The organism is Nostoc cycadae WK-1 (assembly GCF_002897135.1).
Classification (GTDB): Bacteria; Cyanobacteriota; Cyanobacteriia; order Cyanobacteriales; family Nostocaceae; genus Nostoc_B.
This window is the reverse complement of record NZ_DF978433.1, coordinates 1-57,671: the sequence shown is the minus strand read 5'-3', so window position 1 is coordinate 57,671 and position 57,671 is coordinate 1. Positions and strand designations below refer to the sequence as shown.

Below are 57,671 nucleotides of genomic sequence, written 5' to 3'. Positions count from 1 at the left end.
TCGCTAATCCCCATCTCCTCGCAGTGGGTTGCACAACGATTGAGCGCATCCATCAATTCTTGGTCAGAACTAGGCACAATATTCGCAGACTTGCACCAAGACTTGAAATACCTTAGCCAACTTGTGAATTCAGCGTTTAGCACGTCTCTTTCATATCGTTCTCGGATATGGAAGACTTCATCCCAAGTAATTACCTCTTCGGTGTTTGGGCTAAACTCGATTTGCCATTGCGGTAGTTGACCAGTTGGTGTAAGTGTACCAGCAAAAGGCTGACTGTTTTCGAGAGAGAGTCTGATTCCTGTACAGTTATAAGGGTCAAACGATTTGCGACGAGTGCCGTCATTCCTCAAGAGAATATCCTTCGCGAGTTTGTAGCGAGAGTTACATTTATTTCCCATTGGAACAAGGTTACGCAAATTTGAAGCAGCAAATGGGTATTTGCTTTCTGCCAGGTAATGATCCAATGCTTCACGGGGTGCTTCTGGTGCATCAAAGTACTCACACCCACAGAAAGGACATGTATGAGAGGGAGCCGCATCATAAATTACCTTGTAGTGCTTATCGCGGATTTCCAGTTTTGTGAGAAGTTCAAACCCAAATTCAAAAAGGTTTTTTACTGGCTCATGAATGGCTTTTGGCAAGTCAGTAATAGTTTCACAGTTCAATTGGCAAGACAAGAGAAGATCAATCTGATTTTGGTCATGGAATGCTTGAAGAATTCGGTTCTGTTCTTCGGTGGTAAGCTTTTCTAGAGATGTCTTGTAATTATTCAACCTATCTTCCAGCCCTCGGCGTTTTTCCAACCTTTTTCGGTATCGCGCTGGAATAATTTCAGGCCATGCTGGCAGGGTGGTTGCTGCTTTTAGGCTTGTATGAATTGAACACAGAATCTCGCGTAAACATTCGTGAAACCAATTTTCTGCTGTTGCCGAAACAGGATACCCAAACAGCATCCTACACCTCATCCCTATTTCTTAGCTGCAACAGTCGATCAACCAGAAATGCTTTCTCGACAGAATCACCCAGATGCTGCATCCCTGCCCTAATCTCTTCGGGATTTTCACTCTCCATCAGCCTTTTAATCTCATCATGAGGAACTTGTGACATAGGCGGGCGAACGTTAAAGCATTCCTCAATGATTGTGTCGAATGTAGTGCCAAATGTCTCAATATTGGGATTTTGGACTTGAATCTTCCCTTCTTCGTCTTTGCTAAAAATAAAAACTTTGTCTCTATGCATATCTGAGGGGACGAAAGGTGAGTGTGTTGTTAGTAAGCACTCTTGTTCAGTAGCTTTAGCAGATTCTCTGCGATCGCCATGTTTAGTAGGGAGATCCAATATGCGTGAAATGAACTTCACCCGCCATAGCGGATTGAAATGCGACTCAGGCTCATCAAGCAGGAAAAGTACGTTAGGAAATGACAACATACAAAACGTTCCCAGAATCTGCCCAAGCTGATGCTCGCCATCAGAAAGCGATACGTAGTCTACTTCTTTGCCAGTTCTTTGAGCAGTAAACATCACTCGTTCAAATCGGAAAACCTTATCTTCATCCTGAGGCTCTGGAAGACGTGAAGCAAACCTTCTCGATTTGGTGTCTTTCCGAAACCGCTCGCGGGTTTTCTTGGGAAGTACCAAGTCGTTTAACATTGCGAACTTGTGGAATGACGAGTACAAATCAAGCGTGTTGTCCCAAAACGAGCGAAACGCTTTTCTTGTCTGGTCATTTATCCAATAGTCAAAGGTATACGTCTCTGTTTTATCGTCATAGGTGTAGCAGGTAGCGCAACGTTTGAGCTGATCGAGATAATCTTCCAGTTCCTTGGTAAGTTGTATTCCTTTTCGCGCACTTTGTGAGCCTCTCCTACTTGGAATCTTTGGGGCTGCACTGTGTGCAAGTTGGACTATGCAACGAAATGAATGCAGGTTTTGCAGTTTTGCATCCTGTAGCAGAAAATCCCACTGGGAAGCATCACCCAACAGGAGATTTGCCACAAAAACTTCAAGGTGCGTTCCATAGTCAATCAGCATTAGCCGAGTATCGGGAACCCGTTTTGGCTCGTGTAATGCACTTTCGGTCACATCCTTCGCATACCCGCTGCGACTTAATAGGAACGGCAAACTGAGCGTTTCATTATCGCCTGAGGTATAGCCAACAATCTTTTGAGGCAAAAGTGTACAGGTTTCAGGAGCTTTGAGGTCACATTCTATCCAGTCGTATTCATCTTCATCTCTCCGCTCGATTACAAGGCTTGGACGATTTTTACCACTGGCTTTCCGTGAAATGCGGACACGGACAGGTAGCTGCTCATCCTCTGGGTGAATGAGATACTCAAGCTCGAATTGCAAGTCGGGATTTCCTTCAACACGTTCTTCATTAGGAATGCATCTGTGAAACACAGACTGAAAAATTTCTGTTAACACTTGCAAGAATTGAGATTTGCCTGCGCCATTCGGCCCAATAAAACATAAAGGATCAAACCCAGAATAGCCACTAAATGGACTTCTTAACTGTAAGTTCAGTCCATCAAGTAGCCCCCCGCAAGTTTTAGCAGAAATGATGTGAACCCTTAAAAGCTTCATTTACCTGCCCGAAAAAAACAAATTGCTTGCTCCTCTTGATCGAAGACCTGAGTAAGAATCGGCTTGGCTTCACTGAGGAGTGTAAACAGGATATCCTTTAGTGAGTCATAATCACCAGTGAGGTTTTCACGCAGTTCATCGAATGAAAATTTGTCGTTGGGTAATTGCCGAATTGCTTCCTTCACAGATTCTTTGGTCATTTTGGTCATGGCTGGTTTTCTAGATGTTATGGCCCTCTTAGCTTTGGCGGGTTGTGCTGAACGAACCGCATTAATCTGCTCCAATAGCGACGATGCTGGTTGATCGTTGGGGTCTTGAGGCACCAGTTCGCCACGAAAAGCTTTAGCTAATAGTAAAGTTTTCAGTCGCTCGACTTGAGCGCAAGCATTTTGATACCTCGCTTCTAAGCGATCTGCATAAGCAAACAAGACTTCGCAGCGGCGAGTGATTTCCTTTTGTTCTTCTAATGGAGGAATTACTATGGGTAGGGCTGATAGAAGGGTTTTATTAATAGAAGCAAGATTTGTCGTCTGCTTACCCGATGAAAGAAAGTAATTATACCCTCGTAAATTCCCGTACCAAGAGAAAAACTTTGGCTCAAAAGATTTGTTATGAAGTCGAACTCTAAATATATGATTCTGAAACGTACATCGCTCAATTTCACCATTCCACACCCATCCTCTACCAAGCTTATCAATGTCACCGCCTTCAGTAAAAAGAATATCCCCTTTTTTCAGTAATAGCTCTTCGACACGCCGCTTAGGCACTCTTATTGACTTTATATGGCTTAAATCAAGAAAGCCTCTTTGCACATTAGCAACTCTCAGATATGGCAAATCTTCATCTGCTGGGTCTTGCTTTTTCGAGTCTTTCGTAATTCCACCAACAATTTCTGCAATATCTCCTAATCGAGCAACACTCCAGCTTGCCGGAAACTGATAATCACCAAAACAATCTGCACCCGCAAAGTTGAATCTAGTGAATTCAACATTTATCTGCTCCCTCAAGTCAGAGGCTTTATTTCTAGCTCGCCACTCTTGTGTCAGCTGCCCAGACGTTGCTGCTGCGAGCACAGCTTGACGGAAGCGTTTGAGGATACCAGGAATACAAGCCAGCCTCTCTTGGCAGGCACGAGCCCGTGTAAGCAGAGCATTGAGTTTATATACGATACGTTTTTGTTCGTTGAGTGGAGCGACAGGAACTAGAAAAGTTGCTACACGCTTGGGTTGAGCCCTTGTGAGAGAGCCACCTACCCCACTCACTCCGTTACAAATCTGTTCACGAAATGAGGGGCTTGAAAAGAAATACCGCAGGTAGTCACTGGCAATTTTGGATGAGCGAAGGACAATCCACTCAGATGAAGCAATTTGTCTAAGCCCTGAATTTTTTCCAACCTGCCAAACACGATTGATTCGAGGATTGATTTTGCAGATTAAGACATCGTTAGGTCTTACTAGCTGCTTTGTTGATCCAATATTTGACCCTGTTGCTATTTCTGGTTTTCCTGACAAAAAGCTAGGCACACTCCACAACTCAAAAGTTTCTTCTGGAAAGTTTTCTGGATTAATCGTTTGAGACTCAAACTCATTGATCGCTCCAAAAGATATTTCAGCCCAGCCAGATGGGAGTTGAGAATTCACACTTCCACCTCTTCACCCAACTCCTCCAAAATTCCCCGCAGTTCTTCCAATGCTGCTTCCAGTTCTACCATTGCATCTTGTGCGAGCGTCGCTGGTTCTAGCTGTTCCTCAGTACTATCTTCTGTTTCATTTCTAAGCCAAGAAATGTCCAGGCTATCGCCGCGCTCAGCAATCCAGTCACGGGTAAATCTTCTGAAACGCCCTTGCTCGCCAGTATCTAAGCGTTTAGCAAGACTTGCTGGGCTACCAAAGGGGTCATCGCCAAAGGCGATTTCAAACTCGGCAAAGTGTTGACGGGTTAGCTGGGTGCGCTTGCCAAACTGCGAAATATTAGCACGCAGATCGTATACCCACACTTCTTGGGTATTACCTTGTTCCTTCTTACCACGAGTGAAAAATAACACATTAGTCTTGACACCTTGGGCGTAGAAAATACCAGTAGGTAGGCGCATAATAGTGTGTAAATTGCACTTTTCCATTAAGTCAGTGCGGATTTGCTTACCCACATTACTGTCAAACAATACATTGTCCGGGAAAACGGCAGCAGCACGACCACTGGGCTTGATACCATCGTAAATGTGTTGCAGGAAGCAAAATTGTTTGTTACTGGTAGGAAAAGTGAAGTTCTTACGGGTTGGTAAGCCACCGCCTTTTTTTGTGCCGAAGGGTGGGTTGGTGAGGATCAGTGTTGCTTTCGGCAATGCTTCTCCCTCTGGCGAAAGCGTATCGCCGTAGCGGATACCTGCCCCTTGTGGGACAAACTCTAGCCCATGCAGCATGAGATTCATTAACGCCAGACGGTGCGTGTCCTGCACATGCTCCATACCGTAGAAGGTATTGCTACGGTACTTACGTTGCTGTTTCTCTGTCCAGGTATCCGGGTCACTGTTTTCGCGTATGTAGCGATTGGCGGCGATTAAAAAACCGCCTGTTCCTGCTGCGGGGTCTTGAATAATGTCCTCCAACGTAGGGCGCATAACATGCACCATACTATCGATCAGCGGACGGGGTGTAAAGTACTGACCAGCACCAGATTTCTTTTCATTGGCGTTCTTTTCCAGCAGCCCTTCATACACGTCGCCCAGTCCTTCTTGCCGGGCACTGTACCAGTCAAGCTTTTCAATCTCAGTAACTAGTGTAGAAAGTGTATTGGGTTTTTTGATAGAGGAATTGGCGTTGGCAAAAATTTCTTTAACAAGTGTGGAACCGCGACTACCAAGATGAATCAACAGCAGTTTGTAAAAATCCAAACGCTCATTTGCTGCTTTGCCTTCGAGGTCGTCCCAGCGGTACCCCTCTGGAAGTAGGTTTTCGGTGCGGGTCTCCTTCGCCATCTTCAGAAACAGTAGGTACGTCAGTTCAATCACGTATTGGTGATACGTCACGCCATCATCTTTGAGGACGTTACAGAGATTCCAGAGCTTGGCAACTAGGTCGTAGGTCGTGGTACTCATAAGCGAAAATTTATCTTACCCCTAAGGGGTATCTGCTGCGTCAACTATTTTTCCAGCAGTTTTTATGATGGCTTTCGATGACACTTAATCTTAGTTACAAATCACTATCTTGCCGTCATTTCACTGAATCTGTAAACAGAGTGAATCTATAATAATTGTTTCTCGTAGTAGCGATCGCTCATTAATTAGTACAGACAGTGCGTTGCTAGGGTATCATCTGACACAAAAAATGCGTCAAAGCCAAACTCTGCCGCATTTCCGTAATGTAATGTTGTAATTATGCTTGAGTTATACACGGGTCAAAGCTTTATGGTTTCGCCTGGACTACAGCAATCATTTTACCGTTAGGCTGATACAAGCAATAATCAGTAACACCATTCCAGGGTTCTGCGTCGTAGCCATCCACCGGAATCTCAAACCCTACCTGATTCGGGTCTTGTAAGTTTCACCCTGCTTTTTTTAGGCTGGGTCAATAAAATCTCTTCTGGTGTTGGCTTCGCTTAACGAAATTACAGTATCCTTTTTAACTGGTTTTTACAGAAAGGTTATTGTAATTATCTTATTCTGATTGGTTGCGATCGCCAATCTAGTAGAGTTACACAGAAACACTAAAGAATTAGTTTGTACTACATTTATATAAAAATTACTGAGCTTTGATTTTTATTGATTTATCTTTCAAACCCTCTTCAATCATAGTTTTGGTTTGTATTGCCAATTGTTTGCCAGACTCATCTCCCATAAGTGACCAACAAATCCATTTGGCAGATGGCTTTTCAGGGTTGTACCATCCCGGATCGTTTTGATCTAGCTTAAATTTCTCAAAAAACTCTACCAGTGTATTAATATTTTCCATAGTCAGAGGTTGTTGCTCTGCTAGTGCTTCAGCTAAAGCTATATTTCTACCTCCACCAAACTTGTTATGCAGAGCAAGTCCCCGTTTTGCTGCCGCGCTCACTGCTTGTGAAGGAATGACTTGTTCTTCATACTCTTCGCCTTCGCTGTTAGTTAGTAAAAGAGTCAGCGCGAGAAGCTCAACTTGAGCTTGAAGAATTGAACTGAGTAATTTTCCCATTTTCTAAATTCTGGACTACCAGATCAAGACAGTATAAAATTTTGCCATTCAATTTTAGGCTGTTTCTCTCTGATTGGCACTGGTAGCCCGCGAAAAGTAGAGGCAAGTTTGTTTAATGGGATCGCTTAATTCAGGAAAACCTTGTTATCTTGTACGTTTGGATGATCTTGGCAAAACTGTTCTGGCTTGCGACAAGCTTATGCTTCCAATTTGGAATTTCGGAAATATTATGCTTCCAGTATGATAATTTGGGTTGCGATCGCTCAAGTTTGAAATATTGCCACTATAAATAAAAAAATGCTTTCGCCTCAAAGGACGAAAGCGAAAATAGAACATTTTTTAGATTGCCTTTCCCTATGGGTTAAAGCATTACTGACGGCAATATTATGCTACCAGGGGCGGCAAAGTTATGAGTAAAGTTACATGAACCTCAGAGTCTCTTTCTAATTGTCAGCTAACAGGAATTTAAACTTTCACAAGATGCTCATAACTTAGAGGAGTGAAAGTTTACTTTGTAGCTTCCGTGATGGGAACCCATTCAGTGTGAAAACTACCTGGTTTATCGAGGCGTAGATAGGTATGTGCGCCGAAGTAATCGCGTTGTGCTTGAGTGAGGTTTTGGGGCAAGCGATCGCGGCGATAGCTGTCAAAATAATCTAAAGATGCGCTAAATGCTGGTACTGGAATACCTAGTTTCGCAGCAGTTATGATGACTTCCCGCCAAGCTGTTTGTCGGTCGAGAATTGTTTGCTTAAATTCAGGAGCCAATAGCAAGTTAGGCAATGCGGGATTTTCGGTAAATGCCTTCTTAATTTTATTCAAGAAGCCAGCACGAATAATACAACCACCTTTCCAAATCCGGGCTAATTCACCCAAATCCAAATTCCAGTTATATGTTTTGGAAGCTGTAGATAGTAGAGCCATCCCTTGAGCATAAGAACAAATCTTGGAGCAATACAAGGCATCCCGGACTTTGTTAATAAACTCTTTGGTAGTACCGTCATATTTGCCGCTGGGGCCTGTGAGTTGCTTAGATGCAGCTATCCGTTCATCTTTAATTGAAGAAATAATCCGAGCATTTACGGCTGCTGTAATGGTGGGAATCGAAACTCCTAATTCCAAAGCAGTTTGTACAGTCCAACGACCAGTTCCCTTTTGACCTGCTGCGTCTACAATCAAATCTACCAAAGGTAGACTGGTTTCTGGGTCAATGTAAGGGAAGATATTAGCTGTAATCTCAATCAAAAATGAGTTGAGTTCGTCAGTGGTGTTCCATTCAGCAAACACTTCGTGAAGCTGATTGTGGTCAAGTCCACCAGCATTTTTCAACAAATCGTAGGCTTCGGCAATTAGCTGCATATCGCCGTACTCAATGCCGTTGTGTACCATCTTCACATAGTGACCGGAACCACCAGGGCCAACGTAGGTAACACAAGGGCCGTCATCAACTTGGGCAGCAATTTTATTGAAAATTGGTGAGAGATACTCGTAAGAACTTTGGGTTCCACCAGGCATCAGAGAAGGGCCGTTTAATGCACCTTCTTCACCACCACTCACACCCATACCGAGAAACCGCAGACCGAGGGGTTCTAATTCTTCGGTACGTCTTTGGGTATCTTCAAACCAAGAGTTGCCACCATCAATGATAATATCGCCTTCCTGTAGCAAAGGTTTTAGCTGCTGAATCACCGCATCTACGGGTTTACCAGCTTGTACCATTACTAGAATCTTGCGGGGACGTTCTAATGCTGCAACGAATTCTTCTAAAGTAAAGGCTGCTTTAACGTTCCGCCCTGGCGCACGCTGGGCCATGAAAGCATCGGTTTTTTCGCGGGAGCGGTTGTATACTGCAATTGGAAAACCATTACGTTCTACATTAAGAGCGATATTCTCGCCCATAACGGCTAATCCAATCACACCAAAACTTTGTAGTGTCATAACTAGTTTGGCTAACTCTTGCAGATTCTTTCATCTTTTAGGGTAATCCGAGAGTTTCTCTTATCCCCTAAAGAAGACATTAAGAGTTACTGTCATTAGTAAAAGCTCAGAACTAACATCACATATAACAAGTTTTAAATTGTATCTAAGTCAACAATTGTGCTGCAAAATTTGCAAAATTGGAATATCTAGTTGAGGGATGAGGCACAGGGATTAGGAATTAGGGATTAAATTCAGCATAATTTTTCCTTAAATTCAGATTAATTTTTCTAGTACCTAGTACCTAATACTCAATACTCAATCCCAATGAAAAATAGTTAAGGAGTAACCAAAAATGCTGGCATACGTCCTAGCTTTGGTGGTCGGTCTTGGTAGTTTATTACTCTACGTATCAGCTTTCTTTTTCCCCGAAATCCATCGCAAGAATGATTTTATTTGGAGTGGCATTGGGCTGTTTTACGCTTTAGTTTTGTGGGTGTTTGCGCCACATATTGGAGGAGGATTATTACTAGGTCATGTGGCGAGTGTGGCTCTTTTAATTTGGTTTGGTTGGCAAACTTTATCACTGCGGCGACAAGTCACTCCGCTATTACAACAAACTCCAGTACCTAGTTCGGAAGCCGTGAAAACTTCTCTTCAAGAACAGGTGACAAAGTTATCTCTTTCAGAACGTTTTGGCAAGTTGCAACAAGGGTTGAGTAGCACTTTGGGCGGTGTGAAAGATAAAGTACAACCACCTGTCAGTAAAAATGTACCAGTAGATAAACCTGCTGTTGAGATTATTGACAAAACTACACCCATCCCAGAACCTGCTGCTGAAGAAGTACCTGCGACTACAGATGCTGCACCTGTAACTGAAGTTGTTCCAGAAGTAATTCCACCCCATCCCCCATCCCCGGAATTGGTGGAAGCCGCGCAAGTACATCCTGAAGCGGAAAACAAAGAACCCATCCCCGTAGAAGAAATTGCGCCTGATGCGGTGCTTGCTCCCCCCGCTGAAGCACCACCGGAACAAATACCGCCAAATAGTTAAGTTAGTTAAATTTTGTAAAACCCAGCTTGAATTAATATCATGTTGGGTTTTGCTGTGATCAAAGTTGTTAGTGGCGATCGCACAAATTAAACTATCTACTAGATAAACGAGAAAGATAGAAGTCTTATTGAGTCAACACAATTAAACACTGCTAAAAATTAGTGTATTTTAAGCAGTGCAACCCGTTAACTTAACCTTACAGTAATGCCTGAAATCGTGCATCTTCTCGAATGCTATCAAAATCAGGGTTTGTTTTTGCTTCTCTACGGCATCGGAAAGAGTTGATATTTATTGCTTTTTGTAGGTTCTCAATTGCTAACTCAATATTTCCTTGCAAGGAATAACAGCAAGCTTTGCCATAATATCCACTCTCATCATCAGGTTTTAGTTCTATAGCTTTGCCACAACTAGCTATTGCTTCTTGGTAGCGTCCTGCACGAGCTAGTACAATACCTTGATTAGCCCACCATAGAGGATAGTCTGGCTGAAGTTTTAAAGCTTCTTTGATATTAGCCAATGCTTCATCATAAAGACCTAAAAAACTCAGATTTAAACTCCTATCACTCAAAAAATCTGGTTCATTCGGTATAATGTTTAACGCCTTATTAAGGCTAGACAATGCTTCATCATAACGCTTTAATGACAAGAGCAAAGACGCTCTATAGTACAACGCTTCCGGGTAGTCATTTTGAATTTCAATAGCTTTGTCAAAACTAGCTAATGCTTCCTCGTAACACTCTAAGTTTCCCAGCATAGCGCCTCGATTTAACCATGCTTTTAGATAATCATTTTGAAGGGCGATGGCTTTATCAAAACTAGCTAATGCTTCCTCGTAACGCTCTAAGTTTCCCAGCATAACGCCTCGATTTAACCATACTTGTGGATAATCATTTTGAAGGGCGATGGCTTTATCAACACTAGCTAATGCTTCTTCGTAACGCTCTAAGTCATCCAGTACATTACCTCGATTTGACCATGCTTCGAGTAAGTCATCCTTAATTTCTATGGCTTTGTCATAGTTAGCTAATGCCTCTTTATATTCTTTCAATTCATACAGCAAATTACCGATATTTGAGAACAGACGACTGCTGGATTCAGGATGAGTATTAGTAGAAATAAATTCAGCTTGCTCAATTGCCCGTAGTAGCAAATCTTTTCGCTGATTAGGATGGCTCCTTAAGGATTTATATAAAAGCCCAGCATATTTACCCAAACCATCTTTTAAAAAGTCAACTTGAGTAAAACAATGTCTTAATGCTGCTTCTATCTCTTCTTTAGAAGGGCCTGTTCCATCTTGATAGTTAATCTCATATTTAGCTGGATCATTTGCTAAAATCATCCAACTAAATAGAAATCCCAATTTTATGTTTTTCAAAAACCTCTCAGTTGAATCAGGTAATAGGCGATAATTTTCTACTGCTAATTCTGTAACAACTGCTGCAAAAGGAATCATTACTACTTCAAGTTGCTTCATATAGCGAGAAGCAAATAAATGGTAAATGAATTCACGCTGACCCTCATCCCTCCTTGCAAACAGAGCATGATAAATAAATTCAGCAGTACATTGTCGCCAATCAGCATTTTCATATTTTTCTGGCTCAGGGCTATCTAGTGCAACTTCTTGGTTTGCCCATTGCTCAAAATATTTAGCCAGTAGTTCATGTGTTTCTCGAAATCGGGTTTTATCATCCTGGCAAAACGAAAGGCGAAAAATATCACGGGCTACATCATCAAGTCGGTAGCGACCTTGAACAAACTCAACAAAGTCACATTTTGTTAGCCAATCAAAACAGTTGCTATTTGCACAAGCACCAGTTGCAAAATCTATTCCTTTCTTTTGCATTAAATACTCAATCAATGAGCGGTCAAACCAACGACAACAGGCGGCTAATTGAACTATCTGCTTTTGCTGTGTACTCAATCCTTGCAGTAGCAGATTAGTAATCGCTTGGTTGCCCCGCGAAAAATCAATATCTCTATTTGCTTCCTTTTCGCGTTTAATCCAGTTTAGGTAATAAGGTAAACCTTTAGTCGCGTTATATATTTTTTGAATATCACCAGATTTGGTAATGCTTATATGTTGAAGATATTCTTTAGTTTGTTCTTTACTAAATTCATCTAGTTTTTGTTCATATATCAAATCCCGATCCTGTTGTAACTTTCGCCAACTTTCTTTTTCAAGTAAAGAACGTCTTCCAGCTACAACAATACGAACACGATAAGATTTTAATGTTGTATCTTCTAATAAATATTGCCAGAGCCAAGTATCAATATCTGAAGGTGCTTTTTCATAAGTATCTAAAATCAGCACAATTGACTGCTTTTGTTTATGAGCTTTTTGTATTAAAGCTTGAGCAAAGGCATGAGTTAACTTTGGTATTGGTTCCAGCATTAACTCTTGAAGCTCTTTGTTATTCCTCGTGGCTGGATGCTTTTGCAATAGTTCTTGCATACGCTCTTTACTAGATTTAATGGCCTGTGGCGCATCTGATAGCATTCCTCCAGTCTTGACCGCAGCATCCAGACCTAAACTTAACGCTGTTGCGGAATCTCCAAAGTAAGCTGCACCTGTCGCTAGTAACATTCCTGTTCCGAGTTCAAGCCAATCTTTAACCGTGTTTTGTTGTTCTGTATCAACTGATTTGCCTTGAACTGGTTCAGTTTTTAACTTATAAAAAGTTTCTTCATATTGCTCATAAAGTGTTATAAATGGGTCAGGTTTAGACAAAATATCTGTTCGTAAAAGTCCGGTAGGTTTTGGTAATAGCTCATAAAGCTTCACCATTAACTTCAGTGGTGTTTCGATACCTGCTGTAAGACCAAATGACACTTCTGCAAAATCAGCTTGCGGCTCGTGCATCTCTTTGAGTTTCTTTGTCAGGGTGGTTTTGCCAACTCCCCCAAACCCATAAATTTGAAATAGTAGTGGGTTAGAGTCTGGAGATTCCAGTGCTTTTGTAAATTTAGTGAGAAAGTCTTGCGCTTGCTTACGCGATATGTAGTAAGGTACGGGAGATGTCATCTGGCAATGCAAATATTGAAGTAAGATGTATAGATTTTAGCTATTACAACATTAGAAAGCATATTAACTAAAGCTAATCTAATAATTAATTTCTGTGAAATGGAATCCGTACTTTTTCAATTTCTCATATTTAAAGTGCTAATAATTACCAAAATCTCTGCGAGTGAGCAAAAGAGGTAATTTTAGACTTCCTGCCATCTTCTATAATTGATAAAACCTGCACATATATTCTTAGGCATGAAGCTGTGACGGAAACTGGAAGTTACAAAGACACTGTAAATCTACCTAAAACTAATTTTGATATGCGGGCTAACGCCATCAAGCGTGAACCCGAAATTCAAAAGTTTTGGGCAGATAATCAAATTTTTGAACGCCTGTCGCAAGAAAATCCAGGCGAATTATTTATACTGCACGATGGCCCTCCCTACGCAAATGGCTCTCTGCATATTGGTCATGCCTTAAATAAAATTCTCAAAGATATTATTAATCGCTACCATTTGTTACAAGGGCGAAAGGTTCGTTATGTGCCTGGTTGGGACTGCCACGGCTTACCCATTGAACTGAAAGTTTTGCAAAATCTCAAGTCGGCAGAACGGCAAAGTTTAACGCCTTTGCAATTGCGCCAAAAAGCTAAAGAGTTTGCTTTAACAACGGTAGATGACCAACGTCAAAGTTTCAAACGCTACGGTGTTTGGGGTGACTGGGATAACCCATATTTAACGCTGAAGCCGGAATATGAAGCGGCGCAGATTGGTGTATTTGGTCAGATGGTGTTAAAAGGATACATCTATCGCGGGTTGAAGCCGGTTCACTGGAGTCCCAGTTCTAAAACGGCTTTGGCTGAGGCGGAGTTGGAATATCCTGAAGGTCACACTTCGCGGAGTATCTATGCTGCGTTCCCTGTTACTGGTTTGGCGGAGGCGGCAAAATCAGTGTTGGGAGAGTATCAGTCAGAGTTGGGTGTGGCTGTCTGGACTACTACGCCTTGGACAATTCCCGGTAACTTGGCGGTGGCAGTGAATGGAGATTTGAATTACGCGGTGGTGGAAGTTTCGCGCCCAGACGCTCAAAGTAATTTTAAATACCTTATTGTGGCGGCTGATTTGGTGGAACGTTTGGCGGCGACTATCTCGGCCCAGTTAACGGTGAAGGCGACTTTTAAAGGTAAGGAGTTAGAACATACTACTTACCGTCATCCTTTATATGACCGCGAAAGCCCGGTTGTAGTTGGTGGTGATTACATCACTACTGAGTCGGGTACTGGGTTGGTACATACTGCCCCTGGTCACGGTCAAGAAGACTACATTGTTGGTCAGCGTTACGGTTTGCCTATTCTTGCGCCAGTGGATGATAACGGCAACTTTACTGAGGAAGCGGGACAGTTTGCTGGGTTGAATGTGCTGGGTGATGGAAATCAGGCGGTCATTGATGCGCTGACGGCGGCGGGTTCGCTGTTGAAGGAAGAACCTTACCAACACAAGTATCCTTATGACTGGCGGACGAAGAAACCAACGATTTTCCGGGCGACGGAACAGTGGTTTGCTTCGGTGGAAGGATTTAGGGAAGAGGCACTGAAGGCGATCGCATCGGTAAAATGGATTCCAGCCCAAGGTGAAAATCGCATCACGCCAATGGTGGCGGAACGTTCTGATTGGTGTATCTCTCGTCAGCGTGCTTGGGGTGTGCCAATTCCCGTATTTTATGATCAGGAAACGAACGAACCTCTGTTAAATGAGGAAACTATCAACCACGTTCAAGCTATCATTGCCGAGAAAGGTTCTGATGCTTGGTGGGAATTGTCTGTAGAGGAATTATTACCAGAGTCCTATCGCAACAATGGCAAGTCTTACCGCAAAGGTACAGACACAATGGATGTATGGTTTGATTCTGGTTCATCTTGGGCGGCTGTTGTTAAGCAACGTCCAGAGTTACGCTACCCCGCCGATATTTACTTGGAAGGTTCCGACCAACATCGCGGTTGGTTCCAGTCAAGTTTGCTGACTAGTGTAGCGGTAAATGACATTGCACCTTATAAAACTGTATTAACTCACGGCTTTGCTTTGGATGAGCAGGGGCGTAAAATGAGCAAATCAGAAGGAAATGTGGTTGACCCCAATGCAATCATTGAAGGCGGGAAAAATCAAAAATCAGACCCAGCTTATGGTGCAGATGTATTGAGATTGTGGGTATCATCAGTAGACTATTCTGGTGATGTCCGCATTGGGAAAAATATCATCAAGCAACTAAACGATGTACGCGGGAAGATTCGCAATACAGCGCGGTTCTTGTTGGGTAGCTTGCACGATTTTGACCCAGAAAAAGATGCAATTCCCTTTGAGGATTTGCCCCAGTTAGATAAATATATGTTGCACCGCATTCGTGAGGTGTTTCAAGAAGTAACGGAAGCGTTTGAAAGTTTCCAATTCTTCCGTTTCTTCCAAACTGTGCAAAATTTCTGTGTGGTGGATTTATCTAACTTCTATTTAGATATCGCCAAAGATAGGCTATATATCAGTGCGCCCAATGCTTTCCGCCGTCGCAGTTGTCAGACAGTGATACACATTGCTTTAGAAAATTTAGCACGAGCGATCGCACCTGTTCTCTGCCACACTGCCGAAGATATCTGGCAATATCTACCTTATAAAACACCTTACAAATCAGTGTTTGAAGCTGGTTGGGTGCAGGTAGAGGATAAATGGCATAATCCAGAGTTGGCAGAATCTTGGCAACAATTACGCCAGTTGCGTACTGATGTAAACAAGGTTTTAGAACAAGCTAGGATAGAAAAAATGATTGGTTCTTCCCTAGAAGCTAAAGCTTTGATTTACGTCAAGGATGAAAAATCTCGCACTACCATTGCAACTTTAAATCCTGTTAGCGGTAACGGTATCGATGAACTGCGCTATTTATTCCTCACTTCTCAGGTAGAGTTATTAGATTCGCCTGAGAAATTGCAAGATGTGAAATATAACTTGCAGTCTGATAATTGGGGAATTGGGGTAGTGAATGCAGAGGGTGAAAAATGCGATCGCTGCTGGAACTACTCAACTCATGTGGGAGAATCAGCAAAGCATCCTTTATTGTGCGAAAGGTGCGTTTCTGCCTTAGCTGGTGAATTCTAATTTTTGCGCCATCAGAAGCTTTGTTGCTTCTTGAGCAGTGAATTTGATTAACTTAACCCCTTTCCATATTGGAGAGGGGTTTAAATATTTGTGGTCTTGGGAAAAGTTAGGCGATCGCGATAACTAGCAGATAATATAGCTATGTTTCGCGTTCTGATCTCAAATAGAAGTGCGATCCCCATCTCTGTTATCTTCCATCACCCAGAAATTCAGCAAAAATCTGGCAGAAATTCACAAATAATTATGATTAATGCCATAAATCTCATCAATTTTTGCTTTTATTGCTTTAATTTTGAATTTTCCCAGCATTAGTAAATTAACGTATTGATTTGCAGAAGTATTGATCTGCTTATTCAAGTTAAAAAGAAAAGCGATCGCTATTTCAAAATTGCGATCAGTGAAATACTTAAGAAAGCCTTAAGTATTTCTATATTTCTATCTCAGGTGTAAGTAAATAAATAGAATAGTGGGTGAAATATGGAGATACACGTAAATTTTTTAGGAGCTATTAAAATGCAGAATTTCCGTCTTAACTCCACAATTTCTAAATCATGGATTCCTGAAAATCGGACAAAAAAGCTGACAGGTTTAATAGAATGGTGCAAAATTGTTCATGCCTGCATAGAATCTGGGCAGATAGATGATGCGAAGATTTTTTTAGAGCAAGCAATTCATGAAGCTGAAATGCCAAGTAGAGAATAAATTAATTTATATCGGCATCAGGTCAAACTGGAAATGCTAAACAGACTCAATATACTTACGAAATACGAACAATGAAGGAGCCAGAATATTTTTCTGACTCCTTTTGATTAGAAGAATATACAAGAAGACTATTCACTTTGACTGAGTAGATTATGATTACAAAAAAACTATTGAGAATTCAGAAATCACCTCTCCTCTAACCCCTCTCCGACGCAGAGAGGGGCAAGATTTGGGTATGTATGAGTTCAATTATTTTCAAAATTACGCAAAGACCTGAAAACACGTAAATTCTTCCGCTTATTCTTTTGATGACTGATTAAATAATTATCAGCGTAACGAAAAGCTGCTGCACAATCGTAAGCCGCGATCGCTACAGCTTGCAAAAAAACCTGAATGGGAATTTCAAAGCTAGAAATTCTTTCTGTTAGCATTAATAATTCCCCATCTGTTGCAGGAATAGCAGTTTCTTCTGCCCATTCTGGTTCATTAAAAATGTCTTCAATTAGCGCCTTGGACATTTTGCACCTCCCCAAAAGCATAAGAAGCAAAGCCTGCGATGAAATTTAACTGTTCTTCACGAGTTTGCAAGTTAACAGGTAGTTCAGCACTAGGAAATCCTAGTTCATTTAAAATATCCAAACAGTAAGCACTGGTTTGACTGTAAGAAGCTTGCTCCCATTTATGAGCTACTTCTTTTGCCATTTCCAGATTGACTCTAATAAATCTCATCGCAGGGCTAGTCATAAGTTGCACCCTAATAAACTGGATATTGGCAGTTTTGATCAGAACCCCAATTCAACGTAACCGTGATTTTGCTGAATTTATGAAGATGGCCAATTTGAATATCAGCGCATTTGCGTAATTAGCAAATGAGAGAATACGGAGATGATTAAGAATAAACAAAGACTTGTAATCACACCCGTACGTAAACACAGAGAGTATCTACTGACTAATTTGCACTTCTTCCGCAACGCGTTTGAGGCGACGCAGTTGGGCTTGCATATCTTCCTTTGTCCAAGATGCAGCAAAATTGTTGAATCCCCAACTAACGAGGGGGTTAGGAATAGTGAACTCGAAACGATTGACTAAGCGCGTTCCCTTTTCTACTGGTTGACATTCCCAGCGATCGCGTCCTTGAAAAAATCCTTGAAATTCCCAAACCACTAAACCCGGTTGTCGTTCTACCACAATGCTTTTCAAAGTTGGTTTAACTAGGGGAATTTGAATTATAAAGCGACTTTCACTACCTATATCCGTACTCCAAATCTCACCCACTGGTTCGCAGCGTAGCACAGGATTCAGCCAGCGAGACATCAGCGCTAAATCCGTAATACAGCGCTCGACAACCGCTGCTGTGGCATTAATTTGAATTGATTGTTCAAAAACTTGGGTCATGCCAATTAGTAATCCTGTTGCTGCCCTTAGATTAACTTAAAATTGGCTGTTGTCTGCAAGCTACATTTATGTGACAAAAAACCTGTTCTTACTCAAGCAAAATCCCATTGAAAATACAAAATATTTTTTTATTTGTAACAAATTAGCCTATCTATTAATTGCCTATATATATTTACTGGTAAATTGTTACGCAAAATCCGCGTAAACTTACTAGAGTGTAATTTTGCATCATCAAATCTACTCTACTGAGTTGACAAGTATTTTTAACGAACACATAAGCTAAATTCCAAAAAACCATGAACACAACTTGGCCAGGGATATCCCGGTTGATAGACATGGGTTTGTCGATAAAGGGACAGCAATTTTTAGGACAATCGCCCAATCTGCCACTAGATCAACCGAGTGTAAACCAAGGAATTGCAGAACTCCAAGGAATTGGACAACAAGTAATTCTGTATACACCAAGATTGCTAGGGGCAGTGGCAATTCTGTTAGTAGGTTTACTGATTGCTGCCAGCATTGCCGCAGTGACGCGCGGTATCTTGAATCGCACGAACATTGATAATCGTATTGCAGCAGGGGTGACGGGACGCAGAGATGTTCCCCAGGTAGAGAAGTTAATCTCTAGTTTGGTCTTTTGGAGCATTATCTTACTAACAGTAGTGGCTGTCTTACAAGCACTAGGACTAGAGGTAGCTTCTCGACCACTCAATAGTTTTCTTGATCAACTGATTGGCTTTTTGCCAAAAGTGGTAGGTGCAGGAATTCTGTTAGGAGTTGCTTGGGTTTTAGCCAGTATTGTCAAAATTGTTACTTTGCGGGGATTGCAAGCATTCAAGCTAGATGAGCGTTTAAATCAAGACTCGCCCGAAGATAGTATTAGTCTCGATCGCATTTCTTTGAGTGAGACGATCGCCAGTGCTTTATATTGGTTTATCTTTTTACTATTTCTTGCCCCAGTTCTCGATACTCTGGGACTGCGGCAAGCTCTTTTACCAGTACAAGCACTGATTACCGAAATTCTCTCAATTCTCCCCAATATTTTGGCAGCAATTTTAATTGCGGTATTGGGATGGTTTTTAGCTAATATTGTCCGACGGATTGTGACTAATCTTTTAGCCACAACTGGCGTAGATTATTTAGGTAGTCGGTTTGGGCTTTCCTCAGCAATGGGCGCACAGTCTTTATCGACAATTATCGGCACAATTGTCTATGTTTTAATTTTGATTCCTGTGGCGATCGCCGCCTTGAATGCTTTAAAAATTGAGGCGATATCTGTACCAGCAATTACCATGCTGCAACAGATTTTAAATAGTTTGCCAGCTATTTTTACAGCCGCAGCAATTTTAATTATTGCCTTTTTTGTTGGGCGCTTTGTTGGAGATTTAGTTACTAGTATTTTGACTAGTTTAGGCTTTAACAATATTTTTGCGGTGCTTGGTTTGCCATCACCTGCTAGGCAAGAAGTCTATACCGAAACACAACCACTAGCACCACTCCGCACACCCTCAGAAATTGCTGGCATTATTACTTTAGTCGGCATTATGCTATTTGCCACAGTGGCAGCCGTGAATATTTTAAATATTCCTGCCCTGACAACATTGGTAACTGGCATTTTAATTATTTTGGGGCGGATTTTATCGGGATTAATTGTGTTTGCCGTCGGATTATTTCTGGCAAATCTAGCTTTTAGTTTGATTAGCAGTTCCGGCGATCGCCAAGCTAAAATCTTAGCTCAAGTAGCGAGAATTTCCGTTATTACTTTAGTTTCGGCAATGGCATTACAACAAATTGGTGTTGCCAGCGATATTGTCAATTTAGCATTTGGTTTATTGCTAGGTGCGATCGCTGTGGCTATTGCTCTGGCTTTTGGTCTGGGCGGCCGCGATATTGCCCGCGAACAAGTTAAAGAGTGGTTGGATTCTTTTAAAAGTAAGAGCTAAATTCACCAATTGAAAAACCCGCTTGCAGGCATGGATCACCATCTTGGGCGGGTTTTAAAATGCAATTATTGTGATTGTGTTACACAAGTGTCAAATCAGGATACTCTGCTAACAAATCATCGGAAGTTAAGGTATCACCTTCAGCTTGAGGAGTCCACAAAACTTCAATAGCTAACAGTTGCTCACCTGGAATACTACCAATTTGCCGCAAAGCTTGACGCAAGCTTTCTGTAGAGTTGATAGCGGGAGTTTCTAATTTACCTAAAGTGGCCGCCAACAAGGTAACGATAATGTATTCTCCGGGGCCTTCACTAATTAGCTTCGTTGGGTTGTCCAGTTCACTACTAGCAGGTAAAGCTTCTTTAGCAAGAGCCGCTTTAAGTTGGTTATTGACGTTAGAAAGGGTTTCTTCGCTAAATTTGCTGCGTTCTGCTAATGCTAAACGGTTGAACTGACTTTCAGCAGAGCTTAACTTAGCTTGTTGTGTACCACCGCCTGCATATACCCAATATTCTGGATGGCGGAGTAAAGCGAGACTAGTTTCTTGCAGTACTGCGGCTCTACCTTCGGGTGAGTTGGTATCAGCAATTTCAGCAATTTTGTTGAGTTCTGGTTGCAAATCACGGGCTTGAGCTAACAAACCAACTTGCAAACGAGTTACAGAAACATTGGGGTTGCTGTTATAACCAACGTCTTCTATTCCGTCACTGTTAGAACGGCGGAAACTTTGGACAAGAAAGTTAGCGATCGCAATAAAAATTAAAATCGAAAACAGACCGCCAAATCCCCCACCAAAACCCCACAAAGGTAGTAGGAAAGGAAAGCCAAATCCACCACCAGGATAGTATCCACCACCACCAGGAGGTGCGTAAGTACGCGGTGTATAGGTACGGCCGCTAGAAGGCATTCTAAAAGAACCGCCGCCAATACGACCGCCACTGCGGGCAGCTAATGCGCCGTCAGCATGACCTAGTGCTAAAGCTAAAACTAGGCTGAGGACAAAGAACGTTTTTAACAGCGGTTTGATGGTTTGTTGTATTTTTTTACGCATAACACAGTCGCTTGAAAAATTTTATTGCTGATATTGCATCCTAAGCTGGTAGGATTTTTGCGGTATGTAGCTGATGCCAGCCCGCGACTAGTAAGCGAGTATTTAATTGGCAGTAGCTTTTTGTAACATCATTAACTGTTGCTACATCTTCAATTTACCGCGACTTATCCCAGGTACACAGCAGACGGAGGGGGGATTTCTGTAGTAGATTACCGTACCTTGGAACTTATGCTGGATAGTAGGAACTTTGGGATCAATTAATAATTGCCGTCAAATCAGGCTAAAGGTGGACGGCAGGATTGTCATGCTCAAGTTAAGACAAATTACTGCGATCGCACAGATTTTTAATTGAATTATTTGTAACGAAGACTATACTTATTCCCTCACCATCAACAGTCAGGTTCACTGGCTAAATATCTATAGTTGTGATTGAAAAACTCTGTGGCATTTTGGCTCATTATCAGCGATAATCTCAGCTAAACTATCACATAGCATAGATTTTTCTGACTTTCTGTAGCTTCTGGGAGCAATTTTTTTGGCTATTGCCTGAAGAGAAATTGTCTAAATAGAGTCAATTGTTACCAAAATCTATAATTAACAAACACTTCACACAAATAACAAGCCAATCTCTATTTTTAATGTTTTAAAATATTTTTTAAGGCTTGTTAATACATTCACTCAAAACCAACAGAATTGAGAATAATGTTTCTCACAGCCTGGAACGAGAGAGTGGTAATTTGGAATGCCAATATCTTGTATAAGTCTAATTTAATTAAAGTTTGTAAACACCACTTTGACAAAAATTATAGCTATTTAACGTTGATGTCCATCCAAATTTTAAATTTAGCTCAACGATAAATCAGCAAACATTAGGTTACAGAATACCAAAATTGTCAAGTACAAACTGCTACAAGTAGATGATACTGCGTTTCTTCCAATCTCGTTTAGCTAAAATATACTTAAAGGGAAAATTAGACACATAACTCATAATTTACCCAATGGCAAGATAGAAATAAATTGAGATTCCACATATAGTGGAAATAACAACAAGCTTAAGCAGAATTATCAAAGCAAATTTGTTACCAAAACAACTTACAGTAGTGGTTTTCACCTTGTTCAACTTCAGTAAGTTATTGGTGATTATAACTGCTGTTAAGCAATCAATTGTGCTGAGATATTCAGAATGAGGATAAATCTGGCTGACATTAATCTTAAAAAGCAAGAGCGCTTAGGAGTTGGGGAATATCATCGGTTAGAGCTAACTTAAATAAGCGGCTTTTTTACTTAACTTTAGTATGCAAAATCACAAACTTTTTTACTTAAAGTTACCAAAGTTAACATGGAACATATTTCTCAACTCACAACAAACATTAGAGAAAAAACATCATGTCCCGATATTTTAGTTATATCTCGTCTATTCTTACCAAAAGAAGCAGTTATTAGTGAATATCTCTACAATCGTTGTCTTCAAGATCCCGAACGAATTATTGTTTTAACTGCTAGTTGTGCAGGGGATAAAAAATTTGATGAGACTCAACAGTTTCCTATTTATCGCTGGCCAAGCTCACAATACTGGCTAGGAGGATTTTGGGGAAATATTCTCAACCCTTTGATAAATCTAGTTTGGTCATTTGTATTCGCAATTAAACTCTATTTTCGTTATCACTATCGTTATATAGAATGGGGACACACTTACGAATTTCCTTCCCTATTATTATTAAGCTATCTGTTACCTATCCGCTTTTTTATTTATTTGCATGGTCATGATATTCGCACTGTTTTAGGCAACCCAGTGTGGCGATCGCTGTTTAAATTAACATTGTCACGCGCCACAGGAATTGTTTGTAACAGCGCCTTTACCAGAGATTACCTCAGAAACGCGTTCCGCCTGCAAACTCCTACCCATGTAATTCATCCTGTAGTTAGACCTGAGAAATTTAGTGTCGGGACAAACCACAGCAATCTTGATGATTTACGCATGAAAGTGCGTCAAACTTACAATATTCCCCCAACAGCAATTGTCATTCTTTCAGTTGGACAACTGGTAAAACATAAAAGCTTTGAACGGGTGATTGAGAATCTGCCATTATTGCTAACTATTGGGATAGACGTTCACTACATACTCTGTGGTCAAGGTGCTTGTGAGTCACAACTGAAAACTCTAGCGCAACGTTTGCGCGTAGACCAGCAGGTACACTTTGCTGGACAAGTACCTGACAACGAGTTAGCAGGTTACTATGCGGCTTGTGATATCTTTGCCATGCTAACTTTGCATGATCCCAAAGCGAGATTTATTGATGGTTTTGGTGTGACATATTTAGAAGCAAGTTACTTTGGTAAGCCTGTAATTGCTTCGCGTTTAGGTTCTGTAACTGAGATCGTAAGTCACGAAGAGAACGGTCTATTAGTTAACCCTAAATCTGGCTATGAAGTTTTTCAAGCCTTTAAACGCTTGTGTCAAGACCAGCAATTGCGCGAACAACTTGGTCGCAAGGGTAAAGAATTAGCAAGGCGCAAAACTCTTCACCGGATGCTTTATCAAGAAAATTAACCACCGCCAACAATGGTGACAACTTCCAAGCGATCGCCTGGCTGTACTATAGTTTGTGACCAAAATTGGCGATGTAAAATTTCCCCGTTATACTCCACCGCCACCAAGCGCGGGTTGAAACCCAACTGCTGTAATAAATCAGGTAACAACGATGGAGAGGAACAAACGCGGGTTTCTCCATTTACCTGAAGGGTAATTTGCTCGGACATAAAATCAAGTATGAAGTATTGTTCTCCTGCCTTTTAACAAATGACCATTGACTAATGACCATTGACTCCCCACTCAATTTTGAATGCTTTCTTGTTGTGGTTTGACTCGATTTAGCTGAGATAGCAAGTATTGGGTAACTAAAGTAGGCTGTTCCGCTTGCATGAGCGATCGCACCACCGCCACCCTTTCGGCTCCCGCATCAATGACATCATTGATATTATTGGCATCAATGCCGCCAATGGCAAACCAAGGTATGGGACTATTTTGAGCAGCGTACCGGACATATTCTAAGCCGGCTGCGGCCTTACCTGCTTTCGTGGGAGTTTCATAAATCGGGCCGACACCGATATAATCTGCACCGTCGGTAATGGCTTTTTGCATTTCTTCAGAATTAGTGGTGGAACGACCAATTATCTTCTGTGGCCCCAATAATTGTCGCGCCATAGCGATTGGCATATCCTGTTGTCCCAGATGTACGCCATCGGCATCTATAGCTAAAGCTAAGTCTACGCGATCGTTCATAATAAACAAAGCGCCGTAAGCATGACATAGTTGCCGGAGTTTAGTGGCTTGTTCTAGCCGTACAGTGTCATCGGCGTTTTTATCCCGATACTGTAATAAGGTTAATCCGCCTTTGAGTGCAGATTCCACGGTGGCTAACAAAGTATCTGATGGGGATGTGACTAAATATAAATGCGATCGCCACAATAATTGATGACGCTGATAACCCATCAAATTGCTTTCTAGGGTGTAAACCCGATAGCGCATCTGCTTAAAAGCTTTGCCCATGTTTAAGTTATGCAGCTTACCGTATTCTTCCAATACTCGCAATGCTTCTTGGACACGGCAAAAGTTAGCTTGCAACAACGACTTAATCCCAGAACGTTGTTCTTCTTGCGGATGGGATAATTCAGTACCGATATCTCCTACTGTATCTCGCGCCGCCCGGATTTCCGCCGTATGCCATTTAGCTAACTCTTGTCGCAGGTATTTGCATTCCCCTGCTAACTGGACATTATTCAACCCAAAACGACACCACTCCTCAATGATGCGTAAGCCTTCACGAGTGCGGTCTAAATTAGCATCTAATATGCGGTAAACAACTTGCTGTATTTGCTCTTTTTGGCTATACGGCTCGACCATTACCACAACTCCATTAGTGCTTTCATAATAGTCAGCCTCTTTCATATATGCAATATTTTTAGCATCGTTAATTTACTAAGCAAGAGGTCTGAAGAACATAAAAGTATGAAGTGTGAAGTATGAAGTATGTAGAAACCCCTTGGGTAGCTTCCCGGAGGGTAATTTCATCTTTCAGCCTTTACCTTTCACCTTTGATAATCTCTTCATTAATTACTTTGTCTTCAAAATAGCCAATCGGTCAATATTGTGGGTAACATTATCGACATAATACTGTCTAAGGGTATAAGACTTTATTGTTATTTCTCAGGAGTATTGTAAAAATGGCTTCCCCTAATGTGTCTGGTCAATATCTTAGACTAGCGCTTAAGCGAGTAATCCTTAATCAACCGCATCCATCTCTAGACTTAGCTATACCTATAGCTTTTGGTTATTCATTTATGTTTCGTATGGGATTGGCAACCCTAACTTTGCTGGAAATCAACAGTAGCGCCGTTGCTCAGATGCCATCTATACCAGATCAGATGCCCCTTGGTGAAAGAAAACTTTCTCAGGTTAATGTCCTATTTGTCAACCCAAGTATCGGGGATGACACTACAGGCAATGGGAGCGATCGCACTCCTTTCAAAACTATTACTCAAGCAATACGAGTTTCTTCAGGCAATACAGTAATTATGCTGGCTCCTGGTAATTACAGTGCCGAAACTGGAGAGATGTTCCCCTTAATACTACGCTCTGGAATTACCATTCAAGGTGATGCAAGTAACAAAGGCAGCGGAATTACGATTCAAGGTGGTGGTACATATCTAAGTCGTAGTTATGGTGGGCAGAATGTGACGATTGTGGCTGCAAACCAAGCAGAGTTAACGGGGGTGACTGTCACCAATGCTAATCCCCGCGGTTATGGTTTGTGGATTGAATCAAGCAACCCCGTCATTTCCGACAATACATTTACAGGAAATACCCAAGATGGTGTGGCTGTCAGTGGTAATGGCACACCGACAATTAGTAAAAATTATTTTTATCGCAATGGAGCCAACGGTATTACCCTCAGTGGTAGTTCTCAGGCTAAGGTACAGGAAAATATTTTTCAAGAAACAGGTTATGGGGTCAATATCACCCAAAATGCCGCACCTGTAGTTATAGGTAATCAAATTCAGAACAATCGTTCGGGAATTTTAGTCCAAGGAAAGGCGCGTCCCATTGTTCGCAATAATTTAATTGCAGGTAGTCAAGAAGATGGTTTAGTGGCGATCGCCCAAGCGATGCCAGATTTAGGTACTATTACAGAAGCTGGTGGTAACGAATTTCGCAATAATACTCGCTATGATATTAACGCTAGTGCTGCCAAAGAAGCGATCGCAGCTACAGGCAATACTTTAATTGATAACCGCATCGCAGGTAAAGTAGATTTTAACGCTCAAACTGCTGCTATTACTGATAACCCTCCACCAACTACACCAAACACAGTTATCTCGGCAATCCCTACTAATCAAGAAATTAGCTTTTCTGCCACCGAAGTTTCTCCCACACCTAATCCTGTCGCTACATTACCGACAAAACCCATTACGCCCAAGAAATCTCCACAACAAAAATTAACTCCTCCCCCTGGCGGCTTCCCGATACCCAGCAGCTTAGTTGGACAACAACCATCAACCAACACTCAAGTTACTCCCACAGCTAAAATTACAACCCTACCAGTCCAGCAACCATCATCCCTACAGTTCAATTACGTCCAGATTGAACCTAACACCATTGAATTTGCTGCACCCGACTCTATACAAACACCAACTACAACATTACCCAGTCGAGGTCAAGCATCAGCCTTGACTTCTCCAGGTAGCGCAGCCCTTTTACCAGTTCCCAACGGCAATGTTCCCCTTGGCGATACGCGTAACCTGCGAAAAGTCCCAGTTCCTCAAACAGATACAACTGCTTACACTCAAAGTTATTTACAACCTGTCAGTGGCATACGTTACCGCGTCATTGTCGAAGTAGCAAACGAACAAGAACAGGAATTAGTGCGATATGTTGCCCCAGGTGCATTTTCTACCATCTGGCAAGGGCGTAAAGTTATGCAAGCAGGCGTATTTAGTAATCGCTCTAACGCTGATGAAATGTTAAAAAATCTCACCAGCAATGGTTTGCGAACTATTATTGAACCTTTGAATTAAACTCAATAACTTTAGGGTGGGCAATATCCACCTGATTTCGTCAATTTGTGGGGAATTGATGGTTAAAATTTCAACGCAAAGTAGCGCGAAGTTTGTTTAATTCGATCAGGACTGATTTTGCTATGTATAGCGGTAGTCAGATATGTTAGGACAACTTGAAAACTTGAATGCCAGAAATAGTAAGACTTTTCCTCCAGCATAGCTGCCTTCTGCTATACTTTCAACTTCAATTGCAACTCATCTTTAATGCGGTTGAGAATAGAGGCTTCATCTAGGTTAGCCAAAATTTTACTGATGACTGCTTTTGGCCCTTCTGGCCCCCAAGTTGCGCCATTGGCTAAATAAGCTTTAGTAACTTGACCAATGCCGTAAGAAGATACACCAGCTACACCAGCTTGGGTCAATGCAACTGTTACATAAGGCGCAAGGGTAGCACCTGCTGTAACTGGTGCAGAAATGCCAAGTAGGGTTTTCAAACCACTTAAACCCAAGTTGGCGAGTAATTCACTGACACCAATACCGCCCATACTCAGGGCAATTTTTTGCAGTAATCTAACAGCACCAGCTTCGGTCATCGGCATAGCGTAGAGTTTGGATAAACCTAAAATTAAAGCAATATCAATCACTATGCTACTCAGTATATCTACTACTGTAACCGGATTGAGGGCGATCGCCAGTGCTTTAGCCATCACAGCTTTCCAAATCAACTGATTGGCGTTCTGTTCGCGAATCAAGAGTTTGCGTTGTACCAGTTGCTCATTGACTGTATCTGCATACAACATTGAATTAAGGGCGACTAAAGCTTTTCCCTCACGCTGCAAAATCTCTAATATTTTCAGCTTCAATTCTTCTACTTGGGCATTCCCAGTCCGCATCTGCAAGCCTCTACTACCATCAGGGCGAATTACCGCTGTCTTAAGCAATGGTGAGGCGGCTGACATGACGATTTCTAAAGGCGTGAGTAATTCCTTGACCCTTTCATCTCGAATTTTTTCATAAATTGCCAGGCGGTCTGCTGCGGGATATTGGTCTACTTTGTTGAACACCAAAATTATCGGTTTCCCAGCTTCCCGCAATTGCGAAAGGGCTTGGTGTTCGATTTTAGTCATGTCTCCCGAAATCACAAACAAAATCAAATCGGCTTGTTTAGCGATTTGTTCCGCCAAAGCTGTACGAGTTTCACCATCAATTTCATCCAACCCAGGCGTATCAATGAGTTCTACCTGAGATTGACCCACACTCGGTAAAGTGACTCGCAAAGCTCGTTCTGTCGTACCAATTAGTTCTTCGTGAATACTCCAATTAACCCGCTGTGCGGCGCGAGTCACACCATGTAAAGGGCCAGTTTCAAATACAGGTTGTCCCACCAAAGCATTCAACAGAGATGATTTACCCCGTCCTACCATCCCAAAAGCAGCAATCTGCACAACCATCCGGTCTAACTTTGCCAACATAATTTCTAAATCAGCCAGTTCGGTTTCTAACCCTGCTTTTTCTCGTGGTGTCAAGTCAAGATTAGCTACCAAGTTTCGCAGTGCTGTTTGCGCTTGTTTATAATTCAGTTCCGCTTGAATGTCTTCAAAGCTAAAAATAGCACTATCTAGTTCTTCCTCCCAGTTAGGCGAGTTGCTTTGGTCTGGTTCTGGCAATTTAGAAGGCATGATAATCGGAGATTTTTGATTTACCTCATTTTTATCCTAGTTATTTTTACAGAATATGAGGGAAATTGTCTTCATAGACTGGCACTAATGAAAAGATAACTCACTCCGCGATCGCTCTTTCATCTCTTGATGGGCTTGGAGTGTCATAAAAAGTAGTAGAGTGAAAATTGCATCTATTAGCGTTAGGAATTTGACTACATCACCTGTGCGGAAAATTGTTATTGCCGGTAACTGGAAAATGTTTAAAACCCAGGCAGAGACTCAAGATTTCTTGCGAGGGTTTCTGCCTCATTTAGACGAAACGCCTGAAGAGCGAGAAGTATTATTGTGTCCTCCTTTCACCGATTTAAACATTTTGTCTCAAAGTTTGCATGGCAGCCGTGTACAACTGGGAGCGCAAAATGTTCATTGGGAAGATTCTGGAGCTTACACTGGTGAAATTGCCGCCCAGATGCTCACAGAAATTGGTGTCCGTTATGTAATTGTCGGTCATAGCGAACGAAGGCAATTTTTTGGCGAAACAGACGAGACAGTTAATCTGCGTCTGAAAGCTGCTCAAAAACATGGTCTAACCCCAGTTTTGTGTGTAGGGGAAACCAAACAACAACGCGATGCAGGACAAACAGAATCACTCATTACTACTCAGCTAGACAAAGACCTAGTGAATGTAGATCAAGATAATTTGGTAATTGCCTATGAACCAATTTGGGCAATTGGAACTGGTGATACTTGTGAAGCAAAAGAAGCTAACCGAGTTATTGGCTTAATTCGCAGTCAATTAAAAAACACCAATGTTTCGATTCAATACGGCGGCTCAGTCAAGCCTAATAATATTGATGAGATCATGGCTCAACCAGAAATTGACGGCGTGCTTGTGGGAGGAGCCAGTCTAGAACCTGAAAGTTTTGCCCGAATTGTCAACTATCAGTAGTCTTATGTGTAACGCCTTTTCCCTGGCTTTACCAGGGAATGGGAATCCCAATTTTGAATTTTGGATTGTAAAAGTAGTTAACATACAAGGCCGCTAAGATCAGTTTCGTATGTCTGGTAACTTAATCATTCGCGGGCGTTGTTTTGCATGGGGACAACGCACTTATTTAATGGGTGTGCTGAATGTGACACCTGATAGCTTTAGTGATGGGGGGGATTTTAATAGTAAATCTGCGGCGTTAGCTCAAGCACAAGCAATGGTAGCTGCTGGTGCTGACATGATTGATGTGGGTGGACAATCAACTCGACCGGGTGCAGAACAAATTACCCTAGATGAAGAATTACAGCGAGTTATCCCCATAGTACAGACGCTACGCTCGGAAATAACAGTGCCAATTTCTGTAGATACAACTAGAGCAGATGTAGCAAAAGCCGCAATCGAAGCTGGAGCCGATATTGTTAATGATATTTCCGCCGGGACATTTGATGTCGAGATGTTGCCGACAGTTGCTAGTTTAAATGTGCCAATAGTGTTGATGCACATTCGCGGAACACCTCAGACAATGCAACAAATGACAGAGTATGAAGATTTGCTAGGGGAGATAACAACTTTTTTAACAAGACAAATTACGGCAGCAACTAAAGCAGGTATTGACCTAGAGAAAATTATTATTGATCCGGGAATTGGTTTTGCTAAAAACTATGAGCAAAATTTACAGCTTTTGCGGAACTTGCGATCGCTCACATCATTAAACTGCCCTATGTTAGTAGGGGTATCGCGTAAAAGTTTTATTGGGCGTATTCTCAATCAACCAAATCCCAAAGCACGCGCCTGGGGAACAGCAGCGGCTTGTTGTGCTGCTATTGCCAACGGTGCTGATATTCTGCGAATTCACGATGTTAAAGAAATGCGCGAAGTCTCTTTAGTTGCTGATACATTGTTCAGATCAAGAGATTAGAGGCTAGACACTAGTGTTTTTACTCAGCACTCAGCACTTTTTTAACCTTGACCATTCCCATTACCTTCAGTACCTACCGTATCTCCCAACATTTGATCTAATGCTCCTTCTGATAAGCCTTGGTTGAGAAAGACAATTTTGGCATTGTTACTAGCACTAAGTTTTTGACTGGCTTCTACATGTTCTTGAGCCACAAGATACCGCAAAATATCCCGTGTTTCTGGTTTAGAAGTTATAGCTTCCGAAAGGATACGGATTGATTCTTTTGTAGCTTCGGCGCGTTTAATAGCGGCTTGTCTGTCGCCTTCAGCTTCTAAAATTGCTGCTTGTTTTTTAATTTCCGCCGCTTGTTGTTCGGCCATTGATTTCTGCACACTTTCTGGCGGTGTAATGCTTTGAATATCCACACGGATAATCTTCACACCCCATTTTTTACTTGTCTCATTCACAATCTGCAACAGTGATTGGTTCATTTGATTTCTGGCAGATGTGGTTTCCGATAATGTTCTATCGGCAATGTGAGTACGGAGTTCAACTGTGACTAAGTTAGATAAAGCCACCTGCATATCTTCAACTTTATAAAAGCTGTCTTCCATACTGCTAATTTGCCAAGTGACAACACCATCAACTTCCAAATAGACGTTATCTTTAGTAATTACTTTCTGAGGCTTAATGTCTAAAATCTGCTCTCTGGTGGTATCTTCCATCACAATCTGATCCACAAAAGGCACAATAAAGTTTAAGCCTGGTCTAAGTGTGCGGTGTCTTTGTCCTAAGCGTTCAACTAAGGCTTCATTACCTTCATTAATAATTTTGGCAGATCCTAACGCATAGCCTACAAGCGCTAAGACTATAGCAATAATTGGCTCCATAGATGCTCCTATGTAGTAATTGGGAGAATTAACTGTTAAGGATATGGTATTTCTCCTACCTTTTAGTCTAATCTCTAGAGTTTGTGCTTTTGTATGCACTCACTCACAAACACAGCATCTGTATAGTTGCTGTGTTTTAAGCAGACAAGAAAGATTGGCAGAATGCGATCGTTATTAAAGCACCTTGATAACATACTGGCAAGAAATTGACTCACTTCACTGCCAAATCCAGCCAAGGTTTGACATTTGTAGGTAAATCGGCATTCAGGCGTAAGGGTAATTCTGGAGTAGATAAAGATTGAGCATAAGCCGCTGTTAAAAATGGTTGGTAAGTCTGAGCCTCTGGTGTGAGTTGCTTGACAAAAGCTAAACTGACACCACGAATTAGCTGACGCAAGGGTTGGGTTTCTGCGCCGCGCTTTTCTGGAATAATTTGGGAAGCTTCACCAGTGGAATATGTGGGGTCAAGAATGCTTAAATGAGTCGCACCAATGGCAGTTAATAAATATTTATTACCTCGTAACTGAGTAAAAGGTCTAATTTGGTGAGTTAAGGCAGGAGTTAAAGCATCTTCAGTAGCGGTCAAAATTAACACAGGCTTATTAATCCGCGAGAGTCCCTGTTTACCAAAAAGTTTACCTGTAAGGGGGTTAAGTGTGATCGCACTTTTAACTCGCTCATCTTGCAACTGGAATTTTTTCCCTTTTAACGGTGTAGCTGCACATTGCAACCAATCACCAAGGGGGTCAACCAATCTGAGAGAAGTTTTGCAAAATTGTCGCACTTCCTCTAAATTAATTTCTCCACCCACCAAAGCTAAAGCGGTATAACCTCCCAAAGAATGACCAATTACAGTCACTTTCTCGGTGTTGAGTTTTCCTTGCAGTTGTCCTGGTTGAGTGTTGAGAATTGCCAGTTCGTTGAGTAAAAAACTCACATCCTTGGGTCGGTCAATAAATTCTGTAGCTGGGAGTAATTTTGCTAAATCTCCTTGATTAGCAGCGTTGCTAATTGCCACACCATTACTCCCAGGATGTTCAATAGCGGCTACGCTGATGCCGTGAGAAGCTAAATGACGCGCTAAATAGATGGCAAATCGACGGTTAGCTCCAAAGCCGTGGGAAATCACTACTAGTGGTGCTGTGGTGTCTGTTGTTTGACTCCAGTAAATGTCTACCGGAATGCTGCGTTGACGTTGTTTGTCTTGTAAAGTGAGTGTTTGCTGTTGTACTGGTGCTTGGCCTGTGGCGGCGGGGTCGAAACTAGGCCGAAAGGGTGTATTAATTTTAACTGCTAAATTTCTGGCGAGGATGCTGCCGAGGGCTTGGTTTTGTAAGTTGTTGGGGTTAAAATCCGTGGCAATTTGTAATATCTGAGTTGCGTCTAGGCTAATATTTTCCGTTGGGTAGGCTTTGAGGAAACTGACAACGCTCAAACCATTGACTTGCCGCAGACCGATACTCATCGTTGCTTGCAAACTTTCGACTGTACTGCCGGGAATAGCTGCTGTTAAGGATGTAATCAATTGTTTGCCTTGTGGCAAAAGAGTTAATTCATCGACAAATTTGTCGGCAAATTTTGGATCTACTTGCACTCGGCGATTGAGTAAGCCGCGTAATTCTGGTGTAAATAAAGATTCGTAAGCTTGGAGAGTTTTGGACAGTGTTCCAGTTTTAGCAAATTTTTCGATATCCGCGATCGCTACAGATTGCTGAAACGGGCCAAACCGAATAGTTACTGTTTCCGCGGCTAAAGTAGCTGGTATTGCTACACCCGAACTTAAAACCAGACCCAAACTAAATAACAAACCTTGCAAGAACGAACGCTTGCAAGGTTTGTTGCTTGGTTGAAACTGCAAAGAAGCTGCCATTTTCTTTGAACCAAAAGATTACCAGCTATGGGGACGAATAAACATGGAGTATTGTCCCCAATTTTTAGCTGTATCCTCAACTAAAATCCGGTGAAAAGTCTCAACACATTCAAAATCACACCAAAGGGGCCAGCGATCGCACCTAAAGTTTGACCAGTCTTAGCCAAACCATTACGACTAACTATAACCACATCGTTATTTCGCAGAATAGGATTAGTCGCCTCGTTAATTCCATCAGCAAAATTGACTTTGACAACGCGTTTGGTGACAGAACCATCAGGATTCAGCCGTACCAAATCTACAGCGGCTCTGCTGGCGGTGCTATCAAACCCACCAGCAGCCAGCAAGGCTTGGTTTAAAGAACTATTCGGCTTGAGTTCCGTAGCGCCTGGTCTTTTAACTTCACCGACAACACCCACTTGAATGGTGTTTGGAGACAAGGTTGTATTAGCTAGTTGGGTCGCTTCTGCGGCAGTCACATCAGTAGCAGTAGGGATCACAATTGTATCGCCGTCTTGCACAATAATGTCTTGATTGACATCACCACTCTGGAGTAATTGCCAAAGATTAACATCAATGTTTTGTTCACCACCAGTTCTAGTAGGACGGCGGAGTTTAAGACTACGAATGTCAGCTTGTCCGGTGATTCCACCTGCTAATTGAATTGCTCTGGTGACTGTAGGTAAACCGCCTGCACCCCCTTCTGCACCGCCACCACCTGTGGTCACAAGATAAGAGCCAGGACGGTTGACTTCACCAATAATGGCTACAGTCCGGGGTGTGCTGGGACTAGCAGCAAAGTTGCTGGCGGCTAAATTACGCGCGTCTGTTTTGTCGAAGTTAGATGCAGTCGGTACAAAGATAGTGTCACCATCGCGTAATGTAATATCTTGACCTATCTGACCTGTCTGTACAGCCTCTTTTAAGTTAAGGCTCACAAGTTGTTCACCACTGCGTCCAACTTTCCGCCTTACTTGTACTTGAGTGACATCTGCTGCTAAGGTCACGCCCTGGGCTGTGGTTAAAGCTGCTAAAACAGTTGGGTATTGTACGCCAGGATTATCCCCTGCGCCACCACTTAAGCTGAGAGTATAAGAACCAGGCCTTGTAACTTCTCCCGCAACAAAGATATTAATGGGGCGCGGTGATAACAGATTGACCGAAATTAAAGGGCGTTTTAAATAACGGGAGTATCTTCTGGCAATTTCATCAGATGCTTGTTCAGTTGTTAACCCCAAAACTGGAACACTGCCAATCAGAGGTAAAGTGATTGCTCCACCGGGAGGAATTTGATATTCACCTGTGTATTCCGGCACTTCAAATACATTAACCCGGATGCGATCGCCTCCACCTAAAGTATAATTAGTGTCTAGTTGCTGTGCAGTTGCTGGTGATATCTGTTGTGGCGGAATAATTGGTGTTCGATTCGGCGGTAGCGTTTGTGGTGTTGGTATTACTGGTTTTGAAGCTGGTAATACTGGTTGTCCCTGAGCTAGGCTGACGGGCGACACAGCAAAATTGATAGCTGTACAAAAAGCCACACCCATAACTGGCTGGGTGAGGAATTTCCATAAACCTGTGTTAAACATATTTACCTTAGACTCTGAGACTACGATCGGCAAAGTACTGTCTAAACATTTTAATTTGACTATACTTAAGTATTCCCGTTTCCCGACAATCTTATTTTCCTTGAAGGATACTCTTTTCCGGAAGCATAATTATTTATCAGAGTTGAATTTTTGGTAAAGTTAGCTTAAAGTTCAACTTACGCAGATGCGTATTCAGCATTTATTAATACAGGTTGTGATGGTAATTTACAAGCTAAGTAAGTGATTCAGATCCCCGAATTTTTAAAGAAGTCGGGGATCTAAAATCGAAAATTTAAAATGTGTTATTGAATATCAAAAATTACTAAACAGAGGTATTTTGTTGTTTAATCTTTTGAATAAAAAAGTCTTCCAGAGAATGACGCGCTAAATCCAAAGAAATGATTTTAGCTTCCATTAAGCGAAGACTATCAAGAAAATCATAGTAATCAGCTTGTAAAGTTCCCTGCCAAGAACCATCATGGTTAAATACAAGATTAGGTATCCATTTGTGGAGAATTTCTTGATCGCCACCGTTACCTTTTACTTGGTAAGCATTAGTACTACCTAATAATTCATGGAGGGAACCAGCGCAAATTAACTCACCTTTGGCGAGAATGGCAATGCGATCGCAAATTTGCTCAACTTCACTCAGAATATGACTGTTAAAGAAAATTGTCTTCCCGGCGGCTTTTAACCCTAAAATGATTTCGCGCATTTGATAACGTCCTAGGGGGTCAAGACCAGACATCGGTTCATCTAAAAATATCAGTTCTGGGTCGTTAATTAACGCCTGCGCCATACCGACACGCTGTAGCATTCCCTTAGAGTAACGACGCATTTGTTTTTTGCGTGCATCAGCTAAAGGTAGACCAACTAATTGTAAAAGTTGAGGAATGCGATCGCGCTGAATACGACGAGGAATTTGGAACAGTCCCGCCGCTAACTCTAAAAATTCCCAGCCAGTGAGATAATCATATAAATAAGGGTTTTCTGGCAGATAGCCAAGACTTTGCTTAACTTGGCGATCGCCCAATGGTTTACCCAACAATAATCCCCGTCCCCCACTCGGACGGATAATTCCCAGCAAAAGTTTTAATAAAGTGGTTTTACCAGCACCATTTGGCCCCAATAACCCAAAAGTTTCCCCCTGATAAACCGTCAAAGAACAGCCTTTGAGAGATACAACTTTTTGATTCAGCCAAAAGCCACTACGGTAAACTTTTCGCAAATCAAAAGTTGCAACAACTGGCGGAACATCGGTAGGTTGCGGTTGCGCTTCAGCAGTATCTACAACAGATTTCATAATGCTTCAGTGATAACTACCAAAGTTATAGCCGCAAGTTTAATTTACTGGTATCAGTGTTTTCCTTAGAGGACGGTAATCTAAATTTATAGCCATTTTTGCTTAACCTGGCTATAAAAGAGGCAATCATCTCTGTGCTGATAATAGCGATGAAATTTCATCGAGTTTTCCAGATTTTTGCCCCAATTTTTTTAGCGGTAATTTGTCTAATTATTTGGATTGGTTCTCAATCACCAGATTCTAAACGGGCTAAGTTCTGCCGCAGTGCTAAACCTCTAACGGAAATCCAAGCTAATAATTACGATAATCTGGGAATTTATTGGCATAGTGGAACATTTATCAGAAAAGTTTCTCTGGATGATATAGGCGAAATCAAAGTAATTATTTTTCCTAGAGGACTTTCACCGCAAACTTGGTCAAAGATATCTTCATCATCGATTCAATATATTGGTAAAGGTGGTGATGATAGTTGGCAAGAATGGTTACGTCCTGATTATTTTTATCTGCTTGAAGTTCCTCAACAAGCTACAGCCTTGGCATTTGGCAGACTTTGTTATCGCAATGGCGATGTAGAAGTTGAGTCAATCAAAAAGCTGACACCAACTGCTCTGGGAAAAATAAGTATCAATGACAAAATTTATCTTTCTCATTTATACCCATTACCAAAAATTAGTTCATCTACTGTCATTGTGAATACAGGCAGTAATCGTCTAGATACTCTTGGCACTCAAACAGAAGTATATTTCACGACAGTAAAACTTCCAGCAGAAAATTAGACTTCAGAAAATCTTGATTGCATAGATAAAAAGCAATGTCATTAGTTATTTGTAAATACAAATGACTAATGACTAATGACTAATTTATAAAACACCTTTAGAACTAGGAATCGTCCCAGCACGACGTGGGTCAAATTCAGTTGCCATCCGCATAGCTCTAGCAAATGCTTTAAATGTTGCTTCAATAATGTGATGGGAATTAATCCCATCTAACTGACGAATGTGCAGTGTCATTTGGCTATGATTCACCAATGCCACAAAAAATTCTCGCACTAGCTGAGTGTCATAGGTTCCCACGCGTTGTGTGGGAATTTGTAAGCCGTAACTTAGGTGAGGTCGTCCAGAAAAATCTAACGCCACTTGAATCAAAGCTTCATCTAATGGTGCTAAAAAGTTACCAAAGCGGACAATACCTTTTCTATCACCCAATGCTTGATGCAAAGCTTGTCCTAAAGTTATACCCACATCTTCATTAGTATGATGATCATCAATTTCCCAATCTCCCTTGGCTTTGACATCTAAATCAATCAAACCGTGAGAGGAAATTTGATGCAACATGTGGTCTAAAAATGGAACGCCAGTTGCAGCGTTGCATTTTCCTGTGCCATCTAAATTAATAGTTACTTGCACATCAGTTTCACCAGTCACACGGTGAACAGAAGCAATACGAGCAGGTGTAATTGATGAAACTTGGTGCAGAACAGAATTTTTATTAGAGGTATCGCTAATTTGCATAGTTAATGAGGAAGTAGGAAGTCAAAAGTAAAAAAGCAAAAGTAAAAAACAATTCTTTTACCCTTCGGGTTCACCACTTGCTTCTCCTAATCGGAGACGCTGCGCGAACAAGCCGAGAAACCCGTCCAACGTAGTGGTTCACCTTTTTACTTTTAACTTTTGACTTGAGTGATACTATTACATTCCCATAATTTCATATCCTGCATCCACATACAGAACTTGCCCAGTAATACCACTGGATAAATCACTGCACAAGAAAGCCGCCGTATTACCTACTTCTTGTTGAGTGACTGTACGTCGCAGAGGCGCTACTTGTTCTACATGATGAATCATATCTAAAATTCCGCCAACTGCCGAAGATGCCAAAGTCCGAATTGGCCCGGCTGAGATGGCATTGACACGAATATTTTCTGGGCCGAGTTCTGCTGCTAGATAACGCACACTCGCTTCTAAACCAGCCTTAGCTACTCCCATCACATTGTAGTTAGGAATAGCTCTAACCCCACCAAGATAAGTCAAGGTGACAATGCTACCACCTTCTGTCATTAACGGTTTAGCAGCACCGCTTAACTGTACTAAAGAATAGGTACTAATTTCTAAAGCTGTATTGAAACCAGAACGAGAGGTTTGGCTAAAACCTCCTGTTAAATCATCTTTATTGGCAAAAGCCAGACAGTGGATCAGAATATCTAACTTGCCCCATTTTTCCCGCACTGCCTCAAAGGTAGAGTGAATCTGTTCGTCGTTTTGAACATTACAAGGCACAAATAAGCTGGGATTGAGAGGTTCTACCAATTCCGCAACTTTTTTCTCCATTTTGCCACGTTCATCGGGCAGGTAAGTAATACCTAAATTAGCGCCGGCTGCGTGCAATTGTTGAGCGATACCCCAAGCGATGGAGCGATTATTGGCAATACCTGTAACAAGGGCGTTTTTTCCAGTCAGATTCAGCATACAAATTATTAACAGGATCAATCATGATGAAGATGTCCGAGCAGTATCAAATATTTTTCTTTATCCCCATAGCACAGTGTAGCGTTCACGACTCTACTATTCAAAAAATAAAAGCATTTTGAACAATAGTTGCTTTCACGAAAGTTCGTTTGGCAACGCGATGACTGTTTTTGACTTGGGCGTAGCTGTAATAGCTTTTCTTTTCCAAAAGGAAATAACACCCTTGAGTCTAAATTTTTTAGGGGAATTGAGGATACTTCAACTGCTGAATGTATCACCTGGGACTTTTCAGACATCCTCTTAGGAGGATACTAGAAACTGAGGCCTGTTTTGCTGGGTTGACCACAGTATTTAGAAAAATCATGTTTGACAGGAAAGAATACATGGGTCAGTCGCCAGAATTCTCTCATTGAATCTTGGGGTACTGGCGGATGAATAAACTATGAAACACTACACCAAATTGAAAATTTGCTGGTGCTTCTAGGTAACAGATATTTTTCCCCAAGGATTGATTTTGACTCTGAATTGTGAATTGTGAATTCTTCTTTAAATCAACAAGTGCGTTTCCTGCATAAAAAATTGTCTGCTATTCCTGAAGATATTCTCAAGATATAATGAATTTTTTTGCAAAAAACCTGATGAATAGGAGTTTGTAAGTACTTATAACAACTACTAGCTAAAAAGGTGAAAAATTATGTATCATTATGAACAAATAACTCTGATGTTTGGTATTTGAGTATAGGAAAGTACAGAAAGGTTGACGGTGATTTATTGATTTTTCAGGTGTATTCTTAGGTAATCAGTTTATTTGTTTTTCCGGCATTGGGTAGGGGAAGGGAGATGATCGTGACACAAGATAAAGCCCTAGCAAATGTTTTTCGTCAGATGGCAACTGGCGCGTTTCCGCCTGTTGTGGAAACGTTTGAACGCAACAAAACGATCTTTTTTCCGGGCGATCCTGCTGAACGAGTTTATTTTCTTCTTAAGGGTGCTGTAAAACTTTCCAGGGTATACGAAGCAGGAGAAGAAATAACAGTAGCGTTGTTACGGGAAAATAGTGTTTTTGGTGTGTTGTCTTTGCTGACAGGAAATAAGTCGGATAGATTTTACCATGCTGTTGCATTTACACCTGTAGAATTGCTGTCAGCACCAATCGAACAAGTAGAGCAAGCACTAAAGGAAAATCCAGAATTATCAATGTTAATGCTGCGGGGTCTGTCTTCGCGGATTTTACAGACAGAGATGATGATTGAAACTCTAGCTCACCGAGATATGGGTTCCAGATTGGTGAGTTTTTTATTAATTCTTTGTCGTGATTTTGGTGTTCCTTGTGCAGATGGAATCACAATTGATCTGAAGCTATCTCATCAGGCGATCGCAGAGGCAATTGGTTCTACTCGCGTGACGGTCACTAGGTTACTTGGTGATTTACGTGAAAAGAAAATGATTTCTATTCATAAAAAGAAGATTACTGTGCATAAACCTGTTAGCTTAAGTAGACAGTTCACTTAAACAAGAATGTCAGCAGTCAGAACAAAAACGTTATTCATTCTGAATTTGGGCTGACTGACGACTGAATTCTTTGTTGTTCAAAGCAATTGGAGGTAGTGGAGTTGGCAATTATTGTGTTTTTGCAGATAATACCCATAGCTGGAGTTAAATCATAAATTGATGAATCTTCGCTATTGCCAATCATCCATCCTCCACAGACAATGCTCGAAAGTAGTAGGCTGTATCTGGAACCATTTCGGTAGCTGAAGATGACCACCGGGTACATCCTCATAGCGGCAATTTTAATTTTGGGAGGCGTAATTGCCACTGTGGGCGATCGCATTGGCACACGGGTTGGCAAAGCACGCCTCTCACTATTCAAGCTTCGGCCAAAAAATACGGCGGTAGTGGTGACTATTTTCACTGGGGGCTTAATTTCGGCTTCCACTCTAGGAATTTTGTTTGCAGCTGATGAAGGATTGCGTAAGGGAGTTTTTGAATTAGAAGATATTCAAAAAGACCTGAGAAACAAACGAGAGCAACTTAAAACCGCAGAAACGCAAAAAAGCCAAGTAGAGAAAGAGTTAAGCCAAGCGAGAGTTGAACAAACCAAAGCGCAACAAGATTTACAGATAATTAATAAATCGTTGCAAGCGGCAAATGCTAAACAACGAGAAACGCAAGCAAAACTCAACCAAACTATTAGCCGCCAAGCCCAAACACAGGCGCAACTGCAACGCACTCAAGGGCGCTTGAATCAAGTAGCAACTCAATATCAACAAGCCAGATCAGAATTACAAAACGTTTACAATCAGAGAAAAGCCCTACAAGTGGCGGTAGGACAATTAAAGGCAGAACAACAAAGATTGTACGCAGAGGCGAAAAAGGCAATTGATGAAGCGAAAGCAGCCATTACAAAACGCGATCGCGAACTCGCCAACCGCCAAGAAATTATTGAAAAACGCGATCTCAAAATTGCCCAACTAGATAAACTCATTCAAAATCGTAATTTAGAAATTACTGCACGAGAACAAGTTATTGCCACACGGGAATCTCGCCTCAAAGAACTAGAAAGACAACAGGATTATTTAGAACAGGAAGTAGCCAGACTAGAAAAATACTATCAGTCTTATCAAGACCTGCGTTTAGGCAAGTTGGCTTTGGTTCGTGGTCAAGTTTTGGCTGGTGCTGTGATTCAAGTTAAGCAAGCTACTGCTGCGCGTCAGGCGGTGTTGCAACTTTTAGGTGATGCTAACCAAAATGCGATTTTTCAATTAACTGAACCAAGTGCAAAACCAGAAAATACCCAAATTCTGCGTGTGACTCCAGAAAGAGTTGAGCAGTTGATTAGACAAATTAGCGATGGTAGAGAATATGTTGTGCGAATTTTCTCCGCAGGCAATTACGTCAGAGGCGAAAAACAGATAGAATTCTTTGGAGATGCTGCACGCAATATATTAGTCTTTGCAGGAGGAGAGGTATTAGCTAGTACCAGTGCTGATCCTAGAAGTATGTCATCTTATGAGCTACGGCAAAGGCTAGATTTACTTATTTCTGCTTCCCAATTTCGGGCTAGGAATGCTGGTATTGTGGAAAGTGTGCAAGTAGATGGAACTTTTTTGCGATTTATCAACCAATTAAGACAATACGATCAGCCTTTAGAGATTAAAGCGATCGCCTCAGAAGATACTTATACAGCAGGGCCTCTGCGAGTTAAATTATTAGCTATCCAAAACGGCAAAGTCATTTTCAGTACGTGAAATACCGAAACAATAGGGATTAGAAGTTACAAGTTAAAGTTCAGTAACCATCGGTAATTGCTAAAAACTTTTTTTATATATCTTGCTGTACCCAGTTGAAAATTTTAGCTGATTGAATATGAATTTAAATGAATTCTCGCCAACTCAACCAGTAATTCTTGGCTTTGATCCTGGTAAAGATAAGTGTGGTTTAGCCGTAATGGGATTAGATCGGCAACTGCATTATCATCAGGTTGTACTCGCACAAGAAGCGATCGCCAATATAGAAACCCTTCAAAAAAGATATCCTGTTTCCTTACTAGTTATGGGTAATCAAACCACAGCCAAGCAGTGGAAACAAAAATTACAACAAGAATTATTACAACCTTTAAATATCATGTTAGTAGATGAGCGATATTCTACCTTAGAAGCACGCGATCGCTATTGGCAAATGTATCCGCCCCAAGGAATCACAAAACTTTTACCAAAAGGGATGCGCCAACCACCCAGACCAATAGATGACATTGTGGCTGTCCTCTTAATTGAAAGATATTTAAATCGCCTGACAGAATCAGCAGTTAATAGTCAATAGTCAATGGTCATTTGTCCTTAGCTCAAGAGGTAGAACGTATTTCATACTTCATACTTCATACTTTTTCTCTCATAATTCTGCTCGGATAGTAAAAGCATAATCGCCTCCTGGTTCCAACTGATAATCTTGTTTTTCTAAAAAGCGCCCAAGAGGTTCTTTGATTAAAGCGCGACCTTGGGAAGGCTTCACAGACAGTTCTCCACGGCGGAAATGCCACTGGAAATGCCACTCAAAATCTCCCGCGCTGACTTCGCCCTCAAGAAAGCCATGTTGCCAGGATTGGCGCGTAATTCTGACATGGGCAGTAGTTTCTGGCAAACGTTTTGCACTCACAATGCTTTGGATAAAGTGTGGAATAAAAGCAAACAAGGCAGTCTACTTCTTTTATTTACCAAACTTCGCTGCGATCGACAAACTGACAAAAGGGAGTTTTAACACTTTGTTGAAGAGCCAAACGGCTGAAATTATAGATTAATATTGTCAACTCTTTGCTGTAATCATCTAACAAAATCAGATAATTTATCACATTATGATTACTTGGCGCATTCAAAAAGTATCGTGATGACAAATGTTACAAATGAAGACTATAAGATAACAAATTGATGAATGTATGCTCTCAATATGGGTTAAAAAGTGATTGCTATCGTAACAACATCTCCAATAGTTTCAGGCGTTATAGCCTATTTAAATTGTCCAAAAAATTCTGAGAACGTATTTTTATAATTCCCAAAATTAGGTTGCTAAAAATTGAGTATATAGGTACAAAATAATTTTTTAGCCTGCGTTTGGCCTTGGCGTTGCCATAGGCTAGGCAGGCTTAATTCTGATAGCCGCGAGTTGACTCATTCGGCGTTTTAATTTGTATGACTTAAACAAAACTTTTAAAAAAGCTACGGCGATGCCTACAACAAAGGCATCGCGGATTTTAGAGAATATCTAAAATCCCAAATCGATTTATCGATTTACTGCCGCAGCTTCTCGCGCCGCAGCTGCTTGGTCTGGATGGATACCCAAACGTGTGAGATTGATTCGTCCTTTACCGTCAATCTCGCGCACTTTGACAATCACTTCATCACCAACTGCGACTTCATCTTCAACTTTGCCCACGCGGTAGTCAGCAAGTTGAGAAATGTGGATCATCCCTTCCTTTCCGGGTAGGAATTCAACAAATGCACCTATTGGGATAATTCGCGTAACGCGACCTGCGTAGACATCTCCTTCATGCAGCTTGCGGGTCATCCCTTGGATAATATTTCGGGCTTTTTTGGCTTTGCTTTCATCAACAGCAGATATGGTAACAGTACCATCATCTTCAATGTCAATTTTCGCACCAGTTTCTTCGGTGATGCCTTTAATTGTCTTACCGCCAGGGCCGATGACTAAACCAATCATGTCTGGGTCAATCTTGATAGTCAGCAGTCGGGGCGCGTAGGGTGATGTTTCTGTGCGTGGTTGGTCGATAGTTTGGAGCATTTTCTCCAAGATGTGCAACCGTGCATCTTTGGCTTGGTGAATGGCTTGGGCAATGGTTTCCAAAGACAAACCAGAGATTTTCATATCCATTTGTAAGGCTGTAATCCCGCTATCGGTGCCGGCAACTTTGAAGTCCATATCACCGAGGAAGTCTTCAATGCCTTGAATATCAGTCAAAACGCGGACTTCATCACCTTCTTTAATCAGACCCATTGCCGCACCACTGACGGGTTTGATAATCGGTACACCAGCATCCATGAGGGCGAGGGTAGAACCGCAGACTGAACCCATTGAGGTGGAACCGTTGGAAGAAAGTACTTCTGAAACGATCCGAATCACGTAAGGAAATTGTTCTTTGGGTGGCAGTATTGGCAAAATTGCCCGTTCTGCTAAAGCTCCGTGACCAATTTCCCGTCTACCAGGCGCACGCATTGGCTTGGTTTCGCCAACGGAGAAGGGAGGGAAGTTGTAATGGTGCAGGTAGCGCTTGGATTGGTCTGTTTGCAGGTCATCATTGAGATTTTGGGCATCGCCAGGAGTACCAAGGGTACAGTTGGATAGTACCTGAGTTAGTCCGCGATTAAATAAACCACTACCGTGGACGCGTTTTGGTAAGACACTAACTTGACAAGAAACAGGACGTACTTCATCTAGTTTGCGACCATCAACGCGGATATTATCTTCCACGATTTGACGGCGCATGAAATATTTGGTGATTTCTTTAAAAGTCTTACCAAGTGCTTTAGGATCACTTGTCGCAGCTAGGCGAACGGGATCTTCTTCAGGTAGTTCGGCGATCGCAGTTTGGATTGTATCTTTAACTACATCTAAAGCTGCATCGCGTTCAGGTTTAGTAAATGTAAATTGAGACAGAATTTTCTTAATCTCGTCATTGGCGCGATCGCGAATATAATTTTCCAGGGTCTGGTCTACCTCTGGTGGTGCTTGGTGAATTATTTGCAAACCCAAGTCGGCAATGATATCTTGCTGTGCTTTGATTAAATCCCGTACCGCTTCATAGCCAAAATCAATCGCTTCGATAATATCTCGCTCTGGCAGCTGATTAGCTCCTGCCTCAATCATGATTACGCCTTCTGGCGAACCAGCCACGATCAAGTCTAGGTCTCCAGCTTCAATTTCTGCATAGGTAGGATTAATAATGAAATCATCTCCTACTAACCCTACCCGCACGGCTGCCATTGGCCCGTTAAAGGGTATTTGGGCAATCAACGTAGCAATGGAAGCACCAGTGACTGCGAGAACATCAGGTGGTACTAACTCATCCATTGATAATGTTAAAGCGATGATTTGCAGGTCATCCCGCAACCATGAAGGGAACAGAGGACGCAGAGGACGGTCTATCAGACGGCTGGTGAGAATTGCTTTTTCCGGTGGACGACCTTCCCGGCGCATAATCCCACCAGGAATTCTACCTGCTGCATAAAGTCTTTCTTCGTAATCTACTGTGAGGGGAAGAAAATCAATGCCTTCTCTGGCTTGTGATCTCGTAGCTGTTACCAAAACAGCTGTGTCCCCTGATTCTATCAAAACTGACCCACCAGCTTGGGGAGCTAGTAGGCCTAACTTCAGTCGAATATCCCGTCCATCAAAGGATATTGACTTTTCAACTTCTGCCATTCAGTTTTTTTTCCTTCTATGCACGCTATTCTCTCTCTGTGGCAATCCTAACATTTATGCACTCTTGCTGGCTTCTGTTACATACAAAGATAAACAAGTTATTTCCTGCCAAATGTATTACATGTTTACTCATCAAGCGGCAGTAGATTTGACGGCTTGCTTATCTTTTAGGATTGTCACAGGTAGAATATGCCTAATCATACTCAAAAGTCTACAAATTGCATATATAACAATCTATGTAATTTATCCAATACTGGTGGAGCTAAGAAATATAAAGTAGATTTTTTTACACCTCCTCAACGAAATGCGACATTTCTTAAATCATCATTAAAATTAGATGGAAACAATCTCACACCAGTATGTAAACCTAGTTGTACAATAGTACCAACGTTACAAAAATAGCTGCACTAACCTCAACAGAATAAACATTAATTCAATCACTAAAACACCAATTTTTCATCATGAGTAATTAAATTTTTAGCAGCCATTTAAATTGCAGTTTTGGATAATTTGATAATTTATAAATATCCATAAATCTAGAATAAAAGTAAAAATTGGCAGAATTAATCTCGCCCAAATAAAAGGCAATCATCAGCATTATTGGAAATATTTAGTCTGGTCAAAATTTGAGTAGTTAAAAATGGCGATTTTACACGGCAGTTGGATCAGAAAAAATCAAAATAGTTGTTTATTTATCTGGGGAGAAACTTGGCGATCGCCCCAAGTGAATTGGGATATAACTCAATCTCCAGAAATACCACAACATCCATTAGCAATGACAGCAGTGGAGTTGAGTGAGTGGTTAGCAGCGAAAAATATAACAGTTACCAGCAGCAAACAACAGCAGGTACAAACTCAAACGCGATCGCGCAAAACTACAAAACCACCTGAAGCCAGTTTACCTACACATTCTCACATCATCGCCTTACCAACTCAGATTCTCCAAAACACCAAAGATAGAACATTTAACTTATTACCTGTGCATTCCGCCAGCCAAGATTTAGAATCTGGCGCTTCACCATACTTGCAACCTTGGCAAGTTACAGGTTTTTGTCTTAATACTAGTGAAACAATTAAATTTCTCCAATCTCTTCCTCTCAACATTACTGGTGGCGAAGAGGCTTTTTTCGCTGGGGATTTAAGATTTTGGTCGCAGGTAGCCCGTTGGAGTTTAGATTTAATTTCACGCTCTAAGTTTTTACCCAATATTCAACAGCAAGCAGATGGTACTACAGATGCAGGGTGGCAAGTGCTTTTAGACAGCGCTGTAGATAGCACTCGCTTAGAAAAATTTGCGGCGAAAATGCCACTGGCTTGTCGGACTTATCAAGAAATGGGAAATGGAGATATTTCTGTAGATTTCCCTGAATCTGCACAAGCATTAATTTTAGAATTTCTTAACAGCACAATAGATGTGCAAGTGCGAGAGATGGTTGGTAATCAACCCATCATTGAAGCCAGAGTGATGGCTGCTTTACCATTATCATTACGACAGTGGTTGCAAGCTTTAACTAGTGCATCTCACACTGTGGTTGCAGATGTAATTGGTGTAGAACGGTTAGAAGCAGCACTGAAAGCTTGGACTTTGCCACTACAGTCGGAAATAACAGGAAAGCCGCTATTTCGCACTTGTTTTCAATTAAATTCCCCTGGAATTGGCGAAACTGAATGGACACTGGCGTATTTTCTCCAGGCTGCTGATGATTCAGAATTTTTGTTAAATGCTGCAACAGTTTGGCAAAACCCAGTTGAACAATTAAATTATCAAAACCGCAGCATTGATAAACCCCAAGAAACTTTCTTACGCGGATTGGGTTTAGCTTGTCGATTGTATCCAGCGATCGCCCCCAGCTTAGAAACAGAATACCCCCAATATTGCGAGTTAACCCCAATTCAAGCCTACGAATTTATCAAGTCCGTAGCTTGGAGGTTAGAAGATAGCGGTTTAGGCGTAATTTTACCGCCTAGTTTAACCAACCGCGAAGGCTGGGCGAACCGTTTAGGGTTAAAAATTACCGCCGAAACGTCCAAAAAACAAAAAGAACGCCTAGGTTTACAAAGTTTACTTAATTTTCAATGGCAATTGGCGATCGGCGGACAGACAATTTCTAAAGCAGAGTTTGATCGACTAGTAGCTTTAAATAGTCCCCTAGTAGAAATTAACGGCGAGTGGGTGGAGTTGCGTCCCCAAGATATCAAAACAGCCCAGACATTTTTTGCTTCCCGTAAAGAACAAATGGCACTTTCTTTAGAAGATGCCTTGCACCTCAGTACAGGCGATACCCAAGTAATTGAAAAGTTACCAGTGGTGAGTTTTGAAGCATCTGGGGCATTACAAGAATTAATTGGGGCTTTAACCAATAATCAGGAAATAAAACCCTTACCCACACCCGTAAGTTTCCAAGGACAGCTGCGCCCTTATCAAGAACGTGGTGCAGCTTGGCTGGCTTTTTTAGAACGTTGGGGTTTAGGTGCATGTCTCGCTGACGACATGGGACTAGGCAAAACTATTGAGCTGATAGCTTTTGTTTTATACCTAAAAGAACAGGATTTACTAGAAAAACCTATATTATTAGTCTGTCCCACTTCTGTTTTAGGTAACTGGGAACGAGAAGTGAAAAAATTTGCTCCCAGCCTAAAAGTAATGCAGTATCACGGTGACAAGCGCCCTAAAGGTAAAGCATTTGTTGAAGCAGTAAATCAGCATAATTTAATCATTACGAGTTATTCATTAATTCACAGAGATGTGAAATTATTGCAGACTATTTCTTGGCAGATAATTGTCTTAGATGAAGCCCAAAATGTAAAAAATCCTGATGCCAAACAGTCACAGGCAGTTCGACAGTTAGATGCCACATTTCGCATCGCGTTAACAGGCACACCAGTAGAAAATAGACTGCAAGAATTATGGTCTATTTTAGATTTTCTCAATCCTGGTTATTTAGGGAATAAACAATTCTTTCAACGGCGGTTTGCGATGCCGATTGAAAAGTATGGTGATGCGGCTTCTTTAACTCAATTGCGTTCCTTGGTTCAACCTTTTATTTTAAGAAGGTTGAAAACAGATAAAGAAATTATTCAAGATTTGCCAGATAAGCAAGAAATGACAGTATTTTGTGGTTTGACTACAGAACAAGCCGCACTATATCAGCAAGCAGTAGACACATCTTTAGTTGAAATAGAATCTGCCGAAGGATTACAAAGACGGGGGATGATTTTAGCATTACTAACTAAACTCAAACAAATTTGTAATCACCCATCTCAGTATTTAAAAGAAACAACATTAACACAACATAATTCTGGTAAGTTGCAACGCCTAGAAGAAATGTTAGATGTGGCGATTGAGGAAGGAGACAGAGCGTTAATTTTCACTCAATTTGCTGAATGGGGTAAATTACTCAAACCCCATTTAGAACGGCAATTGGGTAGGGAAGTTTTCTTTTTATATGGCAGCACCAGTAAAAAACAACGTGAGGAAATGGTAGACCGTTTTCAGCATGACCCACAAGGGCCACCTGTAATGATTCTTTCTTTAAAAGCTGGTGGTGTGGGATTAAATTTAACCCGTGCTAATCATGTATTTCACTTTGATAGATGGTGGAACCCGGCAATTGAAAATCAAGCTACAGACCGAGTATTTCGGATTGGTCAAACGAGGAATGTCCAAGTACATAAATTTGTTTGTACTGGCACATTAGAAGAAAAAATTCACGACATGATTGAAAGTAAAAAGCAATTAGCCGAACAGGTTGTGAGTGCTGGTGAAGAATGGTTGACAGAATTAGATACAGACCAACTGCGTAACTTACTCATACTTGATCGTCATGCTTTGATTGATGAAGATGGGGAATAACATAGAATGTTTTTAAAGTTGATTAGCAAAAAAATTAATTATGACTACATTACAAACAAGCCGGGAATGGTGGTCACAAAGATGGCTAGAGTTACTCGATTCTTATCGCTTTAAAAAGCGTTTAGAACGTGCCAGAAATTATGCTCGTCAAGGTAATGTTCTCAGTATTGAATTTAAAGGTGCGAAAGTATTAGCTAAAGTTCAAGGTAGTGAAGTTGAACCTTATAAAGTTTCTCTTTCTCTTGACTCTTTTAGTGATGAAGAATGGGGATATGTAATTGAAACCATGTCTAAAAAAGCATTATTTTCTGCCAAATTATTGGCAGGAGAAATGCCCCAAAATATTGAAGAGGTTTTTACTGCCAATGGTCTTTCGTTATTTCCGTTTACGTTGGGTGATGTTCACAGTAAATGTTCTTGTCCAGATAAAGCCAATCCGTGTAAACATGTTGGGGCTATTTACTATCAATTAGGCGACAGATTTAGCGAAGATCCTTTTGTGCTATTTCAATTAAGAGGGCGCACTAAAGAACAAATTATCAGTGATTTGCGCCAGCTACGGGGTGCTAAATCTGAAGTGAATACGCATCTAGCATTGGATACTCAAAAACCACTCGCACACAAGCAATCTTCAGTAAACCTTAACTCGTTTTGGGAATATCATGAGCCTTTAGATTCATCTCTAGTAGTGATTACCCCTAGTATGAGCGAGACAGTCTTAGATGTTTTAGGGGCTATCCCCTTGGCTAAAACTGAGGAGGATGTAATAAATTTGAATTCTGGTGATGTGGTAATGAAGTATTTAGATACTCTTTACAAAGATGTTAGCCAAAAAGCTGTTTTAGCAGCTATGAATGTGGGAAGCAGTTAATTTTGTATGTAATTAAACCAGAGGCATGTATTTAAATTAACATGGAAATTCAAAGCAAAATTATTACAGTAGAACTTGCTGATGGTACAAATATTAAAGTTGAAGCTACACCAATAGGCGATCGCAAATCGAATATTCAAGTTAGACAGTTTAGTGAAGTCACTGAGCCAATAGCAGCGCTTGTTAAAGAAATTGCTGAAGTATTAAATAAAGTGAAACCAGATAAAGCTAGTGTCAAATTTGGGATAGATATTGGCATTGAATCAGGGAAGCTTACACCTGTACTAGTGAAAGGTAATGATACAGGTAATCTGGAGATAACCCTAGAATGGAACACTGTTGAGAATGGGTGTAAGGGTGTGAGGGTATAGGGGTGTATTATTCAGAACCCTTACTTTATACCCTACACTCAGTCTCCACCGAAAATCTTGTGCGTAACTCCTAATTCAAAGAAAAAGACTCTTGTTCTAAAACAAGAGCCTTTTAAAATTCGATTGTCAGTGATGAAAAAAATATTTCAACTTAGTCAAGGTCGTTCATGAACATTACTGGTTCATTCTCACGGTCGATACCTTTCTCGAAACCACCAGCAGCAGCACGAGCGCGACCCGCGTGCCACAAGTGACCTACTAGGAAGAAGAAACCTAATACGAAGTGAGAAGTAGACAGCCACGCACGGGGAGACACGTAGTTGAATGAGTTGATTTCAGTTGCTACACCACCTACAGAGTTCAAAGAACCCAGAGGAGCGTGAGTCATGTATTCAGCAGCACGACGAGCTTGCCAAGGCTGAATATCGTTCTTAATTTTTTCGAGGTCAAGACCGTTAGGCCCACGTAGAGGCTCTAACCAAGGGCCACGGAAATCCCAGAAGCGCATGGTTTCACCACCAAAGATGATTTCACCTGTAGGAGAGCGCATCAAGTATTTACCAAGACCTGTGGGGCCTTGAGCAGAACCAACGTTAGCACCTAAGCGTTGGTCACGAATCAAGAAGGTTAAAGCTTGTGCTTGAGAAGCTTCAGGGCCTGTGGGGCCGAAGAACTCACTGGGGTAAACGGTGTTGTTGTACCAAACCATACAAGAAGCGATGAAGCCCATTAAGGATAATGCGCCCAAGCTGTAGGAAAGGTAAGCTTCACCAGACCAGATAAAGGCACGACGCGCCCAAGCAAAAGGCTTGGTGAAGATGTGCCAAATACCGCCAGAAATACAAATTAAGGCAATCCAAATATGACCGCCGATTACGTCTTCTAAGTTATCGACGCTCACAATCCAACCTTCGCCACCGAAGGGAGATTTGATGAGGTAGCCGAAGATAACTGCTGGGTTCAGAGTTGGATTAGTAATGACACGCACATCACCACCACCAGGAGCCCAGGTGTCATAGATACCACCGAAGAACATAGCCTTCAGTACGAGCAATAATGCACCACAGCCCAAGATAATCAGGTGGAACCCGATGATGTTGGTCATCTTGTTCTTGTCTTTCCAGTCATAACCAAAGAAAGAAGAGTATTCTTCTAAGGTTTCTGGGCCACGAACGGCGTGATAGATACCGCCAAAACCCAAGACTGCGGAGGAAATTAAGTGAAGTACACCAACTACAAAGTAGGGGAAGGTGTCGATTACTTCACCACCAGGGCCTACACCCCAGCCTAAAGTAGCGAGGTGAGGCAACAGAATCAAGCCTTGTTCGTACATAGGCTTTTCTGGGATAAAGTGAGCAACTTCAAATAAAGTCATTGCTCCAGCCCAGAAGACAATCAAGCCAGCATGAGCAACGTGAGCGCCTAGCAGTTTACCAGACAGGTTAATCAAACGGGCGTTACCAGACCACCAGGCAAAACCTGTTGATTCTATGTCGCGTCCGCCGCCCATAACTGCGGGTCTATTAGAGAGCGTTACCACGAGGTAATACCTCCTCAGGGAATATAAATTGTTCGTGGGGCTGATCTTGAGGAGCCATCCAAGCGCGGATACCCTCGTTCAGCAAAATGTTTTTGGTATAGAAAGTTTCAAATTCTGGGTCTTCGGCTGCCCGCAATTCTTGGGAGACGAAGTCATAAGCCCGCAGGTTGAGTGCTAAACCGACAATGCCAACGGCACTCATCCACAAACCTGTCACTGGTACAAACAACATGAAGAAGTGCAACCAGCGTTTGTTGGAGAAGGCAATCCCGAATATCTGTGACCAGAATCGGTTTGCTGTCACCATTGAGTAGGTTTCTTCTGATTGGGTGGGGTTGAAGGCGCGGAAGGTGTTGGCGGCTTCACCGTCTTCAAACAAGGTGTTTTCGACTGTGGCACCGTGAATGGCGCACAACAGCGCTCCACCGAGTACACCTGCTACTCCCATCATGTGGAAGGGGTTGAGTGTCCAGTTGTGGAACCCTTGCAAGAATAACAAGAACCGGAAGATTGCGGCTACGCCAAAGCTGGGTGCAAAAAACCAAGACGATTGTCCCAAGGGGTACATCAGGAAGACGCTGACGAATACCGCGATTGGTGCTGAGAATGCTAGGGCGTTGTATGGTCGGATGCCTACTAACCGCGCAATTTCAAATTGCCGCAACATGAAGCCGATTAGTCCAAAGGCTCCGTGTAGCGCTACGAATGGCCATAATCCTCCTAATTGACACCAACGGGTGAAGTCGCCTTGCGCTTCTGGCCCCCACAACAGCAATAGGGAGTGTCCCATGCTGTCTGCTGGTGTTGATACTGCTACTGTCAGGAAGTTGCAGCCTTCTAGGTATGATGATGCTAATCCGTGGGTGTACCACGAGGTGACGAAGGTTGTACCGGTTAGCCAACCGCCTAGTGCTAGGAAGGCGCAGGGGAATAATAATATTCCTGACCAACCTACGAATACGAAGCGATCGCGCTTTAACCAGTCGTCTAGTACGTCAAACCACCCTCTTCTACTGGGGGCCCGTCCTACTGCGATGGTCATCGGACTAAAATCCTCTTTTTACTAAAAATTTCAACGCTTTTGAGGAATAAACGTTTTTTTGACAGTCTCAGCTGCTTTCAGGCTACTGAGTTTCTGAGAGCTTGCCGCCTCAGTAAGTTGGCTTTTCTCAGGCTTATGCCATTACACGTACCATTGGCTAGTAACCTAGCTTGTGGTAACTTAATGATCCTTAACTTATCACATTAGTTCGGTTTTTTGCCCGAACTACGCAGGGAAATCCTGTATTGATCACAAACCTATTAAATAATATGAATATCAGAATTTTTACAATCTGACACAACTTTTCTCAGAAATCTCAAAATTTAGAGAGTGGGAAGAAGGCAGGGGAGCATACTTCGAGTGCGCTCAGTAAGCAGGGGGGCAGGGATTAAGGGAGAATAGTTATTGATGATTGATTAGGCAAGAAATCACAGGCGAAGGTAGTTCTATGACGGCATCAACAACAATTAACAAAGGCGATTCACCAAATGGCGATCGCTCTTCTACGAGTGTTTTACATCAAAAAGTTCTTGGTTCTCGTCGGTTGAGTAACTACTGGTGGGCAACTGTCGTGACTTTAGGTGCCACAGGCTTTTTGTTGGCAGGCATATCTAGTTATTTAAAAATCAATTTACTATTAGTCACCGATCCTACTCAACTAGTGTTCGTACCCCAAGGGTTAGTAATGGGATTGTACGGCACTGCTGGTGTACTTTTAGCTTTTTATCTGTGGCTAATGATTTTCTTGGATGTGGGTGGTGGCTACAACGATTTTAATCAAGAAACTGGTACCCTTAAAATCTTTCGGTGGGGATTTCCCGGCAAAAATCGGCGCATTGAAATTGATGCTCGCATCCGCGATGTGCAATCTGTACGGCTGGAAATTAAAGAGGGTTTAAATCCGCGTCGTGCAGTTTACCTACGCCTTAAAGGTCGACGAGATGTTCCTTTAACCAGAGTGGGACAACCACTATCTTTGACGGAAATAGAAACAAAAGGCGCAGAGTTAGCCCGCTTTTTGCAAGTACCTTTGGAAGGACTTTAATTGAAGTTAAAAGTAGAAAGGCAAAAGTTAAAAGAAAATAATCTTTTGCCCTTCGGGTGCGCCATTTGACGACAGTTGCCTCAAGTCGGGAGACCCTTTCAGCAGTTCCTCCTGGCGGAAACCCCCTTGGCGTTAGCCTCTCCCTTTGGGAGAAGACCGGACTGCTTCACCACGGCACTGTCTCCTTTATGGCGGGAAACCCGTCCACCGCAATGGCTTACTTTTTACTTTTACCTTTTAACTTTATTCACTTGAGAGGATAAGATACTCTGGTTGAGTCAGTACCTGAAAATGCGGTTAAAAGTGACAAAATTTTTAGTTACGTTTTTGATGGTTGCGGCTTTAATGTTGGGAGGATGTTCCACACAGCAAGTTAGCTCTAACTCCTCTTCTCCAGCAACAGCATCTCCATCAAGTACTACAACAACTACTGAAGCAACGTCTGTATCTGAAACAACAAGTGAGAGTATCCCAGGAATGAACAATTTACCACGGCTTGAAGGTAAAGCTACTGTGGTGATGACGGTGAAAGGTTCACCAATCACTATCGAAGTAGATGGCACAAATGCACCCATTACAGCCGGTAACTTTGTCGATTTAGTCCAAAAAGGCGTGTACGATGGGTTGGCATTCCATCGAGTAGTGCGTGATCCGCAACCGTTTGTTGTTCAAGGTGGCGATCCCCAAGGGAAAGATCCAAAATTTCCAGCCAGTAGATTAGGGACAGGCGGTTATATTGATCCCAAAACTGGCACCGAACGCTATATACCTTTAGAAATCAAACCCAAAGGTGAAGCCAGCCCAATTTACAGTAAAACATTTGAAATGGCTAGGGTAACTACAACACCCGAATTAACCCATAAACAAGGCGCGATCGCAATGGCGCGATCGCAGCAACCAGATTCAGCTTCTTCGCAGTTCTACTTTGCGTTAGCTGATTTGGGTTTTCTAGATGGTAACTACGCTGTATTTGGTCAGGTAACTCAAGGTTTTGATGTAGTGAACAAAATTCAGCAGGGCGATCGCATTGATTCTGCTAAAGTCACTCAAGGCGCAGAAAACCTAAAAGTTCCTCAATAATATCGAGATGTTTAGATCCCCCCTAGCCTCCCTTTTTAAGGGGGGAACTAGAATCAAAGTCCCCCTTTTTAAGGGGGATTTAGGGGGATCAAGTTTATTTATTTCCTTTCAATGACTCAATCAGATTTCCAATTAAAGGAAACTGTTTGATTACTCTTACTGTTAACTCGACAAAATTTTCTTCAGACAGACGGTCATCTTGTCGCAGTTGCAGAACGCCAATTAAGATAATAAATATAGCTGTACCGATAATAGTTAAAGCTAAATAATGAAACGGTAGGAAACCACCCAATGTTCCAATTAGGGTGAATACAACTACACATACAAATAAATAAAACATTCCATTTCTAAAAGCCCAAGGTAGTGTAACTTGAACTTCTGATTTAGAAGGTTCTTCTGGTTTTTCCGATGGATCTGTCATAATGTTATTCCCTTCGGTTGAGTGCTGAATTACGACTTTTTCGATATTTCCTGCAAAGGTGACGGAGGAATGAGAAACAGAATCTCGACTTTTGTCCTGTTCTAGTTCTGTTCTATCCATCACATCATCAATTAAGCTCAAGACATTGACCATTTTATAAGGTTTCTTTTGACATTGAATTTGGTCTTGCTTATCAGCTACAAACTGCCTCAATGTTTCTGAAAGATAAAAGTGAGGTTCTTGGCTATCTTTGCAGGTGAAACAATTGCAGGGAATTAATTTGTCGTATTTGAGTCGCTCGTAAGATTGATGAATTTTGTCTAGTTCGTAGGTAACTTGTGTCATCAAATCTCTTTTGAATTTACCTGTGATTCGGATTTTAATTTCTCGCTTGTCGTAATATTCAATTACTTCGGCTTTTGTTTCTTCTTGGCTGAGAATTACACCGCTTTTCCAGACAATTTGTTGGTTATCCATCAGATCAATTAAGTTGTGTATGGCAACAATAAACTGAGTGATGATACCTTTAGGCATGAATTCATAAGTGTAACGGAGGATGATGTTATTTGTTTCCTCCCATTCATATTGCGGCTGTTTTACTGTTAACAGTTGTGGTGCAATGTATGTTTTGGGATTGTTAGGGATTTCGTAACATAGCTTGAAGTTGATCATCAATTGCAAGAGTTCTCTTTGCTTTTCAGCATATTCTGACTCGTGCCAAATTTCCTTGAGGTTTTGCCAGGTAAACTTGCCCAAGTTATTAATTACTTGGGGAGCATCTAAAACTCTGTAAACTGCATCAGTACCCCACTTGGGTTTGAGGATGAGAGTCTTTTCTAAAATGGGGTCATCTTGAAAGTGCAAGCATACTCCTAAATCGTGGAGATAGCCACTTAACTGCAATTTGTCTTTTTGTTTAGTAAAACCATTTTGCTGGCAGATGTTGAAATATTCATCTAAGCTGATGTAGTTGCGTGGATCATTTTCTAAAGTTTCTCTAACTTTTACCCACGTTTTAGGTAATGGTGTACCCACGAGAGGTAAAGACCTAATACAATGCTTGATTTCTCGGATGACATTCTCTAAACGTTGGTCGTTTTTAGCCAGGTTGGTTGCTAAGGTTTCTTTGAGGTTATTAAATTGCCCTTTCAATTGAGGTTCATTAATTTCACGCGCTCTATCGTCCTTCTCATTTTTAATTATTAGCACTGGGCTGCTTTCACTGAGCAATTCCACCACATTTAGCCAGTAGTAAAAATCAGTGTCTTCTTTGCGATTATCTGCAACCAAAGCATAGAGAGAACGTTTAGTGAGAAAAAATTGGTGGGTGGTATGGTAAATCTCTTGTCCGCCAAAATCCCAAATGTTAACTCGAAATTCTCGCCCGTTTTCCATTGGGAAGATCCACTGGATCACCTCAATTCCCTTAGTAGAATCTTCTTGTTTGAGTTGATAATTTTGATTTTCAATCTTTTTGGCTAGTGTTGTCTTACCTGCACCTGCTTCACCGACTATGAGTAACTTGGCCTCGTATAGATTATCTGTGCCTTCTATTTCCAATTGGCGGAAATAATCTCTAATGGCGGCAATACCTTTTGCAACAATTTCTGGCGGCGGCGTTTCGATTGGGTTGTCGCTTAAATCCAGGGAGGTGAGTTGTTGGAGACTGGCGATCGCTGGCAGTGCCGTGATTTTGTTGCGGCTTAAATCCAGGGAGGTGAGTTGTTGGAGACTGGCGATCGCTTCTGGCAGTGTAGTGATTTGGTTGATGCTTAAATCCAGAGAGGTGAGTTGTTTTAGACGGACTATCGCTTCTGGCAGTGTGGTGATTTGGTT

General features: G+C 41.7%; 42 protein-coding genes (1 of these 42 running past the window's edge). 17 read left to right on the top strand and 25 right to left on the bottom strand.

The features are described from left to right. The 6 genes from NCWK1_RS19065 to gndA form a co-directional block, all read right to left on the bottom strand. Window positions 1-953 carry the 5' portion of a hypothetical protein gene (locus tag NCWK1_RS19065; RefSeq protein WP_103125818.1) on the bottom strand. 130 nt of this gene lie to the left of the window's left edge, so 953 of the gene's 1,083 nt are visible here — the first part of the coding sequence; its start codon is at window positions 951-953; its stop codon lies off the left edge, out of view. Between the two features lies 1 nt (window position 954). Beyond that, complete coding sequence (locus tag NCWK1_RS19060) at window positions 955-2,583, bottom strand: restriction system-associated AAA family ATPase (RefSeq protein ID WP_103125817.1); 1,629 nt, start codon at window positions 2,581-2,583, stop codon at window positions 955-957. Beyond that, window positions 2,580-4,223: a restriction endonuclease subunit S gene (locus NCWK1_RS19055; RefSeq protein WP_103125816.1), complete on the bottom strand. Its 1,644-nt coding sequence runs from the start codon at window positions 4,221-4,223 to the stop codon at window positions 2,580-2,582. Before NCWK1_RS19055 ends, NCWK1_RS19060 begins: the two co-directional genes overlap by 4 nt. Beyond that, window positions 4,220-5,677 (bottom strand): class I SAM-dependent DNA methyltransferase, encoded by a 1,458-nt coding sequence (locus NCWK1_RS19050; protein WP_103125815.1) that lies wholly within the window; start codon window positions 5,675-5,677, stop codon window positions 4,220-4,222. Before NCWK1_RS19050 ends, NCWK1_RS19055 begins: the two co-directional genes overlap by 4 nt. Window positions 5,678-6,320: 643 nt before the next feature. Further along, window positions 6,321-6,749 (bottom strand): hypothetical protein, encoded by a 429-nt coding sequence (locus NCWK1_RS19040; protein WP_103125814.1) that lies wholly within the window; start codon window positions 6,747-6,749, stop codon window positions 6,321-6,323. A gap of 507 nt (window positions 6,750-7,256) precedes the next feature. Beyond that, window positions 7,257-8,687, bottom strand: a complete 1,431-nt coding sequence (gene gndA, locus NCWK1_RS19035) for an NADP-dependent phosphogluconate dehydrogenase (protein ID WP_103125813.1) — start codon at window positions 8,685-8,687, stop codon at window positions 7,257-7,259. 334 nt (window positions 8,688-9,021) lie between these two features. On the opposite strand from gndA, the gene NCWK1_RS19030 reads away from it, so the two are divergent. Further along, on the top strand, window positions 9,022-9,720 hold the full coding sequence (locus tag NCWK1_RS19030) for a Ycf66 family protein (RefSeq protein WP_103125812.1): 699 nt from the start codon (window positions 9,022-9,024) through the stop codon (window positions 9,718-9,720). A 196-nt stretch (window positions 9,721-9,916) separates the two neighbouring features. Here NCWK1_RS19030 and NCWK1_RS19025 read toward each other — a convergent pair whose 3' ends face one another. Beyond that, the gene (locus NCWK1_RS19025) at window positions 9,917-12,742 is read right to left on the bottom strand and encodes a tetratricopeptide repeat protein (RefSeq protein WP_103125811.1); all 2,826 of its coding nucleotides are present in this window, start codon (window positions 12,740-12,742) and stop codon (window positions 9,917-9,919) included. Between the two features lie 245 nt (window positions 12,743-12,987). Here NCWK1_RS19025 and ileS point away from each other — a divergent pair, with 245 nt between their 5' ends. Both ileS and NCWK1_RS19015 read left to right on the top strand, forming a co-directional pair. Further along, on the top strand, window positions 12,988-15,864 hold the full coding sequence (gene ileS / locus NCWK1_RS19020; RefSeq protein ID WP_103125810.1) for an isoleucine--tRNA ligase: 2,877 nt from the start codon (window positions 12,988-12,990) through the stop codon (window positions 15,862-15,864). Window positions 15,865-16,377: 513 nt separating this feature from the next. Then, the gene (locus tag NCWK1_RS19015; protein ID WP_103125889.1) at window positions 16,378-16,566 is read left to right on the top strand and encodes a hypothetical protein; all 189 of its coding nucleotides are present in this window, start codon (window positions 16,378-16,380) and stop codon (window positions 16,564-16,566) included. Between the two features lie 245 nt (window positions 16,567-16,811). On the opposite strand, the gene NCWK1_RS19010 is transcribed toward NCWK1_RS19015, so the two are convergent. From NCWK1_RS19010 to NCWK1_RS19000, 3 genes are all read right to left on the bottom strand, one after another. Then, window positions 16,812-17,084 (bottom strand): hypothetical protein, encoded by a 273-nt coding sequence (locus NCWK1_RS19010; RefSeq protein WP_096584317.1) that lies wholly within the window; start codon window positions 17,082-17,084, stop codon window positions 16,812-16,814. After that, window positions 17,065-17,310, bottom strand: coding sequence for a hypothetical protein (locus tag NCWK1_RS19005; RefSeq protein ID WP_015113319.1), 246 nt, complete (start codon window positions 17,308-17,310; stop codon window positions 17,065-17,067). The genes NCWK1_RS19010 and NCWK1_RS19005 overlap by 20 nt, the downstream gene beginning before the upstream one ends. Window positions 17,311-17,508: 198 nt before the next feature. Continuing rightward, complete coding sequence (locus NCWK1_RS19000) at window positions 17,509-17,961, bottom strand: SRPBCC family protein (RefSeq protein ID WP_103125809.1); 453 nt, start codon at window positions 17,959-17,961, stop codon at window positions 17,509-17,511. Between the two features lie 296 nt (window positions 17,962-18,257). Here NCWK1_RS19000 and NCWK1_RS18995 point away from each other — a divergent pair, with 296 nt between their 5' ends. After that, window positions 18,258-19,904 (top strand): mechanosensitive ion channel, encoded by a 1,647-nt coding sequence (locus tag NCWK1_RS18995; RefSeq protein ID WP_103125808.1) that lies wholly within the window; start codon window positions 18,258-18,260, stop codon window positions 19,902-19,904. Window positions 19,905-19,983: 79 nt separating this feature from the next. Here the strand turns inward: NCWK1_RS18995 and NCWK1_RS18990 are convergent, their stop codons facing one another. After that, window positions 19,984-20,955 carry a DUF1517 domain-containing protein gene (locus tag NCWK1_RS18990; protein WP_103125807.1) on the bottom strand — a complete coding sequence of 324 codons (972 nt, stop codon included), beginning with the start codon at window positions 20,953-20,955 and terminating at the stop codon, window positions 19,984-19,986. Between the two features lie 1,339 nt (window positions 20,956-22,294). On the opposite strand from NCWK1_RS18990, the gene NCWK1_RS18985 reads away from it, so the two are divergent. After that, window positions 22,295-23,506 carry a glycosyltransferase family 4 protein gene (locus NCWK1_RS18985; protein ID WP_103125806.1) on the top strand — a complete coding sequence of 404 codons (1,212 nt, stop codon included), beginning with the start codon at window positions 22,295-22,297 and terminating at the stop codon, window positions 23,504-23,506. Here the strand turns inward: NCWK1_RS18985 and thiS are convergent. Both thiS and NCWK1_RS18975 read right to left on the bottom strand, forming a co-directional pair. Then, the gene (gene thiS / locus NCWK1_RS18980; RefSeq protein WP_096584302.1) at window positions 23,503-23,715 is read right to left on the bottom strand and encodes a sulfur carrier protein ThiS; all 213 of its coding nucleotides are present in this window, start codon (window positions 23,713-23,715) and stop codon (window positions 23,503-23,505) included. The two genes, NCWK1_RS18985 and thiS, sit on opposite strands and share 4 nt — an antisense overlap. A 73-nt stretch (window positions 23,716-23,788) precedes the next feature. Continuing rightward, window positions 23,789-24,904, bottom strand: a complete 1,116-nt coding sequence (locus tag NCWK1_RS18975) for a thiamine phosphate synthase (RefSeq protein WP_096584299.1) — start codon at window positions 24,902-24,904, stop codon at window positions 23,789-23,791. Between the two features lie 275 nt (window positions 24,905-25,179). On the opposite strand from NCWK1_RS18975, the gene NCWK1_RS18970 reads away from it, so the two are divergent. Then, window positions 25,180-27,030, top strand: coding sequence for a DUF1565 domain-containing protein (locus NCWK1_RS18970; RefSeq protein WP_103125805.1), 1,851 nt, complete (start codon window positions 25,180-25,182; stop codon window positions 27,028-27,030). A 212-nt stretch (window positions 27,031-27,242) separates the two neighbouring features. On the opposite strand, the gene NCWK1_RS18965 is transcribed toward NCWK1_RS18970, so the two are convergent. Further along, on the bottom strand, window positions 27,243-28,691 hold the full coding sequence (locus NCWK1_RS18965; protein WP_096584293.1) for a GTP-binding protein: 1,449 nt from the start codon (window positions 28,689-28,691) through the stop codon (window positions 27,243-27,245). 205 nt (window positions 28,692-28,896) lie between these two features. Here NCWK1_RS18965 and tpiA point away from each other — a divergent pair, with 205 nt between their 5' ends. Together tpiA and folP are read left to right on the top strand one after the other, a co-directional pair. Further along, window positions 28,897-29,622 carry a triose-phosphate isomerase gene (tpiA, locus tag NCWK1_RS18960; protein WP_096584290.1) on the top strand — a complete coding sequence of 242 codons (726 nt, stop codon included), beginning with the start codon at window positions 28,897-28,899 and terminating at the stop codon, window positions 29,620-29,622. A 109-nt stretch (window positions 29,623-29,731) separates the two neighbouring features. Beyond that, entirely contained in the window at window positions 29,732-30,580 is an 849-nt protein-coding gene (gene folP / locus NCWK1_RS18955; RefSeq protein ID WP_103125804.1) for a dihydropteroate synthase, read from the top strand. A gap of 41 nt (window positions 30,581-30,621) precedes the next feature. On the opposite strand, the gene NCWK1_RS18950 is transcribed toward folP, so the two are convergent. From NCWK1_RS18950 to NCWK1_RS18935, 4 genes are all read right to left on the bottom strand, one after another. Next, window positions 30,622-31,452 (bottom strand): SPFH domain-containing protein, encoded by an 831-nt coding sequence (locus NCWK1_RS18950; RefSeq protein WP_103125803.1) that lies wholly within the window; start codon window positions 31,450-31,452, stop codon window positions 30,622-30,624. 211 nt (window positions 31,453-31,663) lie between these two features. Then, a complete protein-coding gene (locus tag NCWK1_RS18945) occupies window positions 31,664-33,322 on the bottom strand; it encodes an alpha/beta hydrolase (protein WP_103125802.1) in 1,659 nt (552 codons plus the stop codon). Window positions 33,323-33,402: 80 nt separating this feature from the next. Continuing rightward, on the bottom strand, window positions 33,403-34,911 hold the full coding sequence (locus tag NCWK1_RS18940) for a polysaccharide biosynthesis/export family protein (protein WP_103125801.1): 1,509 nt from the start codon (window positions 34,909-34,911) through the stop codon (window positions 33,403-33,405). Between the two features lie 322 nt (window positions 34,912-35,233). Beyond that, on the bottom strand, window positions 35,234-36,214 hold the full coding sequence (locus NCWK1_RS18935) for an ABC transporter ATP-binding protein (RefSeq protein WP_103125800.1): 981 nt from the start codon (window positions 36,212-36,214) through the stop codon (window positions 35,234-35,236). A 149-nt stretch (window positions 36,215-36,363) separates the two neighbouring features. Between NCWK1_RS18935 and NCWK1_RS18930 the strand changes: the two genes are divergently transcribed. Further along, window positions 36,364-36,990: a hypothetical protein gene (locus tag NCWK1_RS18930; RefSeq protein ID WP_103125799.1), complete on the top strand. Its 627-nt coding sequence runs from the start codon at window positions 36,364-36,366 to the stop codon at window positions 36,988-36,990. An 84-nt stretch (window positions 36,991-37,074) separates the two neighbouring features. Here the strand turns inward: NCWK1_RS18930 and hisB are convergent, their stop codons facing one another. Together hisB and fabI are read right to left on the bottom strand one after the other, a co-directional pair. Continuing rightward, window positions 37,075-37,725, bottom strand: coding sequence for an imidazoleglycerol-phosphate dehydratase HisB (hisB, locus tag NCWK1_RS18925; protein ID WP_096584274.1), 651 nt, complete (start codon window positions 37,723-37,725; stop codon window positions 37,075-37,077). Between the two features lie 177 nt (window positions 37,726-37,902). After that, window positions 37,903-38,679, bottom strand: a complete 777-nt coding sequence (fabI, locus tag NCWK1_RS18920) for an enoyl-ACP reductase FabI (protein WP_096584271.1) — start codon at window positions 38,677-38,679, stop codon at window positions 37,903-37,905. Between the two features lie 840 nt (window positions 38,680-39,519). Between fabI and ntcA the strand changes: the two genes are divergently transcribed. The 3 genes from ntcA to NCWK1_RS18905 all read left to right on the top strand — a co-directional run bounded on the left by ntcA (window position 39,520) and on the right by NCWK1_RS18905 (window position 42,501). Then, window positions 39,520-40,191, top strand: coding sequence for a global nitrogen regulator NtcA (ntcA, locus tag NCWK1_RS18915; RefSeq protein WP_015113299.1), 672 nt, complete (start codon window positions 39,520-39,522; stop codon window positions 40,189-40,191). 248 nt (window positions 40,192-40,439) lie between these two features. Next, window positions 40,440-41,930: a DUF3084 domain-containing protein gene (locus tag NCWK1_RS18910; protein ID WP_096584268.1), complete on the top strand. Its 1,491-nt coding sequence runs from the start codon at window positions 40,440-40,442 to the stop codon at window positions 41,928-41,930. A 118-nt stretch (window positions 41,931-42,048) separates the two neighbouring features. Beyond that, entirely contained in the window at window positions 42,049-42,501 is a 453-nt protein-coding gene (locus tag NCWK1_RS18905; protein ID WP_103125798.1) for a pre-16S rRNA-processing nuclease YqgF, read from the top strand. Between the two features lie 69 nt (window positions 42,502-42,570). On the opposite strand, the gene NCWK1_RS18900 is transcribed toward NCWK1_RS18905, so the two are convergent. Beyond that, window positions 42,571-42,834, bottom strand: coding sequence for a DUF3146 family protein (locus NCWK1_RS18900; RefSeq protein WP_062287265.1), 264 nt, complete (start codon window positions 42,832-42,834; stop codon window positions 42,571-42,573). Window positions 42,835-43,455: 621 nt separating this feature from the next. Beyond that, entirely contained in the window at window positions 43,456-45,612 is a 2,157-nt protein-coding gene (locus NCWK1_RS18895) for a polyribonucleotide nucleotidyltransferase (RefSeq protein ID WP_103125797.1), read from the bottom strand. Between the two features lie 640 nt (window positions 45,613-46,252). Between NCWK1_RS18895 and NCWK1_RS18890 the strand changes: the two genes are divergently transcribed. From NCWK1_RS18890 to NCWK1_RS18880, 3 genes are read left to right on the top strand one after another with little or no spacing between them, the layout of a single operon-like run. Continuing rightward, window positions 46,253-49,465 (top strand): DEAD/DEAH box helicase, encoded by a 3,213-nt coding sequence (locus NCWK1_RS18890; RefSeq protein ID WP_103125796.1) that lies wholly within the window; start codon window positions 46,253-46,255, stop codon window positions 49,463-49,465. Window positions 49,466-49,505: 40 nt separating this feature from the next. Beyond that, complete coding sequence (locus NCWK1_RS18885) at window positions 49,506-50,336, top strand: SWIM zinc finger family protein (RefSeq protein ID WP_096584243.1); 831 nt, start codon at window positions 49,506-49,508, stop codon at window positions 50,334-50,336. A gap of 41 nt (window positions 50,337-50,377) precedes the next feature. After that, complete coding sequence (locus tag NCWK1_RS18880; RefSeq protein WP_096584240.1) at window positions 50,378-50,707, top strand: CU044_2847 family protein; 330 nt, start codon at window positions 50,378-50,380, stop codon at window positions 50,705-50,707. 151 nt (window positions 50,708-50,858) lie between these two features. Here NCWK1_RS18880 and psbC read toward each other — a convergent pair whose 3' ends face one another. Continuing rightward, complete coding sequence (psbC, locus tag NCWK1_RS18875) at window positions 50,859-52,247, bottom strand: photosystem II reaction center protein CP43 (protein WP_096584237.1); 1,389 nt, start codon at window positions 52,245-52,247, stop codon at window positions 50,859-50,861. Further along, window positions 52,231-53,289, bottom strand: coding sequence for a photosystem II D2 protein (photosystem q(a) protein) (psbD, locus tag NCWK1_RS18870; protein WP_096578797.1), 1,059 nt, complete (start codon window positions 53,287-53,289; stop codon window positions 52,231-52,233). The genes psbC and psbD overlap by 17 nt, the downstream gene beginning before the upstream one ends. Before the next feature lie 448 nt (window positions 53,290-53,737). Here psbD and NCWK1_RS18865 point away from each other — a divergent pair, with 448 nt between their 5' ends. Together NCWK1_RS18865 and NCWK1_RS18860 are read left to right on the top strand one after the other, a co-directional pair. Then, window positions 53,738-54,334, top strand: coding sequence for a photosystem I assembly protein Ycf4 (locus tag NCWK1_RS18865; protein WP_096585747.1), 597 nt, complete (start codon window positions 53,738-53,740; stop codon window positions 54,332-54,334). A 291-nt stretch (window positions 54,335-54,625) separates the two neighbouring features. Next, complete coding sequence (locus NCWK1_RS18860; protein WP_096584234.1) at window positions 54,626-55,414, top strand: peptidylprolyl isomerase; 789 nt, start codon at window positions 54,626-54,628, stop codon at window positions 55,412-55,414. A 94-nt stretch (window positions 55,415-55,508) separates the two neighbouring features. Here the strand turns inward: NCWK1_RS18860 and NCWK1_RS18855 are convergent. Next, window positions 55,509-57,671, bottom strand: a 2,163-nt coding sequence (locus NCWK1_RS18855) for a COR domain-containing protein (RefSeq protein WP_187308183.1), incomplete at its 5' end; no start/stop codon positions are given.

Bases quoted from the DNA above. Each gene is read 5' to 3' on its own strand.
- NCWK1_RS19060 (WP_103125817.1), bottom strand. From the start codon at position 2,583: ATGAAGCTTTTAAGGGTTCACATCATTTCTGCTAAAACTTGCGGGGGG.
- gndA (WP_103125813.1), bottom strand. From the start codon at position 8,687: ATGACACTACAAAGTTTTGGTGTGATTGGATTAGCCGTTATGGGCGAG.
- NCWK1_RS18990 (WP_103125807.1), bottom strand. From the start codon at position 20,955: ATGCGTAAAAAAATACAACAAACCATCAAACCGCTGTTAAAAACGTTC.
- NCWK1_RS18930 (WP_103125799.1), top strand. From the start codon at position 36,364: ATGAAATTTCATCGAGTTTTCCAGATTTTTGCCCCAATTTTTTTAGCG.
- NCWK1_RS18880 (WP_096584240.1), top strand. From the start codon at position 50,378: ATGGAAATTCAAAGCAAAATTATTACAGTAGAACTTGCTGATGGTACA.
- NCWK1_RS18975 (WP_096584299.1), bottom strand. From the start codon at position 24,904: ATGAAAGAGGCTGACTATTATGAAAGCACTAATGGAGTTGTGGTAATG.
- NCWK1_RS18945 (WP_103125802.1), bottom strand. From the start codon at position 33,322: ATGGCAGCTTCTTTGCAGTTTCAACCAAGCAACAAACCTTGCAAGCGT.
- NCWK1_RS19010 (WP_096584317.1), bottom strand. From the start codon at position 17,084: ATGTCCAAGGCGCTAATTGAAGACATTTTTAATGAACCAGAATGGGCA.
- thiS (WP_096584302.1), bottom strand. From the start codon at position 23,715: ATGTCCGAGCAAATTACCCTTCAGGTAAATGGAGAAACCCGCGTTTGT.
- NCWK1_RS18970 (WP_103125805.1), top strand. From the start codon at position 25,180: ATGGCTTCCCCTAATGTGTCTGGTCAATATCTTAGACTAGCGCTTAAG.
- NCWK1_RS18935 (WP_103125800.1), bottom strand. From the start codon at position 36,214: ATGAAATCTGTTGTAGATACTGCTGAAGCGCAACCGCAACCTACCGAT.
- hisB (WP_096584274.1), bottom strand. From the start codon at position 37,725: ATGCAAATTAGCGATACCTCTAATAAAAATTCTGTTCTGCACCAAGTT.
- NCWK1_RS19005 (WP_015113319.1), bottom strand. From the start codon at position 17,310: ATGACTAGCCCTGCGATGAGATTTATTAGAGTCAATCTGGAAATGGCA.
- NCWK1_RS18885 (WP_096584243.1), top strand. From the start codon at position 49,506: ATGACTACATTACAAACAAGCCGGGAATGGTGGTCACAAAGATGGCTA.
- ntcA (WP_015113299.1), top strand. From the start codon at position 39,520: ATGATCGTGACACAAGATAAAGCCCTAGCAAATGTTTTTCGTCAGATG.
- folP (WP_103125804.1), top strand. From the start codon at position 29,732: ATGTCTGGTAACTTAATCATTCGCGGGCGTTGTTTTGCATGGGGACAA.
- NCWK1_RS18890 (WP_103125796.1), top strand. From the start codon at position 46,253: ATGGCGATTTTACACGGCAGTTGGATCAGAAAAAATCAAAATAGTTGT.
- NCWK1_RS19040 (WP_103125814.1), bottom strand. From the start codon at position 6,749: ATGGGAAAATTACTCAGTTCAATTCTTCAAGCTCAAGTTGAGCTTCTC.
- NCWK1_RS18895 (WP_103125797.1), bottom strand. From the start codon at position 45,612: ATGGCAGAAGTTGAAAAGTCAATATCCTTTGATGGACGGGATATTCGA.
- NCWK1_RS18865 (WP_096585747.1), top strand. From the start codon at position 53,738: ATGACGGCATCAACAACAATTAACAAAGGCGATTCACCAAATGGCGAT.
- fabI (WP_096584271.1), bottom strand. From the start codon at position 38,679: ATGCTGAATCTGACTGGAAAAAACGCCCTTGTTACAGGTATTGCCAAT.
- NCWK1_RS19050 (WP_103125815.1), bottom strand. From the start codon at position 5,677: ATGAGTACCACGACCTACGACCTAGTTGCCAAGCTCTGGAATCTCTGT.
- NCWK1_RS18950 (WP_103125803.1), bottom strand. From the start codon at position 31,452: ATGGAGCCAATTATTGCTATAGTCTTAGCGCTTGTAGGCTATGCGTTA.
- NCWK1_RS18995 (WP_103125808.1), top strand. From the start codon at position 18,258: ATGAACACAACTTGGCCAGGGATATCCCGGTTGATAGACATGGGTTTG.
- psbD (WP_096578797.1), bottom strand. From the start codon at position 53,289: ATGACCATCGCAGTAGGACGGGCCCCCAGTAGAAGAGGGTGGTTTGAC.
- NCWK1_RS18905 (WP_103125798.1), top strand. From the start codon at position 42,049: ATGAATTTAAATGAATTCTCGCCAACTCAACCAGTAATTCTTGGCTTT.
- NCWK1_RS19030 (WP_103125812.1), top strand. From the start codon at position 9,022: ATGCTGGCATACGTCCTAGCTTTGGTGGTCGGTCTTGGTAGTTTATTA.
- NCWK1_RS18910 (WP_096584268.1), top strand. From the start codon at position 40,440: ATGACCACCGGGTACATCCTCATAGCGGCAATTTTAATTTTGGGAGGC.
- NCWK1_RS18965 (WP_096584293.1), bottom strand. From the start codon at position 28,691: ATGCCTTCTAAATTGCCAGAACCAGACCAAAGCAACTCGCCTAACTGG.
- NCWK1_RS19000 (WP_103125809.1), bottom strand. From the start codon at position 17,961: ATGACCCAAGTTTTTGAACAATCAATTCAAATTAATGCCACAGCAGCG.
- NCWK1_RS18985 (WP_103125806.1), top strand. From the start codon at position 22,295: ATGGAACATATTTCTCAACTCACAACAAACATTAGAGAAAAAACATCA.
- NCWK1_RS19015 (WP_103125889.1), top strand. From the start codon at position 16,378: ATGCAGAATTTCCGTCTTAACTCCACAATTTCTAAATCATGGATTCCT.
- NCWK1_RS18860 (WP_096584234.1), top strand. From the start codon at position 54,626: ATGCGGTTAAAAGTGACAAAATTTTTAGTTACGTTTTTGATGGTTGCG.
- NCWK1_RS18940 (WP_103125801.1), bottom strand. From the start codon at position 34,911: ATGTTTAACACAGGTTTATGGAAATTCCTCACCCAGCCAGTTATGGGT.
- NCWK1_RS19025 (WP_103125811.1), bottom strand. From the start codon at position 12,742: ATGACATCTCCCGTACCTTACTACATATCGCGTAAGCAAGCGCAAGAC.